Origin of the sequence: Curtobacterium pusillum, from assembly GCF_013359865.1 — a bacterium.
In the GTDB taxonomy this organism is placed as follows: domain Bacteria; phylum Actinomycetota; class Actinomycetes; order Actinomycetales; family Microbacteriaceae; genus Curtobacterium; species Curtobacterium pusillum.
In genome coordinates, this window is sequence record NZ_JABMCE010000074.1 from 57672 (window position 1) to 115342 (window position 57671).

The 57671-nt window shown below is 71.9% G+C and carries 50 protein-coding genes (1 of these 50 only partly in view); 28 read left to right on the forward strand and 22 right to left on the reverse strand.

The window, feature by feature from the left end:
• The 9 genes from HP507_RS08795 to HP507_RS08835 all read left to right on the forward strand — a co-directional run.
• On the forward strand, nt 1–631 hold the 3' end of the coding sequence (locus tag HP507_RS08795) for an ABC transporter permease (RefSeq protein ID WP_376985141.1). It extends 659 nt beyond the left edge of the window; 631 of the gene's 1290 nt are visible here — the last part of the coding sequence; the start codon falls outside the window, past its left edge; its stop codon occupies nt 629–631.
• Between the two features lie 228 nt (nt 632–859).
• The gene (locus tag HP507_RS08800) at nt 860–1279 is read left to right on the forward strand and encodes a cytidine deaminase (RefSeq protein ID WP_271207283.1); all 420 of its coding nucleotides are present in this window, start codon (nt 860–862) and stop codon (nt 1277–1279) included.
• A gap of 1 nt (nt 1280) precedes the next feature.
• Nucleotides 1281–2570, forward strand: coding sequence for a thymidine phosphorylase (locus tag HP507_RS08805; protein ID WP_175351413.1), 1290 nt, complete (start codon nt 1281–1283; stop codon nt 2568–2570).
• A gap of 155 nt (nt 2571–2725) precedes the next feature.
• Complete coding sequence (locus HP507_RS08810) at nt 2726–3838, forward strand: adenosine deaminase (protein WP_175351414.1); 1113 nt, start codon at nt 2726–2728, stop codon at nt 3836–3838.
• Nucleotides 3839–3841: 3 nt separating this feature from the next.
• Nucleotides 3842–4288 carry a PTS sugar transporter subunit IIA gene (locus HP507_RS08815; RefSeq protein WP_175351415.1) on the forward strand — a complete coding sequence of 149 codons (447 nt, stop codon included), beginning with the start codon at nt 3842–3844 and terminating at the stop codon, nt 4286–4288.
• A complete protein-coding gene (locus tag HP507_RS08820) occupies nt 4285–4563 on the forward strand; it encodes a PTS sugar transporter subunit IIB (RefSeq protein WP_175351416.1) in 279 nt (92 codons plus the stop codon). The genes HP507_RS08815 and HP507_RS08820 overlap by 4 nt, the downstream gene beginning before the upstream one ends.
• 74 nt (nt 4564–4637) lie before the next feature.
• On the forward strand, nt 4638–5480 hold the full coding sequence (locus HP507_RS08825; RefSeq protein WP_175351417.1) for a purine-nucleoside phosphorylase: 843 nt from the start codon (nt 4638–4640) through the stop codon (nt 5478–5480).
• Between the two features lie 2 nt (nt 5481–5482).
• Nucleotides 5483–7153, forward strand: coding sequence for a phospho-sugar mutase (locus HP507_RS08830; RefSeq protein ID WP_376985421.1), 1671 nt, complete (start codon nt 5483–5485; stop codon nt 7151–7153).
• Between the two features lie 183 nt (nt 7154–7336).
• On the forward strand, nt 7337–8263 hold the full coding sequence (locus tag HP507_RS08835; RefSeq protein WP_175351419.1) for a hypothetical protein: 927 nt from the start codon (nt 7337–7339) through the stop codon (nt 8261–8263).
• An 87-nt stretch (nt 8264–8350) separates the two neighbouring features.
• On the opposite strand, the gene HP507_RS08840 is transcribed toward HP507_RS08835, so the two are convergent.
• Both HP507_RS08840 and HP507_RS08845 read right to left on the reverse strand, forming a co-directional pair.
• On the reverse strand, nt 8351–10123 hold the full coding sequence (locus HP507_RS08840; RefSeq protein WP_175351420.1) for an acetyl/propionyl/methylcrotonyl-CoA carboxylase subunit alpha: 1773 nt from the start codon (nt 10121–10123) through the stop codon (nt 8351–8353).
• 79 nt (nt 10124–10202) lie between these two features.
• Nucleotides 10203–10994, reverse strand: coding sequence for a Maf family protein (locus tag HP507_RS08845; protein ID WP_175351421.1), 792 nt, complete (start codon nt 10992–10994; stop codon nt 10203–10205).
• A 14-nt stretch (nt 10995–11008) separates the two neighbouring features.
• Between HP507_RS08845 and HP507_RS08850 the strand changes: the two genes are divergently transcribed.
• The 4 genes from HP507_RS08850 (at nt 11009) to HP507_RS08865 (ending at nt 15461) form a co-directional block, all read left to right on the forward strand.
• A complete protein-coding gene (locus HP507_RS08850; protein ID WP_175351422.1) occupies nt 11009–12268 on the forward strand; it encodes a class I SAM-dependent RNA methyltransferase in 1260 nt (419 codons plus the stop codon).
• A gap of 69 nt (nt 12269–12337) precedes the next feature.
• Entirely contained in the window at nt 12338–13102 is a 765-nt protein-coding gene (locus HP507_RS08855; RefSeq protein WP_376985136.1) for a response regulator transcription factor, read from the forward strand.
• Nucleotides 13103–13107: 5 nt separating this feature from the next.
• On the forward strand, nt 13108–14415 hold the full coding sequence (locus tag HP507_RS08860) for a sensor histidine kinase (RefSeq protein ID WP_175351424.1): 1308 nt from the start codon (nt 13108–13110) through the stop codon (nt 14413–14415).
• Nucleotides 14412–15461 (forward strand): hypothetical protein, encoded by a 1050-nt coding sequence (locus tag HP507_RS08865; protein WP_271207216.1) that lies wholly within the window; start codon nt 14412–14414, stop codon nt 15459–15461. The genes HP507_RS08860 and HP507_RS08865 overlap by 4 nt, the downstream gene beginning before the upstream one ends.
• 470 nt (nt 15462–15931) lie before the next feature.
• Here HP507_RS08865 and HP507_RS08870 read toward each other — a convergent pair whose 3' ends face one another.
• Nucleotides 15932–16198, reverse strand: coding sequence for an acyl-CoA carboxylase subunit epsilon (locus tag HP507_RS08870; RefSeq protein ID WP_175351425.1), 267 nt, complete (start codon nt 16196–16198; stop codon nt 15932–15934).
• The gene (locus HP507_RS08875) at nt 16198–17793 is read right to left on the reverse strand and encodes an acyl-CoA carboxylase subunit beta (RefSeq protein ID WP_175351426.1); all 1596 of its coding nucleotides are present in this window, start codon (nt 17791–17793) and stop codon (nt 16198–16200) included. Before HP507_RS08875 ends, HP507_RS08870 begins: the two co-directional genes overlap by 1 nt.
• A 74-nt stretch (nt 17794–17867) precedes the next feature.
• On the opposite strand from HP507_RS08875, the gene HP507_RS08880 reads away from it, so the two are divergent.
• The 3 genes from HP507_RS08880 (at nt 17868) to HP507_RS08890 (ending at nt 20591) form a co-directional block, all read left to right on the forward strand.
• On the forward strand, nt 17868–18668 hold the full coding sequence (locus HP507_RS08880) for a biotin--[acetyl-CoA-carboxylase] ligase (protein WP_175351427.1): 801 nt from the start codon (nt 17868–17870) through the stop codon (nt 18666–18668).
• A 4-nt stretch (nt 18669–18672) separates the two neighbouring features.
• Nucleotides 18673–19221, forward strand: coding sequence for a PH domain-containing protein (locus HP507_RS08885; RefSeq protein ID WP_175351428.1), 549 nt, complete (start codon nt 18673–18675; stop codon nt 19219–19221).
• 62 nt (nt 19222–19283) lie between these two features.
• Entirely contained in the window at nt 19284–20591 is a 1308-nt protein-coding gene (locus tag HP507_RS08890; protein ID WP_175351429.1) for a UDP-glucose dehydrogenase family protein, read from the forward strand.
• A 69-nt stretch (nt 20592–20660) separates the two neighbouring features.
• Here HP507_RS08890 and HP507_RS08895 read toward each other — a convergent pair whose 3' ends face one another.
• Nucleotides 20661–22223, reverse strand: a complete 1563-nt coding sequence (locus HP507_RS08895) for a DUF2142 domain-containing protein (protein ID WP_175351430.1) — start codon at nt 22221–22223, stop codon at nt 20661–20663.
• A 51-nt stretch (nt 22224–22274) separates the two neighbouring features.
• On the reverse strand, nt 22275–22760 hold the full coding sequence (locus HP507_RS08900; RefSeq protein WP_271207215.1) for a GtrA family protein: 486 nt from the start codon (nt 22758–22760) through the stop codon (nt 22275–22277).
• 139 nt (nt 22761–22899) lie between these two features.
• Between HP507_RS08900 and HP507_RS08905 the strand changes: the two genes are divergently transcribed.
• The 4 genes from HP507_RS08905 (at nt 22900) to purE (ending at nt 27257) form a co-directional block, all read left to right on the forward strand.
• A complete protein-coding gene (locus tag HP507_RS08905) occupies nt 22900–24036 on the forward strand; it encodes a 5-(carboxyamino)imidazole ribonucleotide synthase (protein ID WP_175351431.1) in 1137 nt (378 codons plus the stop codon).
• Nucleotides 24037–24161: 125 nt separating this feature from the next.
• A complete protein-coding gene (locus tag HP507_RS08910) occupies nt 24162–25553 on the forward strand; it encodes a glycoside hydrolase family 6 protein (RefSeq protein ID WP_175351432.1) in 1392 nt (463 codons plus the stop codon).
• Nucleotides 25554–25619: 66 nt separating this feature from the next.
• Entirely contained in the window at nt 25620–26735 is a 1116-nt protein-coding gene (locus HP507_RS08915; RefSeq protein ID WP_175351433.1) for a glycosyltransferase family protein, read from the forward strand.
• Between the two features lie 9 nt (nt 26736–26744).
• Complete coding sequence (purE, locus tag HP507_RS08920) at nt 26745–27257, forward strand: 5-(carboxyamino)imidazole ribonucleotide mutase (RefSeq protein WP_271207214.1); 513 nt, start codon at nt 26745–26747, stop codon at nt 27255–27257.
• 34 nt (nt 27258–27291) lie between these two features.
• Here purE and HP507_RS08925 read toward each other — a convergent pair whose 3' ends face one another.
• A complete protein-coding gene (locus HP507_RS08925; protein ID WP_175351434.1) occupies nt 27292–28434 on the reverse strand; it encodes a glycosyltransferase family 4 protein in 1143 nt (380 codons plus the stop codon).
• 57 nt (nt 28435–28491) lie between these two features.
• Nucleotides 28492–29547, reverse strand: a complete 1056-nt coding sequence (locus tag HP507_RS08930; RefSeq protein ID WP_175351435.1) for a lysylphosphatidylglycerol synthase transmembrane domain-containing protein — start codon at nt 29545–29547, stop codon at nt 28492–28494.
• A gap of 29 nt (nt 29548–29576) precedes the next feature.
• Here HP507_RS08930 and HP507_RS08935 point away from each other — a divergent pair, with 29 nt between their 5' ends.
• Nucleotides 29577–30755 carry a glycosyltransferase family 4 protein gene (locus HP507_RS08935; protein ID WP_175351436.1) on the forward strand — a complete coding sequence of 393 codons (1179 nt, stop codon included), beginning with the start codon at nt 29577–29579 and terminating at the stop codon, nt 30753–30755.
• Here HP507_RS08935 and HP507_RS08940 read toward each other — a convergent pair.
• From HP507_RS08940 to HP507_RS08975, 8 genes are all read right to left on the reverse strand, one after another.
• Nucleotides 30722–32284 carry a hypothetical protein gene (locus HP507_RS08940; RefSeq protein WP_175351437.1) on the reverse strand — a complete coding sequence of 521 codons (1563 nt, stop codon included), beginning with the start codon at nt 32282–32284 and terminating at the stop codon, nt 30722–30724. The two genes, HP507_RS08935 and HP507_RS08940, sit on opposite strands and share 34 nt — an antisense overlap.
• Entirely contained in the window at nt 32281–34395 is a 2115-nt protein-coding gene (locus HP507_RS08945; RefSeq protein ID WP_175351438.1) for an acyltransferase family protein, read from the reverse strand. The genes HP507_RS08940 and HP507_RS08945 overlap by 4 nt, the downstream gene beginning before the upstream one ends.
• A gap of 65 nt (nt 34396–34460) precedes the next feature.
• A complete protein-coding gene (locus HP507_RS08950) occupies nt 34461–35564 on the reverse strand; it encodes an acyltransferase family protein (RefSeq protein WP_175351439.1) in 1104 nt (367 codons plus the stop codon).
• A 20-nt stretch (nt 35565–35584) separates the two neighbouring features.
• The gene (locus HP507_RS08955) at nt 35585–36517 is read right to left on the reverse strand and encodes an NAD-dependent epimerase/dehydratase family protein (RefSeq protein ID WP_175351440.1); all 933 of its coding nucleotides are present in this window, start codon (nt 36515–36517) and stop codon (nt 35585–35587) included.
• Nucleotides 36514–37365, reverse strand: a complete 852-nt coding sequence (rfbD, locus tag HP507_RS08960; RefSeq protein WP_175351441.1) for a dTDP-4-dehydrorhamnose reductase — start codon at nt 37363–37365, stop codon at nt 36514–36516. The genes HP507_RS08955 and rfbD overlap by 4 nt, the downstream gene beginning before the upstream one ends.
• A 14-nt stretch (nt 37366–37379) precedes the next feature.
• Nucleotides 37380–38366, reverse strand: coding sequence for a dTDP-glucose 4,6-dehydratase (gene rfbB, locus HP507_RS08965; protein WP_175351442.1), 987 nt, complete (start codon nt 38364–38366; stop codon nt 37380–37382).
• Nucleotides 38363–39946 carry a DUF2142 domain-containing protein gene (locus tag HP507_RS08970; RefSeq protein WP_175351443.1) on the reverse strand — a complete coding sequence of 528 codons (1584 nt, stop codon included), beginning with the start codon at nt 39944–39946 and terminating at the stop codon, nt 38363–38365. The genes rfbB and HP507_RS08970 overlap by 4 nt, the downstream gene beginning before the upstream one ends.
• Nucleotides 39936–40877 carry a glycosyltransferase family 2 protein gene (locus tag HP507_RS08975; protein ID WP_175351444.1) on the reverse strand — a complete coding sequence of 314 codons (942 nt, stop codon included), beginning with the start codon at nt 40875–40877 and terminating at the stop codon, nt 39936–39938. Before HP507_RS08975 ends, HP507_RS08970 begins: the two co-directional genes overlap by 11 nt.
• A 106-nt stretch (nt 40878–40983) precedes the next feature.
• Here HP507_RS08975 and HP507_RS08980 point away from each other — a divergent pair, with 106 nt between their 5' ends.
• The 3 genes from HP507_RS08980 to HP507_RS08990 all read left to right on the forward strand — a co-directional run bounded on the left by HP507_RS08980 (nt 40984) and on the right by HP507_RS08990 (nt 44420).
• Entirely contained in the window at nt 40984–41592 is a 609-nt protein-coding gene (locus tag HP507_RS08980; RefSeq protein WP_175351445.1) for a dTDP-4-dehydrorhamnose 3,5-epimerase family protein, read from the forward strand.
• Between the two features lie 12 nt (nt 41593–41604).
• The gene (rfbA, locus tag HP507_RS08985; RefSeq protein WP_175351446.1) at nt 41605–42468 is read left to right on the forward strand and encodes a glucose-1-phosphate thymidylyltransferase RfbA; all 864 of its coding nucleotides are present in this window, start codon (nt 41605–41607) and stop codon (nt 42466–42468) included.
• A gap of 137 nt (nt 42469–42605) precedes the next feature.
• Nucleotides 42606–44420 carry a glycosyltransferase family protein gene (locus tag HP507_RS08990; RefSeq protein ID WP_175351447.1) on the forward strand — a complete coding sequence of 605 codons (1815 nt, stop codon included), beginning with the start codon at nt 42606–42608 and terminating at the stop codon, nt 44418–44420.
• Nucleotides 44421–44549: 129 nt separating this feature from the next.
• Here the strand turns inward: HP507_RS08990 and HP507_RS08995 are convergent, their stop codons facing one another.
• From HP507_RS08995 to HP507_RS09015, 5 genes are all read right to left on the reverse strand, one after another.
• Nucleotides 44550–45404 (reverse strand): glycosyltransferase family 2 protein, encoded by an 855-nt coding sequence (locus HP507_RS08995; protein WP_175351448.1) that lies wholly within the window; start codon nt 45402–45404, stop codon nt 44550–44552.
• Nucleotides 45401–46552: a glycosyltransferase family 4 protein gene (locus HP507_RS09000; protein WP_217508634.1), complete on the reverse strand. Its 1152-nt coding sequence runs from the start codon at nt 46550–46552 to the stop codon at nt 45401–45403. Before HP507_RS09000 ends, HP507_RS08995 begins: the two co-directional genes overlap by 4 nt.
• 74 nt (nt 46553–46626) lie before the next feature.
• The gene (locus HP507_RS09005; RefSeq protein WP_175351450.1) at nt 46627–47739 is read right to left on the reverse strand and encodes a glycosyltransferase family 2 protein; all 1113 of its coding nucleotides are present in this window, start codon (nt 47737–47739) and stop codon (nt 46627–46629) included.
• Nucleotides 47658–48887 (reverse strand): ABC transporter ATP-binding protein, encoded by a 1230-nt coding sequence (locus tag HP507_RS09010; RefSeq protein WP_175351451.1) that lies wholly within the window; start codon nt 48885–48887, stop codon nt 47658–47660. The genes HP507_RS09005 and HP507_RS09010 overlap by 82 nt, the downstream gene beginning before the upstream one ends.
• A 3-nt stretch (nt 48888–48890) precedes the next feature.
• Nucleotides 48891–49793: an ABC transporter permease gene (locus HP507_RS09015; RefSeq protein WP_175351452.1), complete on the reverse strand. Its 903-nt coding sequence runs from the start codon at nt 49791–49793 to the stop codon at nt 48891–48893.
• 205 nt (nt 49794–49998) lie between these two features.
• Here HP507_RS09015 and HP507_RS09020 point away from each other — a divergent pair, with 205 nt between their 5' ends.
• Together HP507_RS09020 and HP507_RS09025 are read left to right on the forward strand one after the other, a co-directional pair.
• Nucleotides 49999–50565, forward strand: a complete 567-nt coding sequence (locus HP507_RS09020) for a hypothetical protein (protein ID WP_175351453.1) — start codon at nt 49999–50001, stop codon at nt 50563–50565.
• Nucleotides 50565–52799 carry a hypothetical protein gene (locus HP507_RS09025; RefSeq protein WP_175351454.1) on the forward strand — a complete coding sequence of 745 codons (2235 nt, stop codon included), beginning with the start codon at nt 50565–50567 and terminating at the stop codon, nt 52797–52799. The genes HP507_RS09020 and HP507_RS09025 overlap by 1 nt, the downstream gene beginning before the upstream one ends.
• Before the next feature lie 90 nt (nt 52800–52889).
• Here HP507_RS09025 and HP507_RS09030 read toward each other — a convergent pair whose 3' ends face one another.
• Nucleotides 52890–54191, reverse strand: a complete 1302-nt coding sequence (locus tag HP507_RS09030; protein ID WP_175351455.1) for a glycosyltransferase family protein — start codon at nt 54189–54191, stop codon at nt 52890–52892.
• A 217-nt stretch (nt 54192–54408) separates the two neighbouring features.
• Between HP507_RS09030 and HP507_RS09035 the strand changes: the two genes are divergently transcribed.
• Together HP507_RS09035 and HP507_RS09040 are read left to right on the forward strand one after the other, a co-directional pair.
• Nucleotides 54409–56898: a glycosyltransferase gene (locus HP507_RS09035; RefSeq protein WP_175351456.1), complete on the forward strand. Its 2490-nt coding sequence runs from the start codon at nt 54409–54411 to the stop codon at nt 56896–56898.
• A complete protein-coding gene (locus HP507_RS09040) occupies nt 56895–57647 on the forward strand; it encodes a polyprenol monophosphomannose synthase (RefSeq protein WP_175351457.1) in 753 nt (250 codons plus the stop codon). The genes HP507_RS09035 and HP507_RS09040 overlap by 4 nt, the downstream gene beginning before the upstream one ends.
• The last annotated feature ends 24 nt before the right edge of the window (nt 57648–57671 follow it).

Genomic DNA, 57671 nt, shown 5'->3' on the forward strand with positions numbered 1-57671 from the left:
GTTCATCTCGGGTCTGACCGGCTTCCTGTACTCGCAGGTCCTGTCGCCGAACGAGACGACGCTGAACATCGGCGTCCGCTTCCCGATCATCCCGATCCCGGTGCTGCACCAGATCCCGGTCATCGGCCCGGTCTTCTTCGAGCAGCGGGTCACGGTCTACCTGGCGTACGTCGCGGTCGCGGTGGTCACCTTCGGTCTGTTCAAGACCCGATGGGGCCTGCGTCTCCGCGCGGTCGGCGAGCACCCGCAGGCGGCCGACACGGTCGGCATCGACGTCACCAGCACGCGGTTCTGGAACGTGTCGCTCGCCGGTGCGATCGCGGGCCTCGGCGGTGCGTACTTCACGCTCGACGCGGTCGGTCCGTTCACCAAGGACATGACCGCCGGCGCGGGCTACATCGCGCTCGCGGCGGTCATCTTCGGCCGGTGGGACCCGATCAAGGCCACGCTCGCGGCGCTGCTGTTCGGCTTCGCGTCGAACCTGCAGAACACGCTGGGCGCGATCAACTCGCCCGTCCCGAGCGAGTTCCTGCTCATGCTGCCGTACGTGGTGACGATCTTCGCGGTGGCCGGCCTGGTCGGGCAGTCGCGCGGTCCCGCCGCGTCCGGCAAGCCGTACATCAAGAGCTAGACCCACTCGCAAGACGCCGGTGTTCGTGGACGGAACCCACGCATGCGGGTGTTCACCGCACGAACACCGGTGTTCCGCGCACGACATGACGGCCAGGAGGCATGGCACATGACCGACACGAACGCTGCGGGTGACCAGGCGGTCACCGCTACCCCCGAGGCGGAGCCCACGCCTGGGCCCACGCCGCCGGTTCCGGAGCAACGCGCCAGCGGCGGTCCGGCCGTGCCGGTGGGGAGCCTCCAGGAGGACGTGGACTGGACCGCGTTGCGGACCGCAGCGACGGCAGCGATGCGACACGCGTACGTCCCGTACTCGTCCTTCCCGGTGGGGGCCGCGGCCCTCACCGAGGACGGCCGGATCGTGTCCGGCTGCAACGTCGAGAACGCGTCCTACGGGCTGACCCTCTGCGCGGAGTGCGCGCTCGTGTCCCAACTGCACATGACCGGCGGCGGCAAGCTCGTCGCGTTCGCGTGCGTCGACGGCGACGGCGCGACCCTGATGCCGTGCGGGCGCTGCCGGCAGCTGCTGTTCGAGCACTCGGCCGAGAGCATGCTCCTCGAGACCGTCTCCGGCATCCGCACCATCGACGAGGTCCTGCCCGACGCGTTCGGCCCGCGGACCGTCGCCGCCTACCGGCAGGAGCACTGACATGGCCGTCGAGCCGTTCGACACCGTCGACCTCATCCGCACGAAGCGTTCCGGCGAGCCCCTGGGCACCGCCGAGATCGACTGGCTCGTCGACGCCTACACCCGTGGCTACGTCGAGGACCCGCAGATGGCGGCGATGGCGATGGCGATCTTCCTCAACGGGATGGAGCGGCGGGAGATCAAGGACCTCACGCTCGCGATGATCGCGTCGGGGGAGCGGATGTCGTTCGGCTCGCTCGGCAAGACCACTGTCGACAAGCACTCGACCGGCGGGGTCGGCGACAAGATCACCCTGCCGCTCGCGCCCCTCGTCGCGTCGTTCGGCGTCGCGGTGCCACAGCTGTCCGGGCGCGGGCTGGGGCACACCGGCGGGACGCTCGACAAGCTCGAGTCGATCCCGGGGTGGCAGGCGTCGATCACGAACGACCGCATGCTGTCGATCCTGTCCGACGTCGGTGCGGTGATCTGCGCCGCGGGCTCCGGACTGGCCCCTGCCGACAAGAAGCTGTACGCGCTGCGTGACATCACCGGCACCGTCGAGTGCATCCCGCTCATCGCGTCGAGCATCATGTCGAAGAAGATCGCCGAGGGCACGGGCGCGCTCGTGCTCGACGTGAAGTTCGGGTCGGGGGCGTTCATGCCTTCGTACGAGGCATCGCGCGAGCTCGCGCAGACGATGGTGGACCTCGGGAACGACGCCGGGGTCGCGACCTCGGCGCTGCTGACCGACATGGAGGTCCCGCTGGGCGGGACGATCGGCAACGCGCTCGAGGTGCGGGAGTCGGCCGAGGTGCTGGCGGGCGGCGGACCGTCCGACGTCGTCGACCTGACGATCGCGCTCGCCACCGAGATGCTCACGCTCGCCGGGCTGCCCGACGCGGACCCGGCGGCGGCACTGGCGGACGGGCGCGCGATGGACACCTGGCGTCGGATGATCTCCGCCCAGGGCGGCGATCCGGACGCGCCGCTGCCGGCGGCCCGGGAGCAGCACGTCGTGCGGGCGCCGTCCTCGGGTGTGCTCGCCACGCAGGAGGCCCTGCCGTTCGGCATCGCGGCCTGGCGTCTCGGGGCCGGCCGTGCGCGCGCGCAGGACCCCGTGCAGGCGGGCGCCGGCATCGAGCTGCACGTCAAGCCCGGGGACACCGTCGCCGAAGGGCAGCCGCTGTGGACGCTGCACACCGACGAGGCCGCCCGGTTCGAGCGGGCGCTGGAGTCGCTCGAGGGGGCGTGGTCGATCGGTGGGTCGGCTGAGGAGCGTGGACCGATCGTGCGGGACCGGATCTCCGGCTGACCGCCTGGCCGGCTGTCCGGCTGTCCGGCTGATCGGCTGGCCGCCCGTCCGGCTGGGCGTTCGTCGTCCACATGTGGCGAGCCTCCAGCCAGTTCTCCACAAACCTGTGGGACGTCACCTGCGCGGCCGGCGCGACCACCGATAGCCTGGATCGCATGAGCGCCGACGCCACGACCTACCGCCTGCCCGACGCCGGAGCGGTCATCAACGACCTGCCGAAGGTCTCGCTGCACGACCACCTCGACGGCGGTCTGCGTCCGGCGACGATCGTCGAACTGGCCGGGTCAGCGGGCGTGGACCTGCCGACCACCGACCCCGACGCGCTCGGCCAGTGGTTCGCCGACCAGTCGAACTCCGGCTCGCTCGTCGAGTACCTGAAGACCTTCGACGTGACCACCTCGGTCATGCAGACGGCGGAGCAGTTGCATCGCATCGCGAAGGAGTTCGTCGAGGACCTGGTCGCCGACGGCGTCGTCTACGGCGAGGTCCGGTGGGCGCCGGAACAGCACCTGCAGGGCGGGCTGACGCTCGACGAGACGGTCGAGGCGGTCCAGGCCGGCATCGAGGAAGCCGTCGACGCGGCGGGCGGGTCCATCCGCGTCGGCCAGCTCGTCACGGCGATGCGCCACGCCGACCGGTCGCTGGAGATCGCCGAGCTCGCCGTGCGCCACCGCGACCGGGGTGTCGTCGGGTTCGACATCGCGGGGGCTGAAGCCGGGTTCCCTGCGTCGAACCACCGCGCCGCGTTCGACTACCTGGCGTCGGAGCTGTTCCCCGTGACGGTCCACGCCGGTGAAGCCGACGGGCTCGCCTCGATCCGTTCCGCGCTCGTCGACGGTCGCGCACTGCGCCTCGGCCACGGCGTCCGGATCTTCGAGGACGTCACGCTCTCCGACGCCGGCGACGGCTCGACCCTGGCCTCGCTGGGCGAGGTCGCCTCGTGGGTGCGCGACCGCGAGATCCCGCTCGAGGTCTCGCCGTCGTCGAACCTGCAGACCGGCGCGATCGCGGCGTGGGGCGACGACCTCGCCGACCACCCGTTCGACGTGCTCTACCAGCTCGGCTTCCGCGTGACGGTCAACACGGACAACCGCCTGATGAGCGGCACCTCGCTGTCGAAGGAACTGGCGCTGCTCGCCGGCACGTTCGGCTACGACCTCGACGACCTCGCGGCGTTCCAGATCAACGCGGCGCTCGGTTCGTTCCTGCCGCTCGAGGACCGCGAAGAGATCATCGCGACCATCACGGCCGGGTACCAGGAGGCGTAGGGCATGCCACTGCCGCCGCTGCCGGACGAAGCCGTCGTGCTCGGGGCGACCGTGTCCTCCTGGCGCGAGGCGCTCCGGGTGGCCGGCGGCGCCCTCGTGTCCTCGGGCGCAGCCACCGACCCCTACACCGAGGCCATGATCGGCATGGTCGAAGAGCACGGGCCGTACATCGTCATCTCGCCCGGACTGGCCTTCGCGCACGCCCGGCCGGGGCCCGCCGTGCTCCGCGACGGGCTGTCCGTCGTGACGCTCGCCGAACCCGTGACGTTCGGGCACCCGCACAACGACCCGGTCCACGTGGTGCTCGGTCTCGCGGTTGCCGGGGTGGGAACGCACCTCGAGTCCATCGGGGAGATCGCCAACCTGTTCAACGACGCCACCGTGACCGGACGGATCGCGGCGGCGACCACGGCGGACGAGGTCCGCGCGATCATGGGGGTGTCCGCGTGAAGATCGTGACCATCTGCGGCGCGGGCATCGGCTCGAGCGGGATCCTCAAGGTCAACGCCGAGAAGGCGCTCGACGCGCTCGGGTTGCAGGCATCGGTCGTGGCCGCGGACGTCGCGTCCGTGCGGCACGTGTCGGAGGACGCCAACGTCATCCTGACGAGCCAGGAGTTCGTCGAGGCCATCGGGGACACCTACGCCGAGGTCATCGTGATCCGGAACCACTTCGACCAGGGCGAGATCACGGCGGCGGTGGACCGAGCGCTCGGCGAGCACTGAACGGTGCGGGTGTGTGGCGCGCTGCGCGTGCGGTGCTCGCCCGAGCAGTGTCGTGCTCGCCCTAGCATGGGGGCATGAGCACGGAGAACCCGCTGAACGACCCCGCCGCCGACCCGTTCGAGGTCGCGCGCGACGCCGCCGAAGTCATCGCTTCGAAGTCGGGGATCGATCGCCACGACATCGCACTGACCCTCGGCTCCGGGTGGGGCAAGGCAGCGGACCTCATCGGTGAGACCGTGTCCGAGATCCCCGCCTCCGAGGTCCCGGGCTTCAGCGCCTCGGCGGTCCCCGGCCACTCGGGCACGGTCCGCTCGATCCGCCTCGCCGACGGTCGCCACGCGCTCGTCATCGGCGCACGCACGCACTACTACGAGGGCCACGGCGTCCGCCGGGTCGTGCACAGCGTCCGCACCGCCGCGGCCACGGGTGCGTCGATCATGGTCCTCACGAACGGCGCCGGCGGCGTCAAGGAGCACTGGAAGCCGGGCACACCCGTCCTGATCAGCGATCACATCAACCTCACCGCGGACAGCCCGCTCGAGGGCGCGACGTTCGTCGACCTGACCGACCTGTACTCGGCGCGGCTCCGTTCGGTCGCGCGCGGCGTGGACCCGACGCTCGACGAGGGCGTGTACACGCAGTTCCGCGGCCCGCACTACGAGACGCCGGCCGAGGTCCGGATGGCGAAGACCATCGGCGGCCACATCGTCGGCATGTCCACGGCGCTCGAGGCGATCGCCGCGCGCCAGGCGGGCATGGAGGTCCTCGGCTTCTCGCTCATCACGAACCTCGCCGCGGGCATCCAGAAGACGCCGCTGTCCCACGCCGAGGTCCTCGAGGCCGGACGCGAAGCGGAACCGGTCATCGCCGACCTGCTCGCCCGCGTGGTGACGGCACTCGGGTCGGACACCCTGTGACGATCGCGCTCGAGCCCCTGCTGGCGACGGCTCGCACGTGGCTCGCGCAGGATCCGGACCCGGCGACGCGTGACGAGCTGGAGGCCGCGATCGACGCAGCGGCCGACGGTTCCGGGCCCGAGGCGCAGGAACTCGCCGCGCGCTTCTCCGGCCGCTTGGCGTTCGGCACCGCCGGTCTCCGGGCCGAGCTCGGGTACGGGCCGCTCCGGATGAACCGCGTCGTCGTCACGCAGGCGGCGGCCGGACTCGCGCGCTTCCTGATCGACACGGGACGGCAGCGGAGCGTGGTCATCGGGTACGACGGCCGCGTGAAGTCCGATGTCTTCGCCCGTGACTCGGCCGAGGTCATGCGCGGCCTGGGGTTGGACGTCACCCTGCTGCCGTCGGCGCTCCCCACGCCCGTGCTCGCCTTCGCAGTGCGCCACCTCGGCGTCGGGGCCGGCGTCATGGTGACGGCGAGCCACAACCCGCCGCGGGACAACGGGTACAAGGTGTACCTCGGTGGGGAGGACGACGGGTCGCAGATCGTGCCACCGGTCGACGGTTCGATCGCGGACTCCATCGATGCCGTCGCGGCCGGTTCGATCACCCAGCTCGTGCGGGCCACCGACTACACGGTCGCTTCGTCGTCGCTGGTGGACGCGTACGTCTCCGCCACGGCGGCGACGGTCCCCGCTCCCGCGCTGGCGCCCGAGGCCCAGCCGAAGGTCGTCTACACGGCGATGCACGGCGTCGGGTGGGAGACCGCCCGCGCGGTGTTCGAAGCGGCCGGGTTCGCCGTCCCGACGACGGTCCCGGAGCAGATCGAGCCCGATGGGGCGTTCCCGACGGTGTCGTTCCCGAACCCCGAGGAACCGGGGGCGATGGACCTGTCGATCGCCCGCGGCGTCGCCGTCGGGGCGGACCTCGTCATCGCGAACGACCCGGACGCCGACCGGCTGGCGCTGGCGATCCCGTCGACCTCCGACACGGGAGAGCCGACGTTCCGCCGGCTCTCGGGCAACGAGGTCGGCTGGCTGCTCGGCTGGCGTGCTGCTGCCCGTGCCGCTGCGGCCGGGGTCACGGGGACGCTCGCCGCGTCGATCGTGTCCTCACCGGCGCTCGCCCGTGTGGCGGCTCGGCACGGTCTCGAGTACCGCGACACCCTCACCGGCTTCAAGTGGGTCTCACGGGTGCCGGGCCTGCTCTTCGGTTACGAAGAAGCGCTGGGCTACCTCGTCGACCCGCAGGTGGTCCGCGACAAGGACGGTATCTCCGCGGCGCTGTCGCTGCTCGACCTCGCGACGGAGCTGGCGGCCTCGGGGTCCTCGATCGCGGGCCAGCTCGATGCCTTCGCGGCCGAGTTCGGCGCGTTCGCCTCGGGGCAGGTCGCCACCCGCGTGGACGACCTCTCCCGTATCGGCGAGATCATGGCGGCGCTCCGGGCGACCCCGCCGAGCTCGCTGGGCGGCGTCGACGTGCTCGCCACGACCGACTACCTCGACGGCGTGGAGGGGTTCCCGCCGTCGGACATCCTGCGCTACGACCTCACGGGTGACGCGCGGGTGATCGTCCGCCCGAGCGGTACCGAGCCCAAGGTGAAGGTGTACATCGACACGGTCGCCGCGTCGTCCGCCGAGGCCCAGTCCCTCGTCGACGCCCTGGCCGCCGCCGTGCGCCCCCTCGTCTCGTAGCGCGGCCTGTCCGCAAAACACCGGTGCTCGTCGGTCACACCCCCGCATGCGGCGGTGTGACCCGCGAACACCGGTGTTTTGCGTGTCGGGGGACAACTCGTACACATGAGCGGGCGCTGGGTGGCGGTCCACGGGGTGGTGCTTCGGACGGCAACGTCGAGAACTGGAGGGGATCGTGTCGCCATGCCATCCCTCGAGGTGTTCGGCGTTGCCGCCGGCGATCCAGATCCACGGGCGCGTCGCCGACTCATCGACGGTGCTCGCGGCGGCGCACTCCTACGACTGATGCCCGGCCGGTACGTCGTGCGGTCCGCATTCGACGCCGCGACGGAGCACGAACGCCACCGCGCTCGGATCGCGGCGGTGGTGCCGGCAGTCGGGCCTGGGCTCGTCATCTCCCACGAATCCGCGGTGGCCATGCACGGTCTGCCGTGGCTCGGTCCGTTCCCGGAACACGTCGTCATGCTCGACCCGAAGCGCGCGGCCGGTCAGCGACGCGCTCACGTGCAGAAGGTCGGGGCGGCAGGGCGCGCGTTGCAGGCCGAACGGATCGGCGGGTGCGATGTGACGCCGCTCTGTGAGACAGCGGTCGACATCGCCCTCCGCGCGCCGTTCCGGACGGCGATCGTCGTCCTCGATGCAGTGCTCGCCCGCGGGGTCCCGCGGGATCGTCTGCTCGCCGAGCTCCGGCAGCGAACGCCACGACCACGTTCCAGCACGCGGGCGCGTCGGGCGATCGAATTCGCGGACGGACTGGCGGATTCGCCCGGCGAATCGGTTGCCCGGCTCACGTGGGCGGAGGAGGGGTTCCCGCCGCCGGCGCTGCAGCGAGAGTTCCGCGATGGGCGCGGATTGATCGGTCGGGTGGACTTCTGGTTCGAGGACGCCGGCGTCGTGGTGGAGTTCGACGGCCTCGTGAAGTACCGGGATCGCGACATGCGGGGCGGACGGTCTCCCGAGCAGGTCGTCGTCGATGAGAAGTTCCGCGAGGACCGGCTGCGCGCCCTCCCGGAAGTCAGAGCGGTCGTCCGCGTCACGTGGAGGGACGTCGAACCCGGAGGCAACGGCCCCGAGCGCCTCGAACGAGCCGGCGTTCGACGCGCGGTGTGATGCAGAGCACCGGTGTTCGTCCATCGAACCGCTGCATGCGGCGGTTCAACGGACGAACACCGGTGTTTCGCGAAAGAGCCCGCCGCCCTACGCGAGCTCGAGCAGCACGTGGCCGGACGAGATCGTCTGGCCGACGGGGGCGTTCAGCCCCGTCACGACGCCGTCGCGCGGGGCGGCGACGGGCTGCTCCATCTTCATGGCCTCGAGCACGACGAGCAGGTCGCCCTTCACCACGGTGTCTCCCTCGGCGACCGCGAGCTTCACCACGGTGGCCTGCATCGGCGACGTCACCGAACCCGACGACGCCAGGCCGCCGCGGACGCCGGACGAACGGCGCTTCGGGGGAGCCGACGGCCCCGCGGGACGACGACCGGCGGCTCCGCTCACCCCGACGATCGACGGCATGGTGACCTCGATGCGCTTGCCCTGCACCTCGACGACGACGCTCTCGCGGGCGGCAGGAGCGGGGAGGTCTTCGGTGGCACCGGTCCACGCGGGGATGTCGTTCTGGAAGTCGGTCTCGATCCACTGCGTGTAGACGGAGAACGGCTCGTCGTCGGACGTCGCGAACGCCGGGTCGGACACCACGGCGCGGTGGAAGGGCAGCACGGTCGGCAGCCCGGTGACCTCGAACTCGGCCAGCGCGCGACGGGCACGCGACAGCGCCTCCGACCGAGACGACCCGGTGACGATCAGCTTCGCGAGCATCGAGTCGAACGACCCCGAGACGACGTCGCCCGAGACGACACCGGAGTCGACGCGCACGCCGGGCCCGGACGGCGCGTTGAACGCGTGCACGGGACCCGGAGCAGGGAAGAAGTTGCGGCCCGGGTCCTCGCCGTTGATGCGGAACTCGAACGAGTGACCCTTCGGCGTGGGGTCCTCGTAGTCGAGCACACCACCCTCGGCGATCCGGAACTGCTCGCGGACGAGGTCGATGCCGGTGACCTCTTCCGAGACGCAGTGCTCGACCTGCAGGCGGGTGTTGACCTCGAGGAAGGACACGGTGCCGTCGGCGCCGATGAGGAACTCGCAGGTACCGGCGCCGACGTAGCCGACCTCGCGCAGGATCGCCTTCGACGACTCGTACAGCCGGTCCTTCTGCGCGTCCGTCAGGTACGGAGCAGGGGCTTCCTCGACGAGCTTCTGGTGCCGGCGCTGCAGCGAGCAGTCGCGGGTCGACACGACGACCACGTTGCCGTGCTCGTCGGCGAGGCACTGGGTCTCGACGTGGCGCGGCTTGTCGAGGTACTTCTCGACGAAGCACTCGCCGCGGCCGAACGCCGCGATGGCCTCACGCGTCGCGGACTCGAACTGCGAGGCGACCTCCTCGCGGGTCCGGGCGACCTTCAGACCACGGCCGCCGCCGCCGAATGCCGCCTTGATGGCGACCGGGAGCCCGACCTCGTCCGCGAAGGCGATGACCTCGGACGCGTCCTTGACGGGCTCGATGGTCCCGGGGGCGAGCGGCGCACCGACCTTCTCGGCCACGTGGCGCGCGGAGACCTTGTCCCCGAGCTGTTCGATCGACTCCGGCGACGGGCCGATCCAGATCAGCCCGGCGTCGATGACGGCGCGGGCGAAGTCGGCGTTCTCGGCGAGGAAGCCGTAGCCGGGGTGCACGGCGTCCGCGCCGGACCGGCGCGCGACCGAGATGATCTTGTCGATGACGAGGTAGGTGTCGGCGCTCGTGGTGCCGTTCAGCGCGTAGGCCTCGTCGGCGAGGCGGGCATGGAGGGCGTCACGGTCCTGGTCGGCGTAGACCGCGACCGATGCCTTGCCTGCGTCGCGGGCCGCACGGATGATGCGGACGGCGATCTCGCCGCGGTTCGCGATGAGGACCTTGCTGATACGGGGCATGGTTAGTCAGCGTATTCGTGCCACGGAGGCAGGAATTGACTGGCACCCACAAAGAACGGCGCTGAAGAAGTGTGGATGTCTACAGTGCCCAGAGGTCGTGCCACGCCACGCCGAAGCCCCGCAGCAGCATCGACCGCAGGACCGGCAGCGACAGTCCGACGACGGCGGACGGCGCGCCGTCGATCCGGGTGATGTACGCGGCCGCCCTCCCGTCGATCGTGAACGCTCCGGCGACCTCGAGCGGTTCACCGGTCGCGACGTACGCCTCGATCTCCTCGGGTGACATGTCGTCGGCGAACGTGAGCACCGCGCTGTCCACCGCCACGACCCGGTCGCCGGCGGCGACGAGCTCCGACCCGCCGGGCGCGACGTGGGTGAGCGACGCGGCCACGCCCAGCGGCCCGCCGCCCGACGCGTCCACGTGTCGGACTGGAGGGACGGTGCCGGCCCGCCCCGCGCCTCCAGGCCCGTGGTCGGTCGAGACCACGTCGCGGCGCCTGTCGACGACGCAGTGCCCGCTCCACAGCGTGCCGCCGCCGGCGGCGAGCATCTGCCGCCACCGGTCGCGCGCGACCGCGGGGTCGTGCGGCTTGCCGTACAGGACCCCGTCGACCTCGAACGCGGAGTCCCCGCCGAACACGAACCCGTCCACGGGCGAGCCCGCGACCCGGCCGTCCGCGACGGCGGCGGCCTTCTCGACCGCGAGCATCGCGACGAGCTCCGGGCCGGTCAGGTCACGGCCGAGTGCAGCGGACACCGACGCGACCGCGGCGTCCTCGTCGACCCCCGGTGCGACGAGCACCGGCTCGATCCCGGTCTGGGCGAGGAGGGCTCGGCGGGCGGGGGAGGTACTCGCGAGGTACAGACGCATGGGAACATCGAACCATGGGTGAATCCGTCGGAACGCTGCTCGAACTCGACGTCACCGGGATCGCCCACGGCGGCATCTCGGTGGCACGGCACGAGGGGCGCGTGGTGTTCGTCTCCGATGCGATCCCCGGGGAGCGGGTGGCCGCCCGTGTCACCGAGGACCGGAAGAAGTCGTTCTGGCGAGCCGACACGGTGTCGGTCGAGCAGCCGAGCGAGCACCGCGTCGAGCACGTCTGGTCCGAGGCGGCACTCGAGCGCGACCCGGCCGTGCGCGCCGGCGGTGCCGAGTTCGGCCACATCGCCCTCGCCCACCAGCGCACCTTGAAGCACGACGTGCTCGTCGACTCGTTCGCCCGCTTCGCCCGGACCGACCTCGCCGAGGTGCTGGGTTCCGACGTCGTCGTCGAGGCCGCGCCCGGTGACGACGAGGTGAACGGCCTCGGCTGGCGCACCCGCATCCGCCTGCACGTCGACGAGGACGGCACGCCGGGCCCGTTCGCCGCTCGGTCGCACACGGTCGTGCCGGTCGCGTCCCTCCCACTGGCGAGCGTCGTCGTGCAGGAGAGCGCGCCGCTCGGCCGGGGCTCGATGCCCGGCGCGTCGGTCATCGACGTCCTCGCCCCCTCCGGGTCCGAGGGCGCCCGCCTCGTCGTCGACACCCAGTCGCCGACCGTGGTGACCGAGACGGTGGGCGAGCGCTCGTTCGCGGTCGACGACAACGGCTTCTGGCAGGTGCACCGCGCCGCGCCGGCCGTGCTCACCGCCGCGGTGCGGGACCTCGTCGACCGCGACCGGCTCGACCCCGAGGGGCAGCACCTCGATCTCTACGGCGGCGTCGGCCTGCTCGCCGCCGCGCTCGGCGACATGGTGGGACCGAAGGCCCGCCTGACCAGCGTCGAGAGCGCCCCGCGCGCCACCGAGCACGCGCAGGAGAACCTCGCCGAGTGGATCGGCGCCCGCGCCGAGACCGGCCGCGTCGACCGCTGGCTGCAGCGCACCGTCGACACCGCCTCGCAGCAGGAGCGCGGGCGGCTGCGGGCCGGCACGGTCGTGCTCGACCCGCCGCGATCGGGTGCTGGACGCGAAGTCGTCGTCCAGATCGCCGCGCTCCAGCCCGCCCAGGTCGTGTACGTCGCCTGCGACCCGGTCGCGCTGGCACGGGACGTCGCGACCTTCGCGGACCTCGGGTACCGCCTGGAGGCACTGCGCGCCTTCGACCTCTTCCCGCACACCCACCACCTCGAGGCGGTCGCGCTCCTGGTGCCCGTCGCCTGACGTCCGGCGCGTGGCCGGGGAGCGCGCCGCGCCGTTGCCTGAGTCCGACCTGGGTATCCTTGGACGTTGATGGCCACCCGGTATCAGGGGCCGGGGTGCGCATCGACCAGAGAGGCCACCGTGGCAACAGACACGACCACCACCGGAACGACCGGAGCGGCGAGCAAGCCCGTCCGTGTCGCGATCGTCGACGACCACGAGTCCGTGCGGCTCGGGATCCAGGCAGCCTGCCAGAACGAGGGGTTCGAGGTGGTCCTCACCGCCGCGAGCGTTCCCGAGTACATCGAGAACCTCGGCGGGCGCGAGGTCGACGTCGTCGTCCTCGACCTGTCGCTCGGTGACGGCTCGACCGTGACCGCGAACGTCAAGGGTGTGCAGGGCACCGGGTCCGCCGTGCTCGTGCACTCGATCGCCGACCGCGTCGCGAACGTCCGTGAGGCGCTCGCCGCCGGGGCCGCCGGTGTCATCCCGAAGTCCTCCGCGACGAAGACCGTGATGGCGGCCGTCGCGACCGTCGCCCGCGGCGACGTGCTCAACAACCTCGAGTGGGCCAGCGCGATCGACGCGGACCGTGACTTCGCGAAGGCGCAGCTCGGCCGGCGGGAACGCGAGATCCTGCACCTCTACGCCTCCGGTCTGCCGCTCAAGCTCGCCGCCCAGCAGCTCGGCATCGGGTACTCGACGGCGCGCGAGTACCTCGACCGCATCCGCGTGAAGTACGTCGAGGTCGGTCGTCCGGCCCCGACGAAGGTCGACCTCCTCCGCCGTGCGGTCGAGGACGGGATCCTCCCCGGGCTCGACTCGGGCATCGACCCCGACGGCGACGGTCGCTGAGCGGCATGACCGCCGCTCACGCCGCGCCCGGGGCGGGGTCGGCGCCCGGGGCCGGGGCCGGGTCGGCAGCCGCGGCACGGACCACCTCCGGGTCGACCGAGCCCGCGCCGTTCGGTGCCGACCCCGCACGGACCGTCCGCGCCTCCATCACCCAGGCGTCGGTCGAGCGCGCGTTCGCGATCCTCATCGCCGTGGCCGCGCTCGGCTTCGGGGCCACCACCGTGCCGGCGGTGCTCGACCAGCTCCCGTACCTCGACCCGGTGTGGGGGCCGGCCGTGGCCTGCGGGCTCGCGGCGTCGTTCCTCTTCGTCGGGGCGTCCGTCTTCGTCAAGCGTCTCGCGCAGCTCGCGCAGATCGTCTGCGCGCTGCTGTTCCTCGTCGCGCTGGTGACCTGGCCGCTCACGGTCCGTGACGCGATCCCGTCGGACCAGGTGCCGTGGCCGTGGTGGCTCTGCACCGTGGGGTCGACCGCCGCCGCGATGGGCTTCGCCCCCTGGCGTGCGACCGTGTACACCGCGCTCGTGCCGACCGCGTACGTCATCATCCGGCTCACCCCGGTGGGCGGCGACGCCGGCGTCCGAGCGTTGCTGGACGGCGTGTACACGGCGATCCTCAGCGGAGCGGTCCTCGTCATCGCGGTCGTGCTGCGCCGGGCGGCCACCTCCGTCGACGCCGCGCAGGCCACGGCGGTCCGCCGGTACTCGCACGCCATCCGGGAGCACGCGACGGAGGTCGAGCGCGTCCAGGTCGACGCGATCGTCCACGACAGCGTGCTCACGACCCTCCTCTCCGCTGCCCGGGCCGACACCGTGGACGCCGAGATGCTCGCCGCACGGATGGCCCGGAACGCGATCGACCACCTCGAGGCCGCTGCCGCGGACGGGCCGGGCGACGCTCCGCCGGTGTCCCTCGTGGCCCTGAGGACGAGGATCGCGGACGCCGTCGGCGCGCTCGCCGCCCCCGTCCGCGTGGAGGAGCGGCGCCTCGGCGCGATCCGGGTGCCCGGCACCGTGGCCGACGCGATCGCCTCCGCGGCCCTGCAGGCGGCCGTCAACAGCGTGCAGCACGCGGGCGGTGCCGAGGTGGACCGCTGGATCGTCGTCGAGCAGCGCGGCCCGGGCGTCCACGTCGAGGTCGGGGACGACGGCGCCGGGTTCGAGGTCGCCGCGATCCCCGCGGAGCGACTCGGAGTGCGCCGGTCGATCGTGGAACGCGTCGTCGCCGTGGACGGTGCGGCCGAGGTGGTCACCGCCCCGGGGGCCGGGACGCGCATCCTGCTCGATTGGGCACCCCGCACGGGGGATCCCCGGTGAGGGTCTCGATCCCCGCCCGCGTCGCCACCGGCCTCGCCGTCCTCTTCTCCGTCTACCACCTGCTCCTCGCCGCGACGACGCTGCACCGCGTCCTCGAGATCGGGCCGGTGCTCGCGTGCATGGTGCTCTACGCGGCCGCGACCGGCTTGGCGGTGTTCATCCCGGGTCGCACGCTGCCGCTGTGGACGACGTGCTTCTCGCTCGGCACCGCGGTGGTCATGCCGATCATCGCCGCCCCCGTGGTCGAGCTCCGGTCCGGCCCCGGGTACAGCACGTGGTGGATCGCCGCGGTCGGCACCCTGATGGTCGTGCTCGTCGTCCGCGGGCGCGGCGCCTTCGCGTGGGTCGGGGTCGGCTTCCTCGCCGTGCACACCGTCGCCTGGGCCGGGCTCGGTGCGCTGGGTTCCCTCGGGGTGCTCGGCAGCGTGTCGTGGGTCGCGATCGCCACCGGGTTCGCGGCCGCCATGAACCGCGCCACCCGGGTCACCCGCGACTTCGTGCGCGCGGAGCAGGAGACCGCGGACTGGCAGGCGGCGCAGGACGCCCACGTCTTCGAGCGGCAGTTCCGCCTCAGCCAGACCACGCGGATGGCGCTCCCGATGCTGCAACGGATCGTCGACACCGGGGGCGACCTCGACGAGGCCGAGCGGGCGGAGTGCCTGCACCTCGAGCAGGCCATCCGTGACGAGATCCGTGGCCGGTCCCTGCTCTCCGATGACGTCCGCGACGAGGTCATGCGCCTCCGCCGCCGTGGTGCGACGGTGCAGCTGCACGACGACGGCGGCCTCGACGACCTCGACATGGACGACCTGCGTCGCGTGCACGCACGGATCGCGGACGCCCTGCGCCAGGCCCGCGAGGCCGACAACGTGATCGTCCGCACGGTCTCCGAGGGGGCCGAGACCGCGGTGACGGTCGTCGGGCTCCGGCTGGACACGGCGGCGAGCGAGTCGGCGGCGCTCGGCGCGGGGATGGACGACGAGGACGGCGATGAGGACGACTCGGTGGTCGTCTGGCTCGAGAACCCTCGCCACGAGCCGGTCTGAGCGGCCTGCACGGTCGGTCCGACCCGGAAGCCGGCGAAGCGCGCCGATCTGTCCGGAAACGGGGAAGGGGCCGGTCGGAATGCGGTTCGGGGTCCTGCCCCGGAAACGGGGAACGGGCCGGTCGGAATGCGACCGGCCCGTTCACGACCCGAGTCTGAGCGACAACCCGAATATCGCCCTGACTCGTAGCTGGTGGTGGCTTCGTACCCTAGTCGGCCACCGACCTGCGATGTTCTTCGCTGAAGGACACCGAACACGAACTACTATGCCCGTCGTCCAACGGTCTGTCAGTCGTCATTATGGGGGACAAATCCTGCATGTTCAGGCACCGTCCGCCGAACTTGTCCCCCGTGCGAGGGGAGACCGAACGGGAAGTGCACGGTGCAACGCGGGAGACGACTCGATACCCAGGGGTACATGGTCCCCCGTCCACCCCGGATCGCGCAAGAGGCGGTTCGTGCGACGCGCGGTCAGCGGAGCGATCGGCTCCAGGCGCCCGCACCGTGCTCCAGCGGCCGCCGGAGCCCCCGCGCCGAAGCGTCCCACCCGGAGCGCGGCGACACCGTCACCTCGGGGCGCCCGAGGGACGCCGCCTCGTCCGCCTGACGCTGCAGGACGGCGATGACGGCGGCGAGTTCCTCGGGCGTGGGGTGGCCGGACACCACGCGGACGTCGGCGGCGGCCGAGACGGCTTCGTCCACCGGGACGGCGGGTACGGCGGCGGCGTGGCGGCCCATCAGAGGGGGATGTTCCCGTGCTTCTTGGGCGGCAGCGAGGCACGCTTGCCGCGGAGCGCCCGGAGCGCCTTGATCACCGACACGCGGGTGGCGTGCGGCTGGATGATCCCGTCGAGCTCACCGCGCTCGGCAGCCAGGTACGGCGACGCCACGTTGTAGGTGTACTCGTTCGCGAGCTTGGCACGGACCGCGGCGACGTCCTCGCCGGACTCCTCGGCCCGCTTGATCTCGGACCGGTACAGGATGTTGACCGCGCCCTGTCCACCCATGACGGCGATCTCGGCGGTCGGCCACGCGAGGTTGATGTCGGCACCGAGCTGCTTGGAGCCCATGACGATGTACGCCCCGCCGTAGGCCTTGCGCGTGATGACGGTGACGAGCGGCACGGTGGCCTCGGCGTAGGCGTAGAGGAGCTTGGCGCCGCGGCGGATGACACCGGTCCACTCCTGGTCGGTGCCGGGCAGGTAGCCGGGCACGTCGACGAGGGTGAGGATCGGGATGCCGAACGCGTCGCAGAACCGCACGAAGCGGGCCGCCTTCTCACCGGCGTCGATGTTCAGCGTGCCCGCCATGGCCTGGGGCTGGTTCGCGATGATGCCGACCGTGCGGCCCTCGACCCGGCCGAAGCCGATGAGGATGTTCGGCGCGAAGAGCGGTTGCACCTCGAGGAACTCGCCGTCGTCGACGAGGTGCTCGATGATCGTGGTGACGTCGTACGGCTGGTTGGTGGAGTCCGGGATGACGACGTCGAGCTCGTGGTCGGCGTCGGTGGTCTCGAGTTCCGGGGCGACGTCGTACGCGGGCGCGTCGGACAGGTTGTTGTCCGGCAGGAACCCGATGAGGGACCGGGCGTAGTCGAGCGCGTCGGTCTCGTCCTCCGCGAGGTAGTGGGCGACACCGGACACGGCGTTGTGGGTCTGGGCGCCGCCGAGCTCCTCGAAGCCGACGTCCTCGCCGGTGACCGTCTTGATGACGTCCGGACCGGTGACGAACATGTGGCTCGTCTTGTCGACCATGATCACGAAGTCGGTGAGCGCGGGGGAGTACACGGCACCGCCGGCCGCGGGGCCCATCACGATCGAGATCTGCGGGATGACGCCGGAGGCCTGGGTGTTGAGGCGGAAGATCTCGCCGTACTTGCCGAGGGCCACCACCCCCTCCTGGATGCGGGCGCCGCCGGAGTCGAGGATGCCGATGACGGGCACGCCGGTCTTCAGCGCGTGCTCCATCACCTTGATGATCTTCTCGCCGGCGACCTCGCCCAGGGAGCCGCCGAAGACGGTGAAGTCCTGCGCGTACACGGCGACGTTGCGGCCGTGGATGGTGCCCACGCCGGTGACGACCGCGTCGCCGTAGGGGCGCTTCGACTCCATGCCGAATGCGTGCGTGCGGTGCCGGACGAACTCGTCGAACTCCACGAAGGAGTTGTCGTCGAGCAGCTGCTCGATGCGTTCGCGCGCCGTGCCCTTGCCCTTGGCGTGCTGCTTCGCGATCGCGGCCTCGCCCGCGGCGGTCACTGCTTCGTGGTACCGCTCGCGGAGGTCGGCGAGCCGACCGGCCGTCGTCGAGAGATCGGGGGTGTCTCCTGAAGTCACCCGCTCACCCTACCGGCGGCGACCACGGCGCCGGTTGGAGGACCCCCACGGTTCCTGCCCGTAGATTTGCGTGCATGTCCACACCCGCGTCGCCGACGTTCCCGCTGAGCCGAGCCGCCGCGCGCGCGATCGGTGCCGTTTTCACCGCACCGGACACGACGGGCTCGACGAACGCCGACCTGCTCGCCCTCGCTCCCGAGCAGCCGCACGGCAGTGTGCTGGTCACGCTCGACCAGACCGCGGGCCGGGGCAGGCTGGACCGGACCTGGTCGGCCCCCGCCGGTGAGACCCTCGCGGCGAGCCTGCTCGTCCGCGCGGAGCTCGACGACCGCGACCGCGGTTGGCTGCCGCTCGTCGCCGGCGCCGCGATGCGGGACGCGATCGCCGCGGTGGTGCCCGACGGGTCGGACGTCGTCGTGAAGTGGCCGAACGACGTCCAGATCGGCGGCCGCAAGGTGTGCGGCATCCTCTGCCAGGTCACGCCCGACGGCAGCGTCGTGGTCGGTGCCGGCGTGAACCTCACCATCCCCGCGGACCGGCTCCCCACGCCGACGTCCACGTCGCTGGCCGTCGCCGGAGCACACGGGTGCGCAGCGGACCTCGCCGACGCGGTGCTCGCCGCCTTCCACGGGGCGGTCCTGGAGGCAGTGGCCGCCCTGGTCGCGGGCGGTCCAGCTGCCGAGACGGTCCGGTCACACATCCGGTCGGCCTGCGGCACGATCGGCCAGCGCGTCCGCCTCGAACTCCCCGACGGCACCGCCGAGGAGGCCGAGGCGATCGGCATCGACGACGAGGGCCGGATCACGATCCGGGATCGACGGGGTGTCTCCAGGGGCGTCGCAGTGGGGGACGTCACCCACCTGCGGTATGCATGACGGCATGACCGACGAGCCCGCGCCCGAACGCGTCGTCGCGCGCCTGCGACCGCACGCGCGTCGGCTCGTCCGCCCGGCGGTGTTCGTCGTGCTCGTGATGCTCGCGGGTGGGTTCGGGTTCGGCGTGTTCCGGGCCCAGCTCGCGTGGCTCAACGCCGTGGTCGCCGGGCTCGTGGTGCTCCTGGTGTTCGTCGGCGGCGCGATGCCGCTGTTCCGCTGGATGTCCGAGCGGTACGTGGTCACCACGCGCCGGCTCGTCGTCGTGCGCGGCCTCGGCACGCGCACCCGGCGGGAGCTGCTGCACTCGCGCGGCTACGACGTGACCGTCCGTCGCCGCGGCCTGCAGGGACTGTTCCGCTCCGGCGACGTGCTCGTGTTCCCGGGGGACGAACCCGCCGTGGTGCTCGCGGACGTGCCGCACGCCGACCTCGTGGTCGCGGTCCTCCACGACCTCGTCGAGGCGTACGAGACCCGCCGGCGGCACCGGGAACCCGACTGGGACGAGATCGTCGGGGGTGCCGACCGGCCGCAGTGGGGCGACGTCCGGCCCTGACGGCCGGGGCCGCGCCATCGCACTCGGTGGAAGTTCGACGAGAACCCGGTACCGTCTTCGACGTGCGTATCTCTGTCATCGGCTGCGGTTACCTCGGTGCCGTGCACGCCGCCTCCATGGCCAAGCTCGGGCACGACGTCGTCGCGGTCGACGTCGACCCGGTCAAGATCGAGCGACTCGCCGCGGGCGAGGCACCGTTCTTCGAGCCGGGTCTCCCCGAGATCCTGACCGAGGCCCTCGCGTCCGGTCGCATCCGCTTCACGACCGACATGGCCGAGGTCGCCGGTGCGAGCGTGCACTTCCTCGCCGTCGGCACCCCGCAGGGCCCGACCGGCGCCGCGGACCTCACCTACGTCGACGCCGCGGTCGCCGCGCTCGTCCCGCACTTGGCGGCGGGCGAGTTCGTCGTCGGGAAGTCGACGGTCCCGGTCGGCACCGCCGCTCGCCTCGCCGCCCAGGTCGAGGCGGCCGTTCCCGGCGCGTCGCTCGTGTGGAACCCGGAGTTCCTGCGCGAGGGCTTCGCGGTGCAGGACACGATCGCCCCGGACCGCTTCGTGTACGGCGTGCCCGACGGCGAGGTCGGCGACCGTGCCGTGGCGCTGCTCGACGAGGTCTACGCCCAAGCGCTCGCCGAGGGCACGCCGCGGCTCGTGGTGAACCTCCCGACCGCCGAGCTCGTGAAGATCAGCGCGAACGCGTTCCTCGCGACGAAGATCTCCTTCATCAACTCGATGGCCGAGATCGCCGAGGTCGCCGGTGCGGACGTCACGGCGCTCGCCGACGCGATCGGGCACGACGCCCGCATCGGCCGGAAGTTCCTCAACGCCGGTCTCGGCTTCGGCGGCGGCTGCCTGCCGAAGGACATCCGCGCGTTCCAGGCCCGCGCGAACGAGCTCGGTGTGGGGGAGTCCCTCGCGTTCCTCGCGGACGTGGACGCCACCAACCTCCGTCGTCGCGCCCATGTCGTCGAACTCGCCGAGGAACTCCTCGGCGGCGTCGTCGCCGGCAAGCGCGTCGCCGTGCTCGGTCTCGCCTTCAAGCCGAACTCCGACGACGTCCGTGACTCGCCCGCACTCGACATCGCGGGACGACTGCTCCGCCACGGCGCCACCGTCGCCGCGTACGACCCCGAGGCCGTCGTCACCGCACGCCGGATCCACCCGGAGCTCGAGTACACCGAGAGCGCCACGGACGCTCTCCGCGACGCCGACCTCGTGCTGGTGCTCACGGAGTGGAACGAGTTCCGCGAGCTCGACCCCGCGGTCGCCGCCTCGCTCGTGGCGAGCCCCGTCGTGATCGACGGTCGCAACTGCCTCGACCGCGACGCCTGGACCGCTGCCGGCTTCACCTACCGCGGCATGGGGCGCTGACCCGACCCGCCGACGACGGAGGCCGCGCCGAGGGGCGCGGCCTCCGTCGTGTCCGGGAGGCGACCCCGCTCAGACCTCCGCCGACCGTCCGTGGCGAGCCGCGCCTCCAGACGGTCCCGTGCGGGCCACCCGCGTGACCGAAGCCACCAGGCCGACCGCCACCAGCACCGCGATGGTGGCCACGAGCGCGAACGGGACCGGCCCGGACGCCTCGTACCGCGCGATGCCGTCCGCGGTCAGCGGAGCACGAGCCGCGTTCCAGAACCAGCTCGAGACGACCGCCAGCCCGTACAGCCCGACGCCGGGCGTCGCCACGGCGATCCCCGTGGCGAGCGCGCGGCGACCTCCGGCGGTGCGGGGGATCCGCCGCCACGCGAGGGCGCTGAGCGCGAGCAGCGCGAGCAGCGCCGGGAACACGTACCGGCCCTGCGTCCCCGCGACCTGGGTGGTGTCGAGGTACGCGCGGGCGCTGCTCGCCGTCTGCAGGACGAGGAGCAGCGAGGGGAACACCGCGAGACACCAGGCGGTCGCGCGTGTGTCCGCGCCGACCCTGGGCCGGCGGAACGCCCACAGCAGGACGACGAGCACCGCGACGATCGTGAGGAGCGCGGTGAGCAGGTCGCCGATGCTGACCTGCGCCCGCTGCCCGGGGCTGCCCCAGAACGTCCGAGCGACGGTGCCCCAGCTGACGTCGAGGAAGTGCAGGACGGTCGGGTGCTCGCCCGGTGGGAAGTCGGCGTGCGGGCGGATGGCGGCGTACCCGTCCGGCTGGAGGCGGTGGTACGTCACGAGGTTGTGCAGCCACCACCAGCACCCGAGCACGGCCGTCGTCCCGAGCACCACCAGCGTGCGGACGAGCCGGCGGCCGATCGACAGGACGCCGGAGCCCGCCACGAGCACGACGACGGCGGTGAACGGCACGGCCGGGAGCCCGGTGCCCTTCGTCCACACGAGTGCCGCGGTCACGACACCGAGCGCCACCAGCGTGCGCCGCCGGAGATCGCCGGTGAGGAGCCGCGCGGCGAGCCAGACGACCCCGCCGCCGAGCAGGAGGACCGGGGCGTCGTTCGTCACCGACGCGCCGATGGACGCGAGCTGCGGCGTCGCGAACAGGGCCAGCGGAGCGAGCAGCGCCGCGCGAGGCGACCGGGTGACCCGGCGGACCGCGGCCCAGGCCAGGAGCGCGAGCGGTGTGACGAGCACGGCGTCGACGAGCCGGAGGGCGACGAGCGCGTGGTCCCAGCGGAGCGATCCGTAGTGGAGCGCCCGGAGCACGAGCGCGTCGGCCGCGTAGGCGGTCGGCGGGTGCTGGGTCATCTGGTCGACCGTCGTCGAGTCACCCGGGTGTGCCGCGAGCAATTCGCTCATCGTCGACCACGTGGAGGCGTCGCCGGCGGCCTGCTCCTGCTGGGCGGCCTGCACGGCGTTCGACACGTGCAGGGCCCCCGGGGCGGGCCAGCCGGCCCCGGTCGCGACGTGCACGGCGGCGTCGAAGTGTGCCGGCTCGTCCGGTGCCTGGAACGCCGGCACGACGAGCGCCCAGAGGACGAGCCAGAGGCCGAACACGGCCGTCAGGACCGCGACCCACAGCCCCTCGCGCCGGGTGACGACAGGGTGTGGTTCGTGCTGCATCGAGCGGGCTCCCCGGATCCGTGGTGCCACCTCACCGGTGGCCCCACGAGCCTACCGACCGGTGGGGACGGTCGTCGGCTCGGTGCCCGTGTCCGCGGTGACGCGCCTGCCGCCCCGCTCGGGGTGGTAGACCCACACCTTGTACAGCCAGAAGCGGAACACGGTGCCGAGCACGAGCCCGATCACGTTCCCGGAGACGTTGTCCGCCAGCGCCGAGGTGAGGCCGAGCACGTAGTGGGAGATCCCGAGGCAGCCGAGCGAGATGACCATCCCGCCGAGGGAGACGATCACGAACTCGAGGCCCTCGCGCGCCGCCACGGTCCGTCGCTGGTCGCGGAAGGTCCAGTACCGGTTGCCCATCCAGTTCACGAAGATCGCGACGACCGTGGACACGACCTTCGCCCAGAACGGTCCGGAGTGGAGCTCGTCCGGGCTGAGGACCGTCGCCCGGAGCAGGTTGAAGATGCCGGTGTCGACGACGAAGCCGACCGCGCCGACGACGCCGAAGCGTGCCAGTTGGGCTACCAGTCGCCGCACGGGATCTCCATGGTCCGTAGAGTTGTCGCTGGTCGTGCACCACACGGCCGACCAGCGGTCGCGCAGTGCACGACCCGAACAGCGATTGTAGACAGCGCGTTCTCGCCGCACGGTGTGAACGACGGAAGGAACACACAGCATGGCGTTGCGCGTCGGGGTCATCGGTGGGGGTCAGCTGGCACGGATGATGGTGCCCGCGGCGGTCGAGCTCGGTCTCGACATCCGGGTGCTCGCCGAGGGGCCCGGCATGTCCGCGGCGATCGCGGCCACCGCCGAGGGCGACTACCACGACGTCGACACGGTGCTCGCGTTCGCGCGGGACGTCGACGTCGTCACCTTCGACCACGAGCACGTGCCGCAGGACGTCCTCCGCGCGCTCGTCGACGCCGGCGTCGCGGTGCGGCCCGGCCCGGAGCCGCTCGCCGTCGCGCAGGACAAGATCACCATGCGCACCCGCCTGTCCGAGCTCGGTCTGCCGGTGCCGGACTGGGCGGCGGTGCAGGACCCCGACGAACTGCAGGCGTTCCTCGACGACCACGGTGGGCGTGCCGTGGTGAAGACCGCCCGCGGCGGCTACGACGGCAAGGGCGTCCGCGTCGTCTCCGACCCCGCCGACGTGTCCGACTGGTTCATCGCGGTCGCCGAGGCCGGCGGCGGGCAGGCGCTGCTCGTCGAGGAGCTCGTGCCGTTCACCCGGGAGCTCGCGCAGTCCGTCGCCCGCCGCCCCTCCGGCGAGGTCGTGGCCTGGCCGCTCGTCGAGACCGTGCAGCGCGACGGCGTGTGCGCCGAGGTGTTCGCCCCCGCGCCCGACAGCGCCGGACGGATCGCCGACATGGCGGAGGACATCGCGGTGCGCATCGCGACCGAGCTCGGGGTAACGGGTGTGCTCGCGGTCGAGCTGTTCCAGACCGACGACGAGCGGATCCTCATCAACGAACTCGCGATGCGTCCGCACAACACCGGGCACTGGACGATCGACGGCGCCACCACGAGCCAGTTCGAACAGCACCTCCGCGCCGTGCTCGACCTGCCGCTCGGCGCGACCGGCACGCACGCGCCGGCAGCCGTGATGATCAACGTCCTCGGCGGGCCCGCGGACGGCGACCTCGCGGCCCGCTACCCCGGCGCGCTCGAGGCTTTCCCCGAGGCGAAGTACCACTTCTACGGCAAGGCGCCGCGGCCCGGCCGGAAGATCGGTCACGTGACCGTCGTCGGCGACGACGTCGACGACGTCACCTACCGGGCACGGGCCGCCGCGGCGCACTTCGACGACTGACGAGCACCCGTCCCCAGAACGGCGGACACCCCGTCGGGTGGCACCCGATCTGGCGTGTGTACGGGGCCCGTGAGCACGTGCTCCCATGGACCGGTCAGGGGTCGACCAGTCCAGGGAGTTTCGTCATGCACCGAGCCAGTGTGCTCACCACCGCCGGGATCGTGAGCGCGTTCGTCGCGCTCGCCGCGGGAGCGCTCGCGCCGACCACGGCGTCGGCGGCCACGACCGCCACGACGATGCGTGCCGCGACGTCCGCGACCCTGTACGGAGCGGGGCCGTACCGCTCCGACACGAGCGAGGCAGCGAAGCAGGTGACCGCCCTCGCCGCGAGCGACCCGAGCGGCGCCGCCGCAGCGAAGACCATCGCGCAGTACCCCGTGGCGACCTGGCTCGGGGACTGGACCCGGGGGACGACCCTCACGAAGACGATCGACGCCGCCGTGGCCGGGGCCGACCGCACCGGGACGACCGCCGTCTTCGTGACCTACGCCATCCCGCAGCGCGACTGCGGCGGGTACTCGGCGGGCGGCTTCGACGAGGCCACGTACGACGCGTGGGTCGACCAGGTCGTCTCGCGGGTCGCCGGGCACCGGGCGGCCGTGATCGTCGAACCGGACTCCCTCGCGATGCTCAGCAACGCGGCCTGCAGTGCGTCCCTCGACCAGCAGCGCTACCGGATCCTCTCCCGCGAGGTCGCCGCGTTCACCGCCGCCGGCGTGCCCGCCTACCTCGACGCCGGGAACTCGAACTGGGTGACGCCGGCTGTGATGGCGTCCCGGTTGAACAGCGCCGGAGTGCAGCAGGCGCGCGGGTTCTTCACGAACGTCGCGAACTACTACCCGACGGCGCAGGAACAGGCGTACGCCGAGAAGGTCTCCGCGGCGACCGGTGGCTCGCACTACGTCATCGACACCTCCCGGAACGGCCAGGGCTGGCGCGGCACCTGGTGCAACGGGCCGGGGGCCGGGCTCGGCACGTCGCCCCGGGTCGTCTCCGACGGCACCGCGCTGGACGCCCTGCTCTGGGTGAAGACCCCCGGGGCGAGCGACGGCACGTGCGGCGGGGGGCCGGCTGCCGGCACGTGGTGGCCGGCGTTCGCGGAGGCCCTGGTGGCGAACGCGCGGCTCGGGACGCCGGTGTCGTCGGCCGCTGCGGTTGCGTCGGCCGCTCCGGCCGCTGCGGCGAAGAAGGCCCCGTCGGTGGCTCCGGTCGCGCACCGCGACGCCGCGACGTCCGGGGCGGTCCGACGCGTGACCGTCCGTGGATGGGCCTTCGACCGCGACGACCTCCGGAAGCCGGTCACCGTCCGCATCTCCATCGGCGGCAAGGTCGTCGGCACCACGGTCGCGAGCACCTCGCGACCGGACGTCGATCGTGTGTACGGCGTCGGCGCGAACCACGGGTTCGCCGCCACCGTCGCCACGTCCAGCGGCCGGCGCAGCGTCTGTCTGGTCGCCGTGGGGATCGGCGGCGGCGGGGACACCTCGCTGGGCTGCACCACCGTCGCGGTCCGCTGAGACGACCGGTCGCGTCGTCAGCGCGTGCTGCGACGGAGCCGGAGCCGTGTGCGGGAGGATGGAGGCATGCCGCGTGATCTCGTCCGCCGTGCCGCCAGCAGACTCCGCCGCACGCTGACCGGCACGCGCCCGGGGACTCCCGGCCCGGAACCGGTCCCGCTGCCGGTCCTCGGTTACGTGGTCGCCGGCGGTGGCGGCGCCCACCCGGCTTCGGCGCACGTGCGTGTCGTCCGGCGTACCGAGCACCTCGCCCGCAGCGGCCGGGCCGAGGTACGGCAGGTCGACCCCGTGGCGTTCGTGGACGGTGCCGACGAGACGCCGTACCGGGCCCTCCTCGTGCAGCGGGACATCCTGCCCCGGGACCAGGTCGAACCGTTCCTCGCCGCCGCCGCCGCCCGCGGGATCCGGGTGGCGGCCGAGGTCGACGACGACTTCTTCACCGCGTCGGGCCGAGATCGGCTGGCGCGCGCCGAGTACGACCCGGACCGGCTCGCCTCGATCGACGCCCTCGTCCGCGGCGCCGACCTGGTGCTCGTGAGCACCGAGGAGCTCGCCGCACTGGTCCGCCCCGTCGCGCGCCGGGTCGTCGTGGTCCGCAACGCCCTCGACCCGACGATCTGGACGCCCGGCGACACCGCCGTCGACGAGGACCTCGCCGTCGGCGAGCACCGTGTGCTCTACATGGGGACGCTGACGCACGGTGCGGACCTCGAACTGCTCCGCGACGTCTTCACCGACCTGACGGCGTCGGACGGGCTCCCCGTCCGGCTCGAGGTCATCGGCGTCACCGACGACGCCGACGGGACCGGCTGGTACCGCCGGGTCGAGGTGCCGGACGGGCACTACCCGGCGTTCGCCCGCTGGCTCGTCGACCACCGGGAGCGGTGGCGCGCCGGGGTCGCCCCCCTGCGGGACGAGGAGTTCAACCGAGCCAAGAGCGACCTCAAGGCGATCGAGTACACCGCGCTCGGGCTGCCCGCCGTCGTGTCCGACCGCCCGTCCTACCGCGACGCGCGCGACCACGGCGTGGTCGCGGTGCCGGACGACGTGGACGCCTGGCGTCACGCCGTCCGCGCGGCGGTCGACACCGGGGACGCCGATCCCGTGGCCGCCCGCTGGGTGCGCGACGAGCGGACGATCGGCGACGACGGCGACGCCTGGCGGTCCGCACTGCTCGACTAGGCTCGTCGCGTGACCGACACCGCAGCCCCCGTCCAGCCGCTCGTCTCGATCATCATGGGCTCCGACTCCGACTGGCCGACGATGCAGGCCGCCGCGGACATGCTCACCGAGCTCGGGATCCCGTTCGAGGCCGACGTCGTGTCGGCGCACCGGACCCCGGACAAGATGACGCGCTTCGCCCGCGGCGCCGCTGCCCGCGGTGTCCGCGTGGTGATCGCCGGCGCCGGGGGAGCGGCGCACCTGCCCGGCATGGTCGCTTCGATGACGACGCTGCCGGTGATCGGCGTGCCCGTCCAGCTCGCGCGACTCGACGGCCTCGACTCGCTGCTGTCGATCGTGCAGATGCCCGCCGGCATCCCCGTGGCGACGATGGCGATCAACGGTGCGGCGAACGCGGGACTCCTCGCGGCGCGGATCATCGGCACCGCGGACCCGGCCGTGGCCGCGCGCCTGGCCGACTACGCCGAGGGGCTGGAGCAGCTCGTCGAGGAGAAGGCGCAGCGCCTCCGCGACTCGCTCTGACCGCGCTGCACCGGCGCCGGTGCCGCCGATGGGGTCAGAGGTCGGCGTGCAGCTGCCAGGTCTCGGCAGCGGAGTCGTTCCAGTCGTACATCCGCGCCCGGTCCGGACCCGCGACGGCGAGCTGCCCGGCGAGCAGCGGGTCCTGGACGACCTGGTAGACCGCCTGGGCGAGCCGTTCGGGGTAGGAGTCGCGGGGGTCCCGGGCGACGGTCACCCCTGCGTCCGACGCCACCTCGCGCACGGCCTCGTCGTCCGAGTGGACGACCGGGGTGCCGAAGCTCATGGCCTCGATCACCGGCAGGCCGAAGCCCTCGGCGAGGCTCGGGAAGACGAACACCGTCGCCCGGTCGTACGCCACCGCGAGGTCCGCGTCGTCGATCCGGCCGAGCACCTTCACCCGGTCGCGGGCCAGGCCTGCACGCTCCGCGGTGCCGTACACGTCGACGTCGCCCCACCCGTCCGGGCCCGCGATGACCAACGGGATGTCCGCCGGGGCGTCGGGGTGCGCCATCGCGTCGATGAGGAACCGCAGGCCCTTCCGCGGCTCGAGGGTGCCGACCGCGAGGACGTAGCGTTCGGGCAGGCCGAGTCGCTCGGCCCGGAGGTCGGCGTCGACGGGGATCCGCAGCCGGCCGCTGGGGGCGCCGCCGATGACCCGGAGTCGTTCGTCGAACCGGTGGATCCCGTTGAGGGTGCTCGCGACCGCGTGGGTCGGCACGACGACCGCGTCGGCGTGCTTCCACGCCCGCTTCACCATCGCCCGGTGGAACTGGACGCCGCGCGGCGTCAGCGTCTCGGGGTGCGTCCACGGGACCGTGTCGTGGACCGTGACGACCGTCTGCCGGCCCGGGTCGCTGAACCGGTCGTGCTTCACCAACGGCGCGAGGACGCTCGGGGAGTGCACCATGCCCCGGCCGACACTGCCGACGAACCCGCCCTGCCAGGCGAGCGAGAGCTCGCGCCGCGGGAGGGCGAGCCGGTCGAGGTCGGCGAGGCCGGGCAGCAACGTACGGATGTGCGCGAGCTCGTCCTTGCCGACGGCGGACACGATGCCCGCGACGTCGCAGCCCTCCGGCGCGGTCTCGATGAGGTGCCGCGTCAGCTCTTCCGCGTAGCGGCCGATGCCGCCCGGGACGGGGGCGACGATCTGGTCCACGACGACGTGGAGTGTTGTCATGCGGTGCGCCTCCTCGTGGTGCTGCCGTGCGCACTGCGCGGTCGGAAGCCGACCATATCAGTCCGCTCGGGGAGGAACCGGAGCGCCCGATCGAGTCGCCGCGGCGGCAGTGATCCGGCGGTGCCGCGCGGCGAGGAGCGCGCCGACACCGGCGAGCACGACGTCGCCGATGGTCATGAACACGCGGCTGATCACCGCGAGCGCGAGCGGTGCGGAGCCGCCGGCGACGCTGCCGAGGAGCAGCACGAGGATGCCCTCACGGGGACCGATGCCGGCGGGCGCGATGACGACGACGAAGCCGACGAGCCAGGCCACCGCGTAGGCGCCGACGGCCACCGGGAACAGCGCCGGGGAGTCCGCACCGAACGCGCGCAGCACCACCGTCGCCTGCACGCCGTAGGCCACCCACATCGCGAGCGACCAGACGAGCGACATGACCGTGCCGGACCAGGTGAGCGTGGTGTCCTGCGCCGGACGGCGGAGCACACGGAACGCGATCGCGATGAGTCGGCCCAGCACCGGCGGGGTGAGGCAGACCAGCCCGACGACGATGACGGGGATGAGCCACCAGAACGTCGCGAACCCGGTGGACGACGCGAGCAGGACGGCGACGATGCCGACGATCGCGGCCGTGACCATGCTCACGAGCATGGAGGCGAGAGCGGCGACGGCGCTGCCGGTGCGTTGGAGCCCGTGCGCCCGGCCGAGCTCGGCCTGGGCGGCGATCGACCAGACGCCGCCGGGGATGTACTTGCCGAGCTGGCCGACGAAGAAGATCGAGGACGCCGCGGCCAACGGGACGCGGTACCCGCTGGCCGCCATCATCGAGCGCCAGGACAGCATGTTCGCCACGAGGGCGACGACCGTGAACAGGACGCCGACGCTCACCGTCGTGACGTCGAGGCTCGCGAAGTCGTGGACGATCCTGTCCCACTGCTTCGCGATGCTCCAGACGAGGAACGCGACGGCCACGACCGCTGCCGCCCACTTCACCGCGTCGAGCACGCGCGCGCGCCGACCGCTCGTCGGCACGGCGCCCGTGACGACGTCGGAGGAGGTGTCGAGCGGGTCCGGTGACCCTGCGGCCGACCCCGTAGGCTGTTGTGCGTCCATCGACCGACAACTCTAAGGGAGCGCGCTGGATGCGACCCGATCCGGACCCCCGTCCGACCCTCCTCGTCGCCGCGTCGACCTTCCCGGCCGAGGCCGGCGACGGGACGCCCGGCTTCGTGCTCGACCTGGCGACCGCCCTCTCGGACGAGTACCGCGTCGTCGTGGTCGCGCCGATGACGAAGGGCGCCCGTGCGGAGCAGCGGATCGGCGACGTCGAGGTCCGGCGCTACGGGTACTTCCCGGCGCGCTGGCGCGACCTGGCCGACGGCGCGATCGTGGACAACCTGCGGGCGAAGAAGTCCCGCTGGCTGCAGGTGCCGTTCTTCTTCGTCGCGATGGCCGCCGCACTCCGTCGTGAGCGGCGCCGCTCGCAGCCGGACGTCGCCCTGCTGCACTGGATCATCCCGCAGGGCGCCGTCGGCCGACTCGTGCTCGGCGACCTGCCGCGCGTGGTGACCACGCTGGGCGGCGACCTGTACGCGCTGCGCAACCCGCTCCTCCAGGCCGTGAAGCGATCCGTGATCCGCAGCGCCGCGTCGGTGACCTGCATGAGCACGGACATGGCGCGGGAACTCGGGAAGCTCGGTGCCCGCGACGAGCAGGTGCACGTCGTGCCGATGGGCGTCGACCTCGAGCCGATCACGCGGGCGGTCGCGCGCGAGACGCGCGTGCCCGGGCGGGTCCTGTTCGTCGGCCGTCTGGTCGAGAAGAAGGGCGCGATCGTCCTGCTCGACGCGCTGGACCGGATGGCCGAGCAGCCCGCCGAGGTCGCGGTGGTCGGCGACGGTCCGCTGCGCGCCCAGCTCGAGGCGCGCGCCGGCCGGGCGGTCGTCTTCCTCGGCGCCCGTGGCAAGGAGGACCTCGCGTCCGAGTACGCGAAGGCCCAGATCGCGCTCTACCCGTCCGTGCCGGCCGCGAACGGCGACCGTGACGGCCTGCCCGTCGCGCTGCTCGAGGCCATGTCCGCCGGCTGCGCGATCGTCGCGTCCGCGGTACCCGGCATCGTTGACGTCGTCGAGGACGGCGTCAACGGCCTGCTCGTCGAGCCGGGGGACGCCGTCGCCCTCGCGGCGGCGGTCGACCGGCTGCTGGCCGATCCCGAGCTCGCCGAGCGGCTCGGTCGCGCAGCGGCGCAGACCGCGGCCGCGCACACCGTGGACGCCGTGGGCGACCGCTACCGGGAGCTGCTCGGCGCCGCGCGGTCCTGATCGTCGGCGTCGGGCGCCGGGGCGAACCGCCGGCCGCGCGGTCGGCGTGCGTCGAGGAACGCGCCGATGACGCACGCGACCGCCGCGACCACGGACACCGTGAAGGCCAGCCGGACCATCAGGGCCGCGTGCGGGACCATCCCACTGACGTGCAGGTCCACGAGCGTCCAGTAGGGGAACGCCGCGGCGACCACCCAGGCCGTCACGAGCAGGCCGGACAGCGGTCGCCAACCGGTCAGACCGGCGGCCATCACGATCGCGATGATCGGCAGGACCGTCATCGAGTAGCGCGTGTTCGGTGATCCGCCGCCCGCCACGTAGTCGAGCTGCGTGATGACCAGCAGCGCGCTGACGGCGACGAACATGAGGACGACGAGGAGCCCGGCGAGACGATCTCGTCGGCGCTCGGCCGCTGCGAGGCCGTGCGACCGCAGCGCGCGGCGGTCCGTGTCGGCGGCAACGGCCGACGGGCGACCCGCACGGCGGACGGATCCGACGACGGCGACGGCGAGCCCGAGGACCAGGGGGACGAGCAGGATGAGCCAGGTCGGGAAGTTCATCGGGTCGATCGCACCCCGGTAGATCCCGAAGAGTCCGCGCCAGACGCCGCCGTCCGCCGCGATCTCCCCGATCGGTCGGACGATCCGCCGGGCGTGTTCGATGCCCCACTCCGCCTGCCGACCGCTGAAGTTGCCCGTGATGGCCTTGTTCCGCACGTAGAACCAGCCGGCCGCGGCCGCGGCCGCGAGCACCGGCACCGCCGCGGCGACGATCCGTCCGACGAGTGCGGCACGGCCGCGCGCGGGGGCGCCGTCGCGCGCCAGCCGCACGTTGCGCGCGAGGAGCAGGGCGACCACGACCGCGACCGCCCACAGACCGAAGGAGAGTCGTGTCGTCATGCCGGCGGCGACCACCAGGGTCGCGGCGACGAGCAGGCGCCGGGTGATCCCGTCACGGAGCGCGGCACCGGCGATGCCGCACGCGAGCACGACGAGGGGGTAGTAGAGCGCGTCGTTGTAGATCGACGATCCCTGCTGGATGACGATGCCGGCGAACGCCGTCACCACGGCGGTCGCGCCCGGGAGCCGACGGGCGCCGGGGAAGCACCGCGACGCCGCCCACGCCGAAGCGGGCACGGCGACGGCGATGAGGACCGCACTCGCCATCCGGCCGGCCATCACCGCGGTGAGGGTGTGCCCGCTGTCCCACAGCGGACCGACGATCGGCGCGAGCAGGACGTAGTAGAGCGGCGGGTGCTGCGCCACCCACTGCACCGGGACCTGCACGCCCCACGGCACGCGGTAGGTCAGACCGTTCTCGAACACCGGCAGGTGGCCGTGCCACACGGTGACGACGTAGTCCAGGTGCGCGGGCTCGTCGGCGCTGCCCAGCGGCGGGTACGTGAAGGACCGTGCGACCGAGGCGGCGAGGATGAACAGGAGGGCTGCCCAGACGGTCAGGCTCGCCCACGGCGTGGCGGCGGACCATCCGGTCAGGCGGGTCCAGGTGCGGTGGATCGGGTTCGTCATACGGTCTTCCGGTCGAAGGACGCGAGTCTCGCGCGCAGCTGCTGGTCGAGGTAGGGCTCGAGCGTCTTCGCCCACGTCCCGGTGATGTGACTGGTGTCGCGGTACACGAGTACGCCACCGATCACGGCGGGACAGGTCGTGTTCGTGCAGTAGTACGGCGTGAGGTCGACGAGGGCGCTCCGGCCGCCGGCTGCGTTGAACGCCTCGACCGCCTCGGCGGAGGAGTCGGTCTGTCCGAGCGCCGCGGCGCGTGGCTGGTCGCACGAGGAGTCGGTGGGTCCGGACATCCGGCTGACGCATGCCACGACGTCGCGACGCGGGACCGGGTTGTCCCGGATCGCGATGACCGGGAGCCGGTCCCCGGCGGCCTGCTGCCAGGCGTCCACGAGGCCGGCCCGTGTCGCGGCGTCACGTGCGGGTCCCTCCGGCGCCGTGACGGGCATCTGCGTGGTGGAGTGGGCGACCACGAGCGCGTCGGCCTCGTCGCGGTGCCGTTCGACGTACTGGATGGCCAGTTGCTTCCAGCGGTTGCACGTGGCGAGGGACGAATCGTTGAGGGCGTCCTGCTGGGCGGTGGTGAGGTAGCAGCCACCGGTGCCGGCGAGGTCGATCCGCCAGCCGTTCTTCCGGCCGATGTCGTCGTACGCGGCGAGGAGCGTGTTGCTGTGCGAGTCGCCGATCACGATGAGGCGCTTCGAGTACCCGGACTCCTCGCCGAGCACGCACGTCTGGAACTTCCCGCTCCAGCAGGCTGGCCGGTTCGGGTCGTCCTGCTTGGCGGCCGAGGGGGCCGGCACCCGCACGTCGGCGAGTCGCTCGTCCACGCACGGCTTCGGGGCGCTGATCTCCGCGGCGGCCCCGAAGCAGGGGGCGTTGCCCTGCGAGAGCTGCTTCGTGAAGGTCGCCGCCTGCACCTCCTGGACGTGCACCGCCGTGAGCGTCGACGCTCCCAGGGCCGCGACGAGGACCGTGCAGACGGCACCGAGCACGGCGACGCGGCGTGGGCGGAGCGTGCGGACCCACCCCGAGAACCGGAGCGGCTCCTCGAACCACACCGTCGTGACGGCGGCGAGCACGAGTGACACCACGAGGACGGCGAGCTTGCTCTTCCAGCCGAGCGGGTGCCCGAGCGCGATCGGCACGATCACGACGAGCGGCCAGTGCCACAGGTACAGCGAGTACGAGATCCGGCCGACGAACGCGACGGGGCGGATCGATCCGAGGAGCTCGAACACCGTCCCGGCGCCGAACATGACGACGAGGGTCGCCCCGACGACGGGGAGCGCTGCGGCGATCCCCGGGAACGGCGTGGCCGGGGTGATCACCACGAGCGACGCGATGAGTGCGATCGCGCCGACGACGGCGGCACCTGACCGGAACCGGCGTGCGACCGCGGTGCGTGCCGCGGGCAGCCGGACCGTCGCCGCGAGCCCACCGAGGGCGAACTCCCACGCGCGGGTGGCGGTGGAGAAGTACGCGACACCCGGGTTCGTGCTCGTCTGCACGATGCACCACACGAGCGACAGCACGACGACCGCGCCGAGCAGGATCCGCGCGGTGGTGACGGGGGAGACGCGCTTGCGGACGGCCAGGGCCAGCAGCAGGAGCAGGAGGGGCAGCGCGATGTAGAACTGCTCCTCGACGGACAGCGACCAGAAGTGCTGGAACGGCGAGGCCTCGTTGTCGGCGTCGAGGTAGTCGACGGCGCTGGCCGCGAGCTCCCAGTTCTGGGCGTACACGGTCGAGGCGATCAGTTCGCGCCCGTACTGGGTCCACAGGGCGCTCGGGACGACGAGGAGCACCGCGGCACCGGTGGCGAGGATGGTGAGGAACGCGCCGGGCAGGAGGCGCTTCGCCCGTCGGGACCAGAACTGCGCGAGGCGGATCCGGCCGCTGGACAGCTGCTCGCGGAGCAGGTGCCCGGTGATGAGGTACCCGGAGATGACGAAGAACACGTCGACGCCGACGAACCCGCCGTGCAGGCGGTTCGGCCAGAGGTGGTAGACCACGACGGACAGCACGGCGAACGCGCGGAGTCCCTGGATGTCCCAGCGAGTGGTGTCCCTCGCGCGGTGTGCGGGACTCCGAGTTCCCCCTTGCGTAGTGCTCACTGGCAGAATCCTACGAGTACACGCGCGATCCCCTGAAGTCCGACGCGCCCGGGGTCGAGCCTTCGTCAGACCGGGGTGCCGACCCGCTGCGTCGAGATGCGCTTCGCGATCGCCTTGGCCAGCCGGTGCGCGGGCAGTTCCACGAAGCGGGCGAACAGGAACGCCATCCCGATCGCGAGCGGGATCGTGACCACGACGGTCAACCACGGGGACCACGTCACCGGCAGCAGGTTCGCGAGCGAGACCGCGATCGGCTCGTGCGTCAGGTAGAGACTGAAGGAGATGCGTCCGAGGGTCCGCGGCACCGGGCCGAGCAGGAACCGCTCGGCCGGCATCCACTTGCCCGCGAGCAGCACGACGGTGAACGACGATGCGAGCACCACGACCTGGACGACCACCGGGTGCGAGAACGGCGGGGGGAACCACGCTGGGCTCGAGATGCCGAGCAGGCTCGCCACGAGGAGCCCCCAGCCGAGGCCGCGCGGTACCTCGCGGATCCGTTCCCAGCCAGCTGCGAGCGCGGATCCGATGAGGAACATCGGCAGGTAGATGAGCCACGGCACGTGGAGGTACTCGCCGAGGGCGGAGACGAGCACCCCGACGATCGCCGTCACCCACCAGCGCTGCACCGTGACGGCTGCCACCGACACGAAGAGCGGCACGATCACGGAGAACACGACCTCCCACGTGAGCGACCACAGCGGGCTGTTCAGGAGGGTCGGGGAGATGAGCGTGAAGTCGTCGAAGAGCTCGCGGAGACCGAGTGTCTGGTCGTGGGCGTTGACCCACAGCGACTGGTGCGGATCGGTGGTCCGCGGGACGAGGACGTACAGCGCCAGGGCGACGAGCAGCGATGCCGTCACCGGGAGGTAGAGGCGCACGGCACGGCTCGGGAAGTACGCGATCCAGTCCTGCGTGCGCCGGAGCGACGGCAGCGTGAGGACGAAGCCGCTCAGCACGAAGAACACGAACACCGCTTCGCGGCCCGCCCAGATCACGTGCAGCGGCGAGTTCGTCAGCCAGAGCAGCGAATCGGGGACGGCAAGTCCGTAGTTCGACTTCGACAGGGGCGGGACGGTGAGGAAGGCGTGGTGGACGAGGACGACCGCCGCTGCGATCCCACGGAGACCGTCGAGCGAGCCGATCCGACCCGCAGGGCGATCGCGCATGGGAGCATCGTACCGAACCGTCAGGCGCGGGCGGTGCGGAGCGCCTCCACGGTGTTCCGCACACCCTGCCCGAAGTCGGTGTGGTCGCGGGCGTCGACGCCGGGGAGCACGTGTGAGGCGAACCGGAGGTCGAGCCCCTGGAAGGTCGCCGACGGGTCGACGCCGTCGCGGACGTCGAGGCGTTCCCCGAACGCGTGCTCGACCGCGGTGACGACCTCGGAGATCGTCGCGCTCCGACCGGAGGCGAAGATCTTCGTGACGACGGTGCCCGGAACGGCCTGGTCGACGACGTCGAGGGCGTCGAGCACCATCGCCGACGCATCGTCGATGTACAGGTAGTCGCGGGTGGTCTCGGTCGGCACGTAGATCGAGGACGGACGACCCTCGAGGTGCGCCAGCGCCAGCTGCGACACCAGCCCCTGCGCCTTGCCGAGGTTCGCTCCCGGGCCGTAGAGATTGGAGAACCGCCCGACGAGCAGCCGGGCGCCGGTCGCCGTGGACCAGGCGCGGAACCGCTCCTCGGCCTGGAGCTTCGCCCGGCCGTAGGGCGCGAGGGGCGCCGGCTCGGTGTCCTCGGAGAACGGTGCGCCGGAGCAGCCCGCGTAGACCGCACCCGCGGAGGAGGCGAAGAACAGCGTGCCGGGAGCGGCCGCGTCCTCCGCGGTGGCCTCGAGCACGCGCGCGATCAGCCGCTGCTCGGCATCGAACACCTCGGAGCCCGTCGCCACGACGCCGGTCCCGGCGCACCAGACGATCCGCCACGGGGCGTCCGGCGTCCGGACCTCGCGGATCGCCGAGACCAGGCCGTCGACCGCCGCGTCCTCGTCGTCCCACGGCACCCGGGCCACGTGCACGTCGGAGCGCTGTCCGGCCGCACGGCGCACCGCGCCGCCCAGGAAGCCGCCGGCGCCGACGACGAGCGTGGCCGGGCCGGACGTACCGGTCGCGGTCACGCTGCGAAGATCCCGGCGGCCGTCGCCGCGTGCAGTGCCTCGCGCCAGTCGCGCATCGGCGCGAGGCCGGCCCGGGACCACCCGTCGTGGCCGAGCACGCTGTACGCCGGGCGCGGAGCCGGGCGCACGAACGATGCGCTGTCGGTCGGCAGGACCCGCTCCGGGTCGAGGCCGTTCTCCGTGAAGATCGCCTTCGTGAAGTCGTACCAGGAGCCCTGGCCCGAGTTCGTCCCGTGGTAGATCCCGGCGGGGGCGTCCGCGTCGACGAGCTCGACGATCCGCGCGGCGAGGTCGCTCGTCCACGTCGGCTGCCCGACCTGGTCCGTGACGACCTTCACCGTGTCGTGGGAAGCGGCCAGCCGGAGCATCGTCGCGGCGAAGTTCGGCCCGTACGCGCCGTAGATCCAGGCGGTCCGCACGATGTAGGACGAGTCCGGGGCGATGCGTCGGACCGCTTCCTCACCGGCCGCCTTCGTCCGTCCGTAGGCGTTGAGCGGGTCGGTGGGGGCGTCCTCGGCGTAGGGCGCCGTGCCGTTGCCGTCGAAGACGTAGTCCGTCGAGATCGTGACGAGCTTCGCGCCGTGCCGCACGGCGGCCTCGGCGAGGAGCCGCGGGCCGGTCGCGTTCACGGCGGCCGCCTCGGACTCGTGCGTCTCGGCGTCGTCGACCTTCGTGTACGCGGCGGAGTTGATCACCACGTCGTGTCCGGCGACGGCGGCGTCCACCGCGTCCGGGTCGGTGATGTCGAGATCGGCGCGGCCGAGAGCGGTGACGTCACGGCCCTGCAGGGCGAGCTGCAGGTCGCGACCGAGCATGCCGGCGGCGCCGGTGATGAGGGTGCGGGTCATCGTCGCGTCCGGGCTCAGGAGAGCGCCGCGCGCTCCTTGAGCGGCTCCCACCAGGCGCGGTTGTCCCGGTACCACTGCACGACGTCGGCGAGGCCCTGTTCGAAGGGCACGAGGGGCTCGTAGCCGAGCTCGGCCTGGATCTTCGAGATGTCCACCGAGTAGCGGAGGTCGTGTCCGAGGCGGTCGGCGACCCGGTCGACGTACGACCAGTCCTTGCCGGTCGCGTCGAGGAGCAGCTGGGTGAGCTCCTTGTTGGTCAGTTCGGTGCCGCCGCCGATGTTGTAGATCTCGCCCGCGCGGCCCTTGGTGAGGACGAGCGCGATGCCGCGCGTGTGGTCGTCGACGTGCAGCCAGTCCCGGACGTTGTTGCCCTCGCCGTACAGCGGGACGTGCTTGTCGTCGATGAGGTTCGTGACGAACAGGGGGATGACCTTCTCGGGGAAGTGGTACGGCCCGTAGTTGTTCGAGCAGCGCGTGATCGAGAGGTTCAGCCCGTGCGTGCGGTGGTAGCTGCGTGCGAGCAGGTCGCTGCCGGCCTTCGACGCGGAGTACGGCGAGTTCGGCTCGAGCGGGCGGTCCTCGGCCCAGGAGCCCTCGCTGATGGAGCCGTAGACCTCGTCCGTGGAGACGTGCACGAAGCGCTCGGTGCCGTGCCGGAGCGCCGCGTCGAGCAGGCGCTGGGTGCCGACGACGTTCGTCTCGACGAAGATGCCGGAGTCGCGGACCGAGCGGTCGACGTGGGACTCGGCGGCGAAGTGCACGATCGCGTCGATGCCGGGGATGACCTCGTCGAGCTTGGCGGCGTCGGTGATGTCGCCCTGCACGAAGGTGTAGCGGGGGGAGTCCGCGACCGGCGCGAGGTTCTCGAGGTTGCCCGAGTAGGTCAGCGCGTCGTAGACGACGACGTCCGCGCCCTCGAGGCCGGGGTAGGCGTCCTGCAGGGTGCGACGGACGAAGTTCGAGCCGATGAAGCCGGCTCCGCCGGTGACGAGGATCTTCACGTGGTCTGGTTCCTTTGCGTTGCCGTTGGCGTTGGATCGGTTGTCGATGCTACCGGGAGTGCGCGGCGGACGGTGTTCCGGGAGACCTCGAGGGCGGCCCACAGCGTGGCGACGACGAGGAGCGCGGCGATCGCGGCGAAGCCGAACCGACCGGCCGGTGTGAGGTTCGCCAGGAGTGCGAGCCCGTGCGTCGTCACCTGCAGGTGGGTGTGCTCGTAGAAGCCCCGGTAGGCGACCGTCAGGCCGTACAGACCGATGATCGGGAAGGCCCAGCGGACGATCCGGCCGAAGCGGTCGCGCTCGACGGCGCTCGTGAGCAGGTTGCGCCACGCCACGGCGCTGATGACGATCAGCGGGACGAGGCCGATGAACAGGTACCGACCCTGCGCGCCCGCGATGATCTGCGTCGAGTCGTAGGAGGCGAAGTTGTTCTGCAGCTGGATCACGAGGGTGATCGCCGGCGTGATGAGCATCACCAGCGCCGCCGTGCGGTTCGCGGAGCGACGGAAGGCCCAGCCCACGATGACCGCCAGCGCGATGACCGTCAGCGAGTCGGTGAGGATCTGGGTCATCGGGTAGCGGAGCGCACCGAACTGGCCCCAGAACGACGACGTCAGGCGGTCCCACTCGACGTTCATGAAGTCGCCGAAGTTCGCGCTCGTCTCGCGGCCCCACGGCCGCTCCTGCCGGAGGGCGCTGACGCCGTCGGGCTGCAGCGAGCCGAACACGAGGAGGTTGCGGATCCACCACCACGACCCGAGGGCGGCGACGATCGCACCGGCGACCGCCGTGCGGCCGATGCGTGCACCCCACGACAGGTGCCCGTGGCCGGCCACCAGCAGCGCGACCGCCACGAACGGCACGGTCGGCAGACCGGTGCCCTTCACCGAGCAGACGGCTGCCACGGCCACGCCGAGCCAGACGGCGATCCGCCACCGGTGGTCGCCGGTGAGCGCCCGTGCTGCGAGCCACGCGATGACACCGCCGAGGAGGATGACCGGCGCATCGTTCGTGACCGACGAGCCGATCTGCGCGAGCTGCGGGACGGCGAAGAGCGCGAGGACGCCGACGATCGCCGTCCGCGGCGACCGGGTCACGCGGCGGACGGTCGCCCACGTCAGGAACGGGAGCGGCACGAGCATCACGACGTCGAGCATCCTGAGGGCCATCACGCCCAGGTCCCAGCGCAGGTGGAAGAACCCGATGCCCTTGAGCACGACCGCCCCGACGCCGTAGTACGTGGGCGGGTGCTGCGTCATCTGGTTCACGAAGTCGTGGTTGCCGGGGTTCTGCGCGATGAGGTCCGCGACGGTCTCCCGGTGCGCCGCGGCGACCGTCCCGACCTGCTGCTGCTCGGCGTAGGTGATCGCCAGCAGGTCCATGTCGCCCGGAGCCGGCCAGCCCTTGCCGAGCGCGAGCTGTTCGGCGGCGTCGTAGTGTGCGGCCTCGTCCGGCGCCGAGAACATCGGCGTCAAGAAGGCCCAGAGCGTCAGCAGCAGTGCGAACGCGGCGGTCAGCGCGATGACGGCGCGTCGTTCCCCCCGGGTCACCGGCGGTGCGCCGATGACCTCAGTCGCCATAGCGCTGGAGCTTCTGCAGGTCGAGCTGCTCCTCGGCGAGCGTGCGGTTCAGGCGGGTGAGGTCAGCGACGACGCCGATCACGATCGCGAGGACCGCTGTGATGAGGAGCACCACGCCGAGGATGATCGACTGCAGGTGGTTGCCGCCGGTGCCCATCGCGAGGAGCACCAGGTAGCGGACGAGCGGCCATGCGCCGAGCACGCCCAGGATGGCTGCCACCCAGAGGAACAGCGCCATCGGGCGGTACATGAGGTACACCCGGGCGATGGCCGAGCCGGACTGGAACATGTGCTGCCAGATGTTGCTGAACAGTCGCGACTCGCGGGTCTTCGGGTTCGTCGTGATCGGGATGCTCGCGATGGCCAGGCGCTTGTACCCGGCCTGCACGATCGTCTCCATGCAGTAGCTGAAGCGCGTGACGATGTTGAGGCGAATGAGCGAGTACTTGGAGTACGCGCGGAATCCGCTCGCGGCGTCCGGCAGGTCGAGGCCCGCGGCGCGCGATGCGACCCAGGAGCCGAAGCGCTGCATGAGCTTCTTGAAGCCGGAGAAGTGCTCGATCGTCCGGGTCTGGCGGTCGCCGATGACGATCTCCGCCTCTTTCCGGAGGATCGGCTGCACGAGCTCGGTGATGTGCGCCTGCGGGTACTGGTTGTCGCCGTCGGTGTTCACGACGATGTCCGCCCCGTGCAGCAGCGCGTAGTCGACGCCGTCCCGGAAGGAGCGGGCCAGGCCCATGTTGGTGGTGTGGTGCACGAAGTGCCGGACACCGTGCTCCTTGGCGACCTCGACGGTGCGGTCGGTCGAGCCGTCGTCGATGACCAGGATCTCGATCTCGTCGATGCCGTCGATCTGCGTCGGGATCGAGTCGATGACGCTGGCGAGGGTGTTCTCCTCGTTGAGGCAGGGGATCTGGACGAATAGCTTCACGGGCTCGCTTGGTCTCGTTTCGGGAGGTCGCAGCGCGCAGGGCGCAAGGCACAGAACCAGGACAGCCTATGCGAAAGACGCACGGCCGGCTTGCTAGGCTTCCCCGGTGCAGATCCGCGAACTGAAGATCCCCGGCGCGTGGGAGTTCACGCCCGTCCAGCACGGCGACGCACGAGGAGCATTCCTCGAGGCGTACCGGGCCGACGTCCTCGAGGAGACCGTCGGCCACGCGCTGGACCTCCGTCAGGTGAACATGTCGATCTCGTCGGCCGGCGTCGCGCGGGGCATCCACTACGCCCTGGTGGCCCCCAGCCAGGCGAAGTACGTGACCGCGGTGCGCGGCGCGTTCATCGACTACATCGTCGACATCCGCGTCGGGTCCCCGACTTTCGGTCAGTGGGACTCGGTCCGCATCGACGACGTCGACCGCAAGGCCGTCTACCTCTCCGAGGGGCTCGGGCACGCGATCGTCGCGCTCGAGGACCAGTCGACCGTGAACTACCTGGTCAGCGCGCACTACAACCCGGAACGCGAGAAGGGGATCACGATCCTCGACCCGACCGTCGGCCTGACCCTGCCCGAGGGCATCGGCGAGCCGGTGCTCTCCGAGAAGGACACCGCGGCTCCCACCCTCGATGAAGCCGCCGCCGCCGGACTCCTGCCGACGTACGAGGAGTGCGTCGCGTACACCGAGTCCCTCCGTACCAAGAACTGACAAGGAGACCCGATGAAGGGCATCATCCTCGCCGGCGGTTCCGGCACGCGCCTCTGGCCCATCACCAAGGGCATCAGCAAGCAGCTCATGCCGATCTACGACAAGCCGATGGTCTACTACCCGCTGTCGACGCTGATGATGGCGGGCATCCGCGAGGTCCTCGTCATCACGACCCCGGAGTACAACGACCAGTTCCGTGCGCTCCTCGGCGATGGCTCCTCGCTCGGCATGGACATCCAGTACGCCGTGCAGCCCAGCCCGGACGGCCTCGCCCAGGCGTTCGTCATCGGTGAGGAGTTCATCGGCGACGACAGCGTCGCGCTCGTGCTCGGCGACAACATCTTCCACGGCACCGGCCTCGGCACGAACCTCCGCAAGAACACCGAGGTCGAGGGCGCGACGATCTTCGCGTACCACGTGGCCGACCCGAAGGCGTACGGCGTCGTGGAGTTCGACGACACCTTCACCGCGGTCTCCATCGAGGAGAAGCCGGCCGAGCCGAAGTCCAACTACGCCGTCCCCGGCCTGTACTTCTACGACAACAAGGTCATCGAGATCGCGAAGACGATCGAGCCGAGCGCCCGCGGGGAGCTCGAGATCTCGACCGTCAACGAGCGCTACCTCGACGCCGGGGAGCTCGGGGTCCAGGTCCTCGACCGCGGGACCGCCTGGCTCGACACCGGCACGTTCGAGTCGATGATGCAGGCGTCGGAGTACGTCAAGGTCATCGAGGACCGCCAGGGCTTCAAGATCGGCTGCATCGAGGAGGTCGCCTGGCGCAACGGCTGGATCGACGACGCGCAGCTCGCCGAGCTCGCCGAGCCGCTCGTCAAGGGCGGCTACGGCGTCTACCTGCAGCGGCTCCTCTCCGCCTGATCGCCGACGTGGCGCTCTTTCGTCCCCCCTGGCTCGACCGGTGGGGGCCCAGCCGCCGTCGCGACGCGACGTCCTCCCTACCGGATTCGGTCCAGGAGGCGCGGCCCGCGTCCGCGACGGCGGCGTCCGTCGTCCGGGTGGCCGGCTGGGACGGCGACCTCCCGGTCCGTGCGGACGGCGTCACCGTGCTGCTCGTGAGCCGGTCGGACCGGCACGACCGCCTGCCGCCGATGGTCGCGGCCGCCCGGCTCGCCTTCGGTCCGGAGGTCGACGTCCGTGCCGTCGGCTACCGGGCGGACGCCTCACCGCTCGGGTCGCTGCCTCGCGGCGTGCCGTGGGTCCGGCGCGACCCGGTCGACGGCATCGGCTCGGCGATCAACGCCGGGCTCGCAGCCGGCGTCCGGAAGGTCGTCGTCGTCGTCGACTCGACGGTGGGTGTGACCGACCAGGACCTCCAGGTGCTCGCGGAGGCCGGCGCCCACGGTGTCGCCCAGGCCCGGATCGTCATGTCCGACGGCTCCCACCGCCGAGGCGCTCGGCTCCTGCGGCCGGGGGCCCTCCCGTGGACGGACGACCGCTCGGACGACGGCGCGGGCGACGGCGCGGGCGACGATCCGCGGCCGGACACCACGGACGTCTCCGCTGCGATCGACGACGCGCGCCGACGGTTCGACCCGGTGGCACCTCCCACCGTGTTCGCCGGCGACCAGCCCGCGCTCGCGATGCCGGGGCGTGCACTGGTGCCCGCCCCGTGCCTGCCCGACGAACGCACGACCCTGACCGCCTGGACCCGCGCCGTGGCCGACCGCACCGGCGGCGACGTGGCCGTCGTCTGGGCGTTGGAACGCGGCGTCGAGGCAGGGCGGACCGTCGACCAGGAGACCGTCGACGCGTTCACGGCCTGGCGGGACCGGGCACCGGAGGGCGACCCGGTGCTCGTCGCCGGACCGCCGCTGCCGCCCTGGGGAGCCCGCGCCGTCGCGCCGGCGTTCCCGCCCCGGTCCCGATCCCGATCCGGGTCGACCGGTGCGCAGCTGACCTGGTCGATCAAGATCGCCGCGCCCGCCGGGGTCGACGGCGACGGGTGGGGCGACGTGCACTTCGCCGCCGAGCTCGCGCGGGCACTCGAGCGTCTCGGACAGCGGGTGCGCGTCGACCGCCGGGACGCCCACGTCCGCGAGGACGACGGCACCGACGACGTGACGCTCGTGGTCCGCGGCCTCGACCGGGTGCCGCCGAACCCGGCCTCGGTGAACCTCCTCTGGGTCATCAGCCATCCCGACGACGTCGCCGACACCGAACTCCGTTCGTTCGACGCCGCCTTCGCCGCCGGTCCGGCCTGGGCCGCCGCGGCCACCGAGCGCTCGGGCGTCCCGGTCCGCACGCTCCTCCAGGCGACCGACCCTGCGGTGTTCCGCCCCGGTCTGCGGGACACGACGAGTCCCGATGCCGGGCACGTCGTGTTCGTCGGGTCGACCCGGGGAGCCGCGCGCCCGGTGGTGTCCGACGCGGCTTCGCTCGGCGCCGACCTGCGCGTGCACGGCCCGGGTTGGGCGGACCTCGTGCCGCCGGCCTCCCTGGGGGAGCCGTCGTTGTCCCGCGAGGAGGTCGCGCGCTCCTACGCCTCCGCCCGGGTCGTCCTGAACGACCACTGGCCGGACATGGCAGCGGGCGGCTTCGTCTCGAACCGGGTGTTCGACGTGCTGGCGTCCGGCGGTGTCGTGGTGACCGATCCGGTCGCCGGGCTCGCCGAGGTGCTCGACGTGCCGACGCTCGCGGTGGCGCGGTCGCGGGACGACCTCGCCGCGCTCCTCGACCCGGCGCACCCGTGGCCGTCCCCGGTCGAGCGTGCCGCGGTCGCCGCGCACATCGCCGCCGAGCACTCCTTCGACGCCCGCGCGGCGGTGCTGCTCGACGCCGCCCGCACCGAGCGCGCCCGCCTCCGCCCCTGACGCAGGCGCAAAACACCGGTGTTCGTGCGTCGGACACCCGCATTCCGCGGTGTGATCGACGAACACCGGTGTTTAGCGGGACGGGACGGGACGGGACAGCACGGGACGGGACGGGCGGGACGGCGGGCGCTACTTGCGCGTCACCCAGCGGGCGCGGACCGCGAGGCCGATGCGCAAGACGAGCCTGAGCGGCCACAGCCACCACGCCCGGTACTTCCGTGAGAGGAACCGGTAGGCGCTCCGGTGGTGCTCGATCTCCATGCGTCGCCGGTTCGACGACGTCGAGTGCGCTCCGGTGTGCGTCACGACCGCGGTCGGCACGTACACGTTCGCCCGGCCGGCCAACCCGACGCGCTGCCCGAGGTCGACGTCCTCGAAGTACATGAAGTACGACTCGTCGAAGCCGCCGAGCTGCCGGAACAGGTCCGTGCGGATGAGGAAGCACGCGCCGGACAACCAACCGGCCTCGCGCTCGACGACCTGCGTCGTCGACCAGTACCGCTGGCTCCACGGGTTCGCGGGCCAGAAGCGCGAGAAGGCGGCGTGGCCGAGGCCGGTGCGGAGCGAGGGCAGCCGGCGGGCGGAGGGGTAGGTCTCGCCCTGCTCGTCGAGGATCCGCGGGCCGAACGACCCGCCGTCCGGCAGTCGGTCGGCCGCGGCGACGAGCTCGTCGATGGACCCCGGCTCGAGGACGACGTCGGGGTTCGTGACGAGCAGGAACTCCGGACGGACGTCGGGCAGCACGTCGTCGAGCGCGCCGAGTGCCGCGTCGATGCCACCGCCGTAGCCGCGGTTCCCGCCGGAGGACACCACGACGGCGCCGTAGGACTCGCCGATCGCCCGGAGCGCGTCGAGGTCGGCGGAGCCGTTGTCCGCGATGACGACCGCGACCGGCGACGTCGACGCGGCAGCGATGCTCGCGAGGAAGGGACGGATCGTCTCACCCGTGTTGTACGTGACCGTCAGCACGGCGACGCGGGTCATCGTCCGCCCCCTGCCACGGCCTCGTAGGCGTCGACGTGCACGGCAGCGGTGGCGTCCCAGGTGAAGTCGTCGGCGCGACGGAGCGCGGCTGACCGGTGCGACGCGACGAGTGCCGGGTCGTCGAGGAGCCGCGCGATCGAGGCGGCCAGGTCGACGGAGGACGGTTCGGTGTAGACCGCGGCGTCGCCCCCGACCTCGGGCAGCGACAACCGCCGGGTGGTGAGGACGCACGCGCCGGTCGCCATGGCCTCGACCACCGGCAGGCCGAAGCCCTCGCCGAGCGACGGGTAGACGACGAACGCCGCACCGCCGAGGAACCCGGCGAGGTCCTCGACCGGGAGGTACCCGGCCTCGACGACGCGGTCGGCATCCTGCAGCGCGTCGAGCCGCTCGATGGCGGAGTCGTCCCAGCCGCGGGCACCGGAGAGCACGAGCCACGGCGTCGGGGAGCCGGTGGCGTCCCGCGCGTCCCGGACCGCGGCGTACGCGTCGAGCAGGGCGGTGACGTTCTTGCGCGGCTCGATGGTGCCGAGGAACGCGATCCACGAGGCGTGGTCGGGCAGACCGGCGGCGATGCGGGCGTCCTCGACCTCGGCGACGGTGGGCTCGTGGAAGCGCGCCCGATCGACCCCGAGCGGCGCGACCCGCACATCCGCGCGGATGCCGGAGACGACGCGGGCGGCCTCGGTCGCGGTGGCGGCGCTCGGGACGATGACGACCGGCCGGCTGCGGAGCGAGCGACGGCTCCACCAGGTGAAGAACGTGCGCTTCAGTCGCGAGTGCCACTCCGGGTTGGAGAAGAACGTCGCGTCGTGCAGGGTCACGACCGAGCCCCGGCGCCAGGCGAACGGGAACGTGTAGTGCGGCGAGTGCAGCACGGTCGCACCGAGTCGACGACCGAGTGCCGGCAACCCCGTCTGCTCCCAGAGGAACCGCAGGGGCACCGAATCGGTCCACGTCGGGGCGCTGTGCACGGTGACGTGGGGTGCGACCGAAGCGAAGTGGTCCGCGTGGACCGGTCGCACGACGAGGTGGACGTCGAGGTCCGGGTCCGTCAGGTGCGACGCGACCCCCTCGACGTAGCGTCCGACGCCGCCGAGGTTGCGCGGTACCGCGGTCCCGTCGATGAGGACGGTGATCTGCGGCACGCGTGGGTCCTTCCGGATGGGAGCGCCGCGGCCGGGACCGTCGACGGGGGAGTGTCCAGGATAGTCCGCTCCGCTCATGCGCTCGGGTCCACGGCGCTCCGTGGGACGGACGCCACCCGCGTCTCGCGGAGCCGGCGCGCGAGGTGCGCGGGGAGGTGCCCCGTGACGTCGGCCAGCGCTGCCAGGACGAGCCGCGCCTCCCGTCTGGTGGCACCGGAGGCCAGCCCGCGGACGCCGCGTGCGAGGGTCCGTACGCCGGCGCGCCCGACGGTCGCCCAGGGGGCGTGCCAGAGCGCGACGACGAGGCGGTTCCGGGCGTTGCGGAACACGAAGAGGTCGCTCTGCACGCCGGAGGAGGCGGAGTGGTCGTGTTCGACGACCGCGTCGGCGACGTACTCGACGCGCCAGCCGCGTCGGCGCAGGCGCCAGGCGAGCTCGGTGTCCTCGTAGTACATGAAGAGCGACTCGTCGAGGAGTCCGACGTCGTCGAGGGCGGCGCGACGGAGTGCCGAGGCGCCGCCGGAGAAGCCGAAGACGGCGGTGTCGGCGACCCGGTCGGCGGGCGCGAACCAGTCGCGGTCCATGCCGTTGCCGTCGCGGTCGACCCGGACGCCCGTCGAGTTGAGGCGGACCTCCCCGTCCGGCGACGGCACCCACAGGTGGCCGTCGTGGTCACGCAGCACGCGTCCGTCGGGCGCCGCGGCGGCGGACGGGAGGCGCGACCAGCGTCCGGCGAGCACGATGCGGCCCGTCACGGCCGCGACGTCGGCCGGGGCGGCGTCCAGCCGGTCGCGGAGGGCCGCGACGAACCCCGGAGCGGGTTCCGCGTCGTTGTTGAGCAGCACCACCACGTCGGCGTCCGCGTGCCGGATGCCCGTGTTGGCACCGGCCGCGAAGCCGCCGTTCGTGGCACGGGCGAGGACCGTCGCGTCCGGCAGGTCCCGCCGGAGCACGGCGACGGAGTCGTCCGAGGAGCCGTTGTCGACCACGATGACCTGGTCGGCCGCGCCGTCGTCGAGGACGGCGCGTGCCGCACGCGCGGTCAGGTCGGCACGGTTCCAGTTGACGACGACGACCGCGGTCCGGGACGCGCCGTCGGTGGGCGTCAGTCGAGCTCCTCGATGGAGGGCTTGGCGTAGACGGTGCCGACCGCGTCGCCGAACGACGGGACCTCGAACGAGTCGCACTCGGGCAGGTCGTGCAGGTGGCGTCCTGCCGAGTCCATCATCGAGACGTTGATGAAGTACTTGCCGGTGCCGAAGTTCGTGTCCGTGATGCGGAGCCGGAGCTTGCGCTTCCCGTGCAGCGGCTTGAGGGCGATGCCCATGATCCCCGTCGTCGTGCCGTAGACGACCTGCCCGGCGGTGTTGTTGATCTGCACCGCGGCCTCCCAGTCGGCGACGCCGTCGAGGTGCTCGAACTCCATGTCCACGATCAGGTCGTCGCCCGGCACGACGGGGTCGCGGTGCTGCTTGCCGTCGGGGTGCACGGTGGCGCCGAGGACCGTGCCACGGCCGACCGCCACGTCCGCGCTGAGTTCGCCGGAGCGGCGCTCCTCGAGCACGTCGCGGAACTTGCTGACCGCCTGGACCGCGTCGCCGTCGTGCAGGACCTTGCCCTTGTTGAGGAGCACGACGCGGTCGCACATCTCCTGCACCTGGCTCAGGGAGTGCGTGACGATGATGATCGTCTTGCCCTGCTCCTGGAACGAGCGGATGCGGTCGAGGCACTTGCGCTGGAACGCCTCGTCGCCGACCGCCAAGACCTCGTCGACGAGCAGGACGTCGGGGTCGGTGTGCACGGCGACCGCGAAGGCGAGCCGCACGTACATGCCCGACGAGTAGAACTTCACCTGGGTGTCGATGAAGTCGCCGATGCCGGAGAACGCGAGGATGTCGTCGAAGCGCTCCTCGGTCTCCTTGCGGCTGAGACCGAGCAGGCTCGCGTTGAGGAAGACGTTCTCGCGGCCGGACAGGTCCGGGTGGAAGCCGGCGCCGAGCTCGAGCAGGGCGGCCAGACGCCCGCGACGGGCCACCGTGCCGGAGGTCGGCTGGATGATCCCTCCGATCGCCTTGAGCAGCGTGGACTTGCCGGAGCCGTTCTGTCCGATGAGCCCGACGGTGGTGCCCGCCTGGATGGTGACGGAGACGTCGTCGAGCGCCCAGAAGTCCTGCCGGTGCTTGCGGCCCGCGCGGCCGAGGGTGACGATCCGCTCGCGGATGGTGTTGTCCTTGCGGACGACGAACCGCTTCCGGACGTGGTCGATGACGATGACGTCGGGGCGCTCGCTCGTGGCGCCTGCGGTCGACGGGGCGACGGGGGTGCTGATGGCCATGGTCTAGAGCTCCTGCGCGAAGTTGCCCTGCAGGCGGGAGAAGATCCGCTGCGCCCCGAGGAGGCAGAAGAGCCCGATCACGAAGGCGATGCCGAGTCGCAGCATGAGGTGGTCCGGGTAGACCACCTTCGTCGGGTCGTGGATCCAGATCGCGTTCTGCATCCCGAGCACGGCGAGCGTCAAGGGGTTGTTCGTGTAGACGGCCAGGAGCCACTCGACCTTGAGTCGCGCGATCACCATCGAGTACGAGTACACGATCGGTGAGGCCCAGAGCAGGACCATCAGCCCGACGTCGATGACGAACTGCACGTCGCGCAGGTAGACGTTCAGCGCGGCGAGTACGAGGCCGATCGCAGCGCCGTACACGAGGATGACGAGGAGCGACGGGATCAGGTACACGAGCCCGGCGTGGAGCGGGAACACCCCGATCACGACCGTGGCGGCGAGCAGGATGACGAACTGGATCGCGAAGTTCACCAGCGCGGCGCCGACGCTGGCGAGTGGGAAGACCTCGCGCGGGACGTAGACCTTCTTGATCAGACCCGAGTTGCCGACGATCGAGCTGGTCGAGCCGGCCACGATCTCGCTGAACAGCGTGTACGCGGCCAGCCCGGTGAAGACGTAGATCGCGAAGTTGTCGATGCCCTTGGCCGCGCCGAGCACCTTGCCCATCACGAAGTAGTAGATGAGCAGCTGGGTCAGCGGACGCACCAGCGTCCAGACGAACCCGAGCGCCGAGTCCTTGTACCGCGCCTTGAGGTCGCGTCGGATGAGCATCCCGAGCATCTCGCGCTGCCGGAAGACGTCACGGAGCTCGCGCCAGGTTCCTCGGATCGCGCTCGTCGGAGCGCCGACCACGACGAGGGGCTCCTTCGCGAGCGCCGCCATGCGGGCTTGATCGACCATTCGTCTCTTCGTTCGTGGGGGCAGGACCGGAACAGCATACTCACCGCACCGAGGAGGAGCGGGTGTCCGCCGTGCGCCGAACGACAGCTGTCGTTCGCCCCCGTGCGAGGGTCAATGTGCGCGATGGCAACCCTCAACCTTCACTTTCGGGTTACCGTTGACGCAACCCGGACCCTTGTCAACATCCACAGGACGGCCCGTCAGCATGCAGCTTGCTCCACGGCCGATCGCTGCGCTCGCGGTGGTCGGTGCTCTCAGTCTCCTCGCGGCGGGTTGTTCCGCCGGGGGAGACGACCCCACCCCCTCTCCCACGTCGACTGCGACCGCCTCCGCGTCACCGACCCCCACGGCGGTCGAGACCGGCGGCTCGTCCACCCCGTCCACGGGCGGCGACGACGACGGCTCCGACGACGTCCCCACGGCGTTCCCCGGCAGCGGTCAGACGTCCCAGCCGGACACCGACCCCTCGGACTTCCCGGCCACCGCCGTCGTCACGTTCGCCGGTTGGGACGCCGGCAGCAAGACCCTCCAGGCCGGAGGGCTCGTGTCCGGAACGACGGACACGTCCGGCACCTGCACGTTCGCCGCGACGAAGAGCGGTGTCACCCGCACCCTCACCAGCGCTGCCCAGGCGAGCGCGTCGTCCGTGAACTGCGCACAGGTGTCCTTCCCCTCGAGCCAGGTGTCCACCGGGACCTGGTCGATCACCCTCAAGTACACGGTCGGGTCGAAGTCGACCACGTCCGAACCGATGACGGCGGAGGTGCCGTGATGTTCCGTTCCACGACCAGCGACGGGCGACGCCGCCCACTGCGCTCGGCGCTCGGGATGGTCGCCGCACTGGCGATCGCCGTGAGCGGCCTGACCATCGGCACGATCGTGTCCGAGGCGACGACGACGGAGTCGGCCTCGGCCACCGCCGTCGCCGGGAACTTCGACCCCGGCAACATCATCAGCGACCAGAACTTCTACAACGGCTCCGCCATGAGCGCGTCGTCCGTGCAGTCGTTCCTCAACAGCGTCGCGCCGAACTGCAAGCAGCAGTCCGGGGGGCCCGCCTGCCTGAAGAACTTCACGCAGAACATGAGCGCGATCTCCGCGGTCTCCGGCCGGTGCTCCGCGATCGCCGGTGGCACCAAGTCCGCGGCGACGGTCATCGCGCAGGTCGGTGCCGCGTGCGGCATCAGCCAGAAGGTGTTGCTCGTCCTCCTCCAGAAGGAGCAGGCCATCGTGACCACGAACGCCCCGACGAGCTACATGTACCTGCACGCCACGGGCTTCGCCTGCCCGGACACGGCGCCGTGCGACCCGGCGTACTACGGCTTCGGCCAGCAGGTCTACGCGGCAGCGCTGCAGTTCAAGCGCTACCAGGCGTCCCCGACCTCGTGGGCGTACCAGGCGGGGCGGAACAACTCGATCCTCTACAACCCGAACGCCGCCTGCGGTCGGAAGACCGTGTACATCCAGAACCAGGCGACCGCCGGGCTGTACATCTACACGCCGTACACGCCGAACGCCGCCGCCATGTCGAACCTGTACGGCACGGGCGACAGCTGCTCGGCCTACGGCAACCGGAACTTCTGGCGGATGTACACCGACTGGTTCGGCTCGCCGACGGGCAACGGGACCCCGTACGGGCACCTCGACTCGGCCAAGGCATCGGGCACGACCGTCACCGTCAGCGGGTGGGCCGCGGATCCGGACACCACGAACCCGCTCCGCGTCGCCTTCTACGTCGACGGCGTCGGCAAGCGCACGGTCACGGCCGACGAGACCCGGAACGACCTCGCGGCGACCCTCGGAGCGAGCAACGTGGCGCACGGCTTCACGGCGAGCCTGACGGGCATCGCGGTGGGGACGCGCTCCGTGTGCGCGTTCGCGATCAACCAGGGCCGAGGAGCGAACGCGCTGCTCGCCTGCAGCTCGGTGACCGTCAAGAGCGCGCCGCCGATCGGCAAGCTCGACACGGTGACCGGCGGCGCGGGATCCATCGCGGTCGCGGGTTGGGCCATCGACCCCGACAACGCGCAGCCGGCGCACTACAAGGTGCAGGTCGACAGCGTGGGCGCGATCTCGGCGGCTGCCGACGTCACACGGAACGACGTGGCGAAGGTGTACCCCGGCGTCGGCTCGACCGTCGGGTTCTCGCGGACCATCCAGAACGTCGCGCCCGGCTCCCGCACGGTCTCGTTGTGGACGCAGGACAAGCCCGGCGCCGCCTGGGTCAAGGTGTCCGAGCGGTCCACGACCGTGACCGCGAAGACGACCGGCTCGACCGGCGACAGCGGGACCGTGTACGGCAAGTTCGACGCCGCGACGGGCGGCGCCGGGACCGTCGACGTCCGTGGTTGGGCGATCGACCCGGACGTCTACGACCCGGTCCGCTACAAGGTCCACATCGACGGGGTCGGTGCCGGTACCGGCACCGCCAACGCGAACCGGACCGATGTGCAGCGGGTCTACCCGAAGTGGGGAGCCGACGTCGGGCTCGTCCGCACGATCACCGGGGTCAAGCCCGGCAAGCACACCGTCACCGTCTGGTACCAGGACCTCCCGAGCGGCACCTACCGCAGCTGGGGCTCGAAGACCGTCACGGTGACCGCCGCGAGCACTTCGACCAAGCCGACCGCGACGGCGACGCCGACGCCGACGCCGACGAAGTCACCCGCGACGAGCACCGGCAAGACCGGTGCCGTGGGCGGCTCGTTCGACCAGGCGAAGGGCGGGAAGGGCACGGTCGCGGTGAGCGGCTGGGCGATCGACCCGGACACCTTCGACCCGGTCCGCTACAAGATCCACATCGACGGTGTCGGCGCCGGGACGGGACTCGCGAACGCGACCCGCGCGGACGTCGAGCGCGTGCACCCGGGCTGGGGATCGGACGTGGGACTCTCGCGGACGATCACCGGGGTCAAGGCGGGGACGCACACCGTCACCGTCTGGTACCAGGACCTCCCGAGCGGCACCTACCGCAACTGGGGCTCGAAGACCGTGACGGTCTCGTAGACGGCCCGGTCCGACGGACGGGAGGCGCGGTGCCGGCTGGCACCGCGCCTCCCGTCCGTCACGGGGTCACGTCGGACGCGGCGGCCGTGCTCAGGGGCGCCGGCGGAGGACGCGCGCGACCCCGCCGAGCCGGTCGAGCACGCGGTACTCGGCCGACCGGGTGAGCGCTTCGTACCGCAGCGCGATGGCGTCGCGCTCCGCCTCGGCGTCCCGGCGGGCGCGGTCGAGCACGGCGACGGCCCCCTCGGAGACGATCAGCCGACGGTTGATCTCCTCGATGCCGGAACGGTGCACGTCGCGCTCGCGCGCCGTCTCGCGGAGCTCCTCACGCTGCAGGGCCGCCCACCGGAGCAGCGGGGAACGCGCGCCCGCCCGAACGGAGGCCCGTTCGCGGGCTGCGTCGAGCGACGGCCCGACCTGCGCGGCGCGCGCCGCGTAGGAGTGCCGCGCGACGACGACGGCGCGGAGGCGCTCGACGAGGGCGTCCCGATCGGCCGTGGGCATCGCGAGGGCCCGCTCGAGCGATGCGACGTCCGTGAAGACCGGGACGTCGCCGAGTCCGAGTTCGTCGAGACCGAGCGCGCAGTCGGTCACGGGGAGGGCGCCGCAGGCGAGCGACTCGTACAGCCGGGAGTTGAGGGTGCCGAACTCGGCGGCCGGCGCGATGACGTCGTCCACCACGAAGGCGGCGGCGCGGTAGACCTCGGGCAGGGCGAAGTAGGGGACCGCGGGCCGGAGCTCGACGCCGGGTGAGGCCTCGACGTGCTCGACGTTCGCGGCGAACCACACGATCGGGTCCGCGGGCGAGACCTCGAGCAGGACGTCCTGCACGCGGCGGCGGGCTCCCCAGAAGTTCACGGTCGTCACGGTCCGGTCGCTGCGCGCCGGTGCCGCGCCGCTCGTGTCGTCGGTCGTGAACAGGTCGAGGTCCACCCCGATCGGGACGACCTCGACCGGGCCGTCGAACGCGCGGGCGAGCTCGTCCCGGGCGATCGACGACGACGCCCACACCGCGTCGAACTCGGCGAGGTACGGCACGGACGCCCACTGCGCCGTCCAGTTGCGCACCCATGCCACGGTCGCCGTGGCGGCGGGCACGAGGCCGGGGACGAAGGACTCGATCATGCTCACGAGGACGGCGGTGTCGTCCGGCACGTCCTCGGCCCACCGGGCGATCGGCCACACGTCCACGCCCCAGCCCTCGGCGCGGAGGGCACGGGCGAGGCCGAGCGCGACGAAGAGGTCGCCCTTGCCCTCGGACGGGTCGTCCGTCGACACCGCGAAGCGGATCGTGCCCCTGGGCCCCGTCGCGTGGTCGCCGCGGGCGATGGCGGCGTACTCCTCGGCGAGGGGCGACGATGCGGGGGAGGTCGGGATCGGGTGCTGCGTCACGGGGACTCCGGCTCTGGGGGAGATGGCGTCGGGACCGATCGACGGTCCCGGGGCGGACGGCCGGGGTGGGCGGCCGAGTGCCATTGTGCCCGAAACGGACCCGATCCCAGCCGAGCGCCGTGCTGCGCCTTGTAGGGTGTCATCGGCTGGCGGGCACCCCCGACGGCCGGATCACCGACCCACGCCGCACCCGCGGCAGCCGCTGGAGGAACTCGCCGTGACAGAGCGCAAGCCGGGAGTCGTGTCCGTCGTCCTCGTGAACTACAAGGGCACGGACGACACGCTGACGAGCATCGCGGAGCTCCGCAAGCAGGACTGGCCGCAGGACCGGCTCGAGGTCATCGTCGTCGAGAACGGCTCCGGTCCTGAGCACCTCGGCCGGCTGAAGGCCTCGGACCTCGACTTCACGCTCGTCGACGCCGGCGCCAACCTCGGCTTCACGGGTGGTTGCAACCTCGGTGTCGAGAAGTCCTCCGGTGAGATCGTCGCCTTCCTCAACAACGACGCCCGCCCCGATGCCGGCTGGGTGCGCGAGGCGATGGCGACGTTCGCCTCCGGCGCGGACATCGGTGCCGTGGCCTCGAAGGTCCTCGACTGGGAAGGCGTCGACGTCGACTTCACCGAGGCCGCGATGACCTGGTACGGCATGGGCTACAAGCCCTTCGCCGGGTCCCCGGACACCGGCCGCTGGGAGTCCGAGACGGACGTCCTGTTCGGTACCGGCGCTGCCATGTTCATCCGCGCGGAGCTCTTCGAGCAGCTCGGCGGGTTCGACGACCGCTACTTCATGTTCTACGAGGACGTCGACCTCGGGTGGCGCCTCAACCTCCTCGGCTGGCGCTTCCGGTACCAGCCGAAGTCCGTCGCGTTCCACAAGCACCACGCGTCGATGAACAAGTTCGGCGACTTCCGCGAGACTTACCTGCTCGAGCGCAACGCCCTGTTCACGCTCTACAAGAACCTCGGCGACGAGCAGCTCGCGGCGGCGCTGCCCGGGTCCCTGGCGCTCGCCGTCCGGCGCGCGATCGGGCGTGGCGGACTCGACTCGACCGAGCTCGACCTGCGGAACCCCGGCGACGACAGCGTCCCGACGATCCCCGTCCCGAAGACGAGCATGGCGGGCATCTACGGCGTCGACCAGTTCGTCGAGCAGCTGCCGTCGATGACCGAGTCCCGCCGTGCGATCCAGGCGACGCGTGTCCGGAGCGACCGTGAACTCCTGCGACTGTTCGGCAACCGCGACGAGCCCGCGTACCCGATCGAGAACTACCTCGCGGGCTACGACAAGATCGTGCACTCGCTCGGGGTGCTCGAGGTCGGCACCCGCCGCCGGGTGCTCATCATCACGGGCGACTCCATCGGCGAGAAGATGGCCGGCCCGGCGATCCGTGCCACCCAGATGGCGAAGCAGCTCGCGAACGAGCACGACGTCCGCGTGATCAGCCTGACGCGGTCGTCGCCGATCGACCCGTCGTACGAGGTCGTCACGGTGCCGCACCGCCACCCGCGCCAGATGGTCGAGCACGAGGCCTGGGCCGACGTCATCATCGTGCAGGGCCACGCGCTCCGCCTGTTCCCGGTGCTCGAGTCGACGCGCAAGATCCTCGTGGTCGACGTGTACGACCCGCTGCACCTCGAGCAGCTCGAGCAGGGCCGCAGCGACGACGTCGACCAGTGGAACCGGCAGGTCCTCGACGCCTCGGACACGCTCAACCACCAGCTCGAGCTCGGCGACTACTTCATCTGCGCGTCGGAGCGGCAGCGCATGTTCTGGCTCGGCCAGCTCGCCGGCTCCGGGCGTGTCAACGCCCGTACGTACTCGCGCGACCCCGACCTGCGCTCGCTCATCGGGGTCGTCCCGTTCGGGCTGTCCTCGACGCCGCCGGTGCACGACCAGCCGCGCGTGAAGGGCGTCGTCCCGGGGATCGGCAAGAACGACAAGCTCGTCGTCTGGGGCGGCGGCATCTACGACTGGTTCGACCCGATCACGCTCGTGCGGTCGATCGCACAGCTCGCCGAGCGCCGTCCGACCGTGAAGCTCTTCTTCATGGGCGTGCAGCACCCGAACCCGGACGTCCCGGAGATGGACATCGTCGCGAAGGTCCGCGCCGAGGCCGAGGCGCTCGGGCTCACCGGGAAGCACGTGTTCTTCAACGACGCGTGGATCCCGTACGAGGAACGCGGCGCCTACCTGCTCGAGGCCGACGCCGGCGTCTCGACGCACTACGAGCACCTCGAGACGACGTTCTCGTTCCGTACCCGCATCCTCGACTACCTGTGGGCGCGTCTGCCCATCGTGACGACCGCCGGCGACTCGTTCGGTGACCTCGTCGCCGAGGAGAAGCTCGGCGTGGCCGTGCACGAGCAGGACGTCGACGGTCTCGCCGCCGCACTCGAGACGGCGATCTACGACAAGAAGGCGCGGACCGAGTTCATCGGCAACGTCGACCGTGTCCGCGAGCAGTTCACGTGGGAGAACGTCCTCGCGCCGCTCGTGGAGTTCTGCCGGAACCCCGTGCGCGCCGCCGACAAGTCGGTGCGCGACACGGCCGCCCCGGTCGAGGTGCACCAGATGCGCGTGCGCGTGCCGGACCGGAAGAAGCTCTACGGCATCCGGCACGACGTCGGCCGCGCAGTGCACTACTTCCGCACCGAGGGACCGCGGAGCGTCGCGGGCAAGATCAAGCGCCGCCTGCAGAACCGGTGACCCGAGCGACCCCCACGGCCCTCGTCGTCGTCCCGACGTACGACGAGGCCGAGAACGTCCGCGCCGCCGCGACCGCGGTCCTGCAGGCCGTCCCCACGGCGCACCTGCTCGTGGTCGACGACGGCAGCCCCGACGGCACGGCCCGTGTCGTCCGCGGGATGGCGGCGGAGGACGAGCGCATCCACCTGATCGAACGCAGCGGCAAGCTCGGTCTCGGGACGGCGTACGTCGCCGGGTTCCGGTGGGGCCTCGAGCGCGGCTACCCGATCCTGGTGGAGATGGACGCCGACGGATCGCACCCCGCCGATCGCCTGCCGGCACTGATCGACGCCCTGCTGGACGACGAGTCGGTGGCGCTCGCCATCGGGTCACGGTGGATCCCCGGCGGCTCCGTGGTCGACTGGCCGCTCCGGCGCGAGGTCCTCAGCCGCGGCGCGAACACCTACGCCCGGATCGCGCTCGGACTCGGTGTGCGCGACGTCACCGCGGGGTTCCGGGCCTACCGCGCCGACGTCGTGGACCGGATGGACCTCGAGTCGGTCGACTCGAAGGGGTACTGCTTCCAGGTCGACATGACGCTGCGCGTCGACGACCTGGGCGGACGCATCGTCGAGGTGCCGATCCGCTTCCGGGACCGCGTCCACGGCGTGTCGAAGATGAGCCGGTCGGTGGTCGTCGAGGCGATGCTGCGCGTCACGCAGTGGGGGGTCGAGCGCCGCTTCCGGCGCGCGTTCCAGCGCACCCGGTGACGGACGGGAGGCACGTGGCGGCGC

Bases quoted from the DNA above. Each gene is read 5' to 3' on its own strand.
- HP507_RS08805 (WP_175351413.1), top strand. From the start codon at position 1,281: ATGGCCGTCGAGCCGTTCGACACCGTCGACCTCATCCGCACGAAGCGT.
- HP507_RS08810 (WP_175351414.1), top strand. From the start codon at position 2,726: ATGAGCGCCGACGCCACGACCTACCGCCTGCCCGACGCCGGAGCGGTC.
- HP507_RS08815 (WP_175351415.1), top strand. From the start codon at position 3,842: ATGCCACTGCCGCCGCTGCCGGACGAAGCCGTCGTGCTCGGGGCGACC.
- HP507_RS08825 (WP_175351417.1), top strand. From the start codon at position 4,638: ATGAGCACGGAGAACCCGCTGAACGACCCCGCCGCCGACCCGTTCGAG.
- HP507_RS08835 (WP_175351419.1), top strand. From the start codon at position 7,337: ATGCCATCCCTCGAGGTGTTCGGCGTTGCCGCCGGCGATCCAGATCCA.
- HP507_RS08840 (WP_175351420.1), bottom strand. From the start codon at position 10,123: ATGCCCCGTATCAGCAAGGTCCTCATCGCGAACCGCGGCGAGATCGCC.
- HP507_RS08845 (WP_175351421.1), bottom strand. From the start codon at position 10,994: ATGCGTCTGTACCTCGCGAGTACCTCCCCCGCCCGCCGAGCCCTCCTC.
- HP507_RS08850 (WP_175351422.1), top strand. From the start codon at position 11,009: ATGGGTGAATCCGTCGGAACGCTGCTCGAACTCGACGTCACCGGGATC.
- HP507_RS08855 (WP_376985136.1), top strand. From the start codon at position 12,338: ATGGCCACCCGGTATCAGGGGCCGGGGTGCGCATCGACCAGAGAGGCC.
- HP507_RS08860 (WP_175351424.1), top strand. From the start codon at position 13,108: ATGACCGCCGCTCACGCCGCGCCCGGGGCGGGGTCGGCGCCCGGGGCC.
- HP507_RS08870 (WP_175351425.1), bottom strand. From the start codon at position 16,198: ATGGGCCGCCACGCCGCCGCCGTACCCGCCGTCCCGGTGGACGAAGCC.
- HP507_RS08880 (WP_175351427.1), top strand. From the start codon at position 17,868: ATGTCCACACCCGCGTCGCCGACGTTCCCGCTGAGCCGAGCCGCCGCG.
- HP507_RS08885 (WP_175351428.1), top strand. From the start codon at position 18,673: ATGACCGACGAGCCCGCGCCCGAACGCGTCGTCGCGCGCCTGCGACCG.
- HP507_RS08895 (WP_175351430.1), bottom strand. From the start codon at position 22,223: ATGCAGCACGAACCACACCCTGTCGTCACCCGGCGCGAGGGGCTGTGG.
- HP507_RS08905 (WP_175351431.1), top strand. From the start codon at position 22,900: ATGGCGTTGCGCGTCGGGGTCATCGGTGGGGGTCAGCTGGCACGGATG.
- HP507_RS08910 (WP_175351432.1), top strand. From the start codon at position 24,162: ATGCACCGAGCCAGTGTGCTCACCACCGCCGGGATCGTGAGCGCGTTC.
- HP507_RS08915 (WP_175351433.1), top strand. From the start codon at position 25,620: ATGCCGCGTGATCTCGTCCGCCGTGCCGCCAGCAGACTCCGCCGCACG.
- HP507_RS08925 (WP_175351434.1), bottom strand. From the start codon at position 28,434: ATGACAACACTCCACGTCGTCGTGGACCAGATCGTCGCCCCCGTCCCG.
- HP507_RS08930 (WP_175351435.1), bottom strand. From the start codon at position 29,547: ATGGACGCACAACAGCCTACGGGGTCGGCCGCAGGGTCACCGGACCCG.
- HP507_RS08935 (WP_175351436.1), top strand. From the start codon at position 29,577: ATGCGACCCGATCCGGACCCCCGTCCGACCCTCCTCGTCGCCGCGTCG.
- HP507_RS08940 (WP_175351437.1), bottom strand. From the start codon at position 32,284: ATGACGAACCCGATCCACCGCACCTGGACCCGCCTGACCGGATGGTCC.
- HP507_RS08950 (WP_175351439.1), bottom strand. From the start codon at position 35,564: ATGCGCGATCGCCCTGCGGGTCGGATCGGCTCGCTCGACGGTCTCCGT.
- rfbD (WP_175351441.1), bottom strand. From the start codon at position 37,365: ATGACCCGCACCCTCATCACCGGCGCCGCCGGCATGCTCGGTCGCGAC.
- HP507_RS08970 (WP_175351443.1), bottom strand. From the start codon at position 39,946: ATGGCGACTGAGGTCATCGGCGCACCGCCGGTGACCCGGGGGGAACGA.
- rfbA (WP_175351446.1), top strand. From the start codon at position 41,605: ATGAAGGGCATCATCCTCGCCGGCGGTTCCGGCACGCGCCTCTGGCCC.
- HP507_RS08995 (WP_175351448.1), bottom strand. From the start codon at position 45,404: ATGACCCGCGTCGCCGTGCTGACGGTCACGTACAACACGGGTGAGACG.
- HP507_RS09010 (WP_175351451.1), bottom strand. From the start codon at position 48,887: ATGGCCATCAGCACCCCCGTCGCCCCGTCGACCGCAGGCGCCACGAGC.
- HP507_RS09015 (WP_175351452.1), bottom strand. From the start codon at position 49,793: ATGGTCGATCAAGCCCGCATGGCGGCGCTCGCGAAGGAGCCCCTCGTC.
- HP507_RS09020 (WP_175351453.1), top strand. From the start codon at position 49,999: ATGCAGCTTGCTCCACGGCCGATCGCTGCGCTCGCGGTGGTCGGTGCT.
- HP507_RS09025 (WP_175351454.1), top strand. From the start codon at position 50,565: ATGTTCCGTTCCACGACCAGCGACGGGCGACGCCGCCCACTGCGCTCG.